Source organism: Streptomyces shenzhenensis (genome assembly GCF_003688995.1).
GTDB classification, from domain to species: Bacteria; Actinomycetota; Actinomycetes; order Streptomycetales; family Streptomycetaceae; genus Streptomyces; species Streptomyces shenzhenensis_A.
Genome location: NZ_PENI01000010.1, coordinates 113,656 through 171,326 on the forward strand (window position 1 = coordinate 113,656; position 57,671 = coordinate 171,326).

The 57,671-nt window shown below is 72.0% G+C and carries 43 protein-coding genes, 1 tRNA gene and 1 riboswitch (2 of these 45 only partly in view); of the genes, 28 read left to right on the forward strand and 16 right to left on the reverse strand.

All coding sequences use genetic code 11. From position 1 onward, the window contains the following. A protein-coding gene (locus CTZ28_RS17940; protein ID WP_121890435.1) for an MFS transporter crosses the window boundary here: on the reverse strand, positions 1-93 show its 5' portion. Its footprint begins 1,401 nt before the window's first position; the window shows 93 of its 1,494 coding nt (coding positions 1-93); the start codon lies at positions 91-93; its stop codon lies beyond the left edge, outside the window. 391 nt (positions 94-484) lie between these two features. Here CTZ28_RS17940 and CTZ28_RS17945 point away from each other — a divergent pair, with 391 nt between their 5' ends. The 16 genes from CTZ28_RS17945 to CTZ28_RS18025 all read left to right on the forward strand — a co-directional run bounded on the left by CTZ28_RS17945 (position 485) and on the right by CTZ28_RS18025 (position 23,779). After that, complete coding sequence (locus CTZ28_RS17945; protein WP_121890436.1) at positions 485-1,273, forward strand: ABC transporter ATP-binding protein; 789 nt, start codon at positions 485-487, stop codon at positions 1,271-1,273. Then, positions 1,270-3,834 (forward strand): ABC transporter permease, encoded by a 2,565-nt coding sequence (locus CTZ28_RS17950; protein ID WP_121890437.1) that lies wholly within the window; start codon positions 1,270-1,272, stop codon positions 3,832-3,834. Before CTZ28_RS17945 ends, CTZ28_RS17950 begins: the two co-directional genes overlap by 4 nt. A 1,023-nt stretch (positions 3,835-4,857) precedes the next feature. Continuing rightward, positions 4,858-8,415, forward strand: a complete 3,558-nt coding sequence (gene mfd, locus CTZ28_RS17955; protein WP_121890438.1) for a transcription-repair coupling factor — start codon at positions 4,858-4,860, stop codon at positions 8,413-8,415. Between the two features lie 731 nt (positions 8,416-9,146). Further along, positions 9,147-9,821, forward strand: a complete 675-nt coding sequence (locus CTZ28_RS17960) for an HNH endonuclease family protein (protein WP_398656215.1) — start codon at positions 9,147-9,149, stop codon at positions 9,819-9,821. Positions 9,822-10,074: 253 nt separating this feature from the next. Next, positions 10,075-10,740 carry a hypothetical protein gene (locus tag CTZ28_RS17965; protein WP_121890440.1) on the forward strand — a complete coding sequence of 222 codons (666 nt, stop codon included), beginning with the start codon at positions 10,075-10,077 and terminating at the stop codon, positions 10,738-10,740. Between the two features lie 38 nt (positions 10,741-10,778). Further along, positions 10,779-12,263, forward strand: a complete 1,485-nt coding sequence (locus tag CTZ28_RS17970) for a protein kinase domain-containing protein (RefSeq protein ID WP_310887614.1) — start codon at positions 10,779-10,781, stop codon at positions 12,261-12,263. A 146-nt stretch (positions 12,264-12,409) separates the two neighbouring features. After that, positions 12,410-13,237: a glycoside hydrolase domain-containing protein gene (locus CTZ28_RS17975; protein ID WP_121890442.1), complete on the forward strand. Its 828-nt coding sequence runs from the start codon at positions 12,410-12,412 to the stop codon at positions 13,235-13,237. A gap of 179 nt (positions 13,238-13,416) precedes the next feature. Further along, positions 13,417-14,067 carry a SurA N-terminal domain-containing protein gene (locus CTZ28_RS17980; protein WP_121890443.1) on the forward strand — a complete coding sequence of 217 codons (651 nt, stop codon included), beginning with the start codon at positions 13,417-13,419 and terminating at the stop codon, positions 14,065-14,067. A 247-nt stretch (positions 14,068-14,314) separates the two neighbouring features. After that, positions 14,315-15,319 (forward strand): nucleoside triphosphate pyrophosphohydrolase, encoded by a 1,005-nt coding sequence (locus tag CTZ28_RS17985; RefSeq protein WP_121890444.1) that lies wholly within the window; start codon positions 14,315-14,317, stop codon positions 15,317-15,319. 218 nt (positions 15,320-15,537) lie between these two features. Next, positions 15,538-16,818, forward strand: a complete 1,281-nt coding sequence (locus CTZ28_RS17995; RefSeq protein WP_121890445.1) for a cytochrome P450 family protein — start codon at positions 15,538-15,540, stop codon at positions 16,816-16,818. 193 nt (positions 16,819-17,011) lie between these two features. Beyond that, complete coding sequence (locus CTZ28_RS18000) at positions 17,012-18,058, forward strand: LysM peptidoglycan-binding domain-containing protein (protein WP_121890446.1); 1,047 nt, start codon at positions 17,012-17,014, stop codon at positions 18,056-18,058. A 182-nt stretch (positions 18,059-18,240) separates the two neighbouring features. Next, a riboswitch (cyclic di-AMP (ydaO/yuaA leader) is annotated at positions 18,241-18,408 on the forward strand. Between the two features lie 4 nt (positions 18,409-18,412). Then, entirely contained in the window at positions 18,413-19,156 is a 744-nt protein-coding gene (locus tag CTZ28_RS18005) for a LysM peptidoglycan-binding domain-containing protein (RefSeq protein ID WP_121890447.1), read from the forward strand. A gap of 1,233 nt (positions 19,157-20,389) precedes the next feature. Continuing rightward, on the forward strand, positions 20,390-21,676 hold the full coding sequence (gene eno / locus CTZ28_RS18010; RefSeq protein ID WP_121890448.1) for a phosphopyruvate hydratase: 1,287 nt from the start codon (positions 20,390-20,392) through the stop codon (positions 21,674-21,676). A gap of 104 nt (positions 21,677-21,780) precedes the next feature. After that, positions 21,781-22,278: an FtsB family cell division protein gene (locus CTZ28_RS18015; protein WP_121890449.1), complete on the forward strand. Its 498-nt coding sequence runs from the start codon at positions 21,781-21,783 to the stop codon at positions 22,276-22,278. Between the two features lie 8 nt (positions 22,279-22,286). Continuing rightward, entirely contained in the window at positions 22,287-22,841 is a 555-nt protein-coding gene (locus tag CTZ28_RS18020; protein WP_121890450.1) for a DUF501 domain-containing protein, read from the forward strand. Further along, positions 22,838-23,779: a Ppx/GppA phosphatase family protein gene (locus tag CTZ28_RS18025; RefSeq protein ID WP_121890451.1), complete on the forward strand. Its 942-nt coding sequence runs from the start codon at positions 22,838-22,840 to the stop codon at positions 23,777-23,779. The genes CTZ28_RS18020 and CTZ28_RS18025 overlap by 4 nt, the downstream gene beginning before the upstream one ends. Positions 23,780-23,783: 4 nt before the next feature. Here CTZ28_RS18025 and CTZ28_RS18030 read toward each other — a convergent pair whose 3' ends face one another. Both CTZ28_RS18030 and CTZ28_RS18035 read right to left on the reverse strand, forming a co-directional pair. After that, positions 23,784-24,053, reverse strand: coding sequence for a type II toxin-antitoxin system RelE family toxin (locus tag CTZ28_RS18030; protein ID WP_121890452.1), 270 nt, complete (start codon positions 24,051-24,053; stop codon positions 23,784-23,786). Continuing rightward, a complete protein-coding gene (locus CTZ28_RS18035) occupies positions 24,050-24,322 on the reverse strand; it encodes a type II toxin-antitoxin system Phd/YefM family antitoxin (RefSeq protein ID WP_121890453.1) in 273 nt (90 codons plus the stop codon). The genes CTZ28_RS18030 and CTZ28_RS18035 overlap by 4 nt, the downstream gene beginning before the upstream one ends. Positions 24,323-24,781: 459 nt before the next feature. Between CTZ28_RS18035 and CTZ28_RS18040 the strand changes: the two genes are divergently transcribed. Both CTZ28_RS18040 and CTZ28_RS18045 read left to right on the forward strand, forming a co-directional pair. Further along, entirely contained in the window at positions 24,782-26,173 is a 1,392-nt protein-coding gene (locus CTZ28_RS18040) for an NAD(P)/FAD-dependent oxidoreductase (RefSeq protein ID WP_121890454.1), read from the forward strand. Positions 26,174-26,501: 328 nt separating this feature from the next. Then, positions 26,502-27,797, forward strand: a complete 1,296-nt coding sequence (locus CTZ28_RS18045) for an SAM-dependent methyltransferase (protein WP_121890455.1) — start codon at positions 26,502-26,504, stop codon at positions 27,795-27,797. A gap of 324 nt (positions 27,798-28,121) precedes the next feature. Here the strand turns inward: CTZ28_RS18045 and CTZ28_RS18050 are convergent, their stop codons facing one another. Both CTZ28_RS18050 and CTZ28_RS18055 read right to left on the reverse strand, forming a co-directional pair. Continuing rightward, positions 28,122-30,647 (reverse strand): ABC transporter permease, encoded by a 2,526-nt coding sequence (locus CTZ28_RS18050; RefSeq protein WP_121890456.1) that lies wholly within the window; start codon positions 30,645-30,647, stop codon positions 28,122-28,124. Positions 30,648-30,680: 33 nt separating this feature from the next. Beyond that, complete coding sequence (locus CTZ28_RS18055; protein ID WP_121890457.1) at positions 30,681-31,454, reverse strand: ABC transporter ATP-binding protein; 774 nt, start codon at positions 31,452-31,454, stop codon at positions 30,681-30,683. Positions 31,455-31,880: 426 nt separating this feature from the next. On the opposite strand from CTZ28_RS18055, the gene CTZ28_RS18065 reads away from it, so the two are divergent. Next, positions 31,881-31,963, forward strand: a tRNA-Leu gene (locus CTZ28_RS18065). 512 nt (positions 31,964-32,475) lie between these two features. On the opposite strand, the gene CTZ28_RS18070 is transcribed toward CTZ28_RS18065, so the two are convergent. Together CTZ28_RS18070 and CTZ28_RS18075 are read right to left on the reverse strand one after the other, a co-directional pair. Continuing rightward, complete coding sequence (locus CTZ28_RS18070; protein ID WP_121890458.1) at positions 32,476-33,060, reverse strand: HD domain-containing protein; 585 nt, start codon at positions 33,058-33,060, stop codon at positions 32,476-32,478. 13 nt (positions 33,061-33,073) lie between these two features. After that, positions 33,074-34,189: a helix-turn-helix transcriptional regulator gene (locus CTZ28_RS18075; RefSeq protein WP_183154449.1), complete on the reverse strand. Its 1,116-nt coding sequence runs from the start codon at positions 34,187-34,189 to the stop codon at positions 33,074-33,076. Between the two features lie 199 nt (positions 34,190-34,388). Here CTZ28_RS18075 and CTZ28_RS18080 point away from each other — a divergent pair, with 199 nt between their 5' ends. The 4 genes from CTZ28_RS18080 to CTZ28_RS18100 all read left to right on the forward strand — a co-directional run bounded on the left by CTZ28_RS18080 (position 34,389) and on the right by CTZ28_RS18100 (position 37,983). After that, positions 34,389-34,682 (forward strand): hypothetical protein, encoded by a 294-nt coding sequence (locus tag CTZ28_RS18080; protein ID WP_121890459.1) that lies wholly within the window; start codon positions 34,389-34,391, stop codon positions 34,680-34,682. A gap of 1,007 nt (positions 34,683-35,689) precedes the next feature. Further along, entirely contained in the window at positions 35,690-36,808 is a 1,119-nt protein-coding gene (locus tag CTZ28_RS18090) for a radical SAM protein (RefSeq protein ID WP_121890461.1), read from the forward strand. A 2-nt stretch (positions 36,809-36,810) separates the two neighbouring features. Beyond that, the gene (locus CTZ28_RS18095; RefSeq protein WP_147481166.1) at positions 36,811-37,011 is read left to right on the forward strand and encodes a hypothetical protein; all 201 of its coding nucleotides are present in this window, start codon (positions 36,811-36,813) and stop codon (positions 37,009-37,011) included. Between the two features lie 99 nt (positions 37,012-37,110). Then, positions 37,111-37,983 carry a GNAT family N-acetyltransferase gene (locus CTZ28_RS18100; protein ID WP_121890463.1) on the forward strand — a complete coding sequence of 291 codons (873 nt, stop codon included), beginning with the start codon at positions 37,111-37,113 and terminating at the stop codon, positions 37,981-37,983. Positions 37,984-38,102: 119 nt separating this feature from the next. On the opposite strand, the gene CTZ28_RS18105 is transcribed toward CTZ28_RS18100, so the two are convergent. Beyond that, positions 38,103-39,581 carry a hypothetical protein gene (locus CTZ28_RS18105; protein WP_183154450.1) on the reverse strand — a complete coding sequence of 493 codons (1,479 nt, stop codon included), beginning with the start codon at positions 39,579-39,581 and terminating at the stop codon, positions 38,103-38,105. Between the two features lie 193 nt (positions 39,582-39,774). Between CTZ28_RS18105 and CTZ28_RS18110 the strand changes: the two genes are divergently transcribed. Continuing rightward, entirely contained in the window at positions 39,775-42,672 is a 2,898-nt protein-coding gene (locus tag CTZ28_RS18110) for an AfsR/SARP family transcriptional regulator (protein ID WP_121890597.1), read from the forward strand. A 174-nt stretch (positions 42,673-42,846) separates the two neighbouring features. Here the strand turns inward: CTZ28_RS18110 and CTZ28_RS18115 are convergent, their stop codons facing one another. Beyond that, positions 42,847-44,421 carry a glycosyl hydrolase gene (locus CTZ28_RS18115; RefSeq protein WP_121890464.1) on the reverse strand — a complete coding sequence of 525 codons (1,575 nt, stop codon included), beginning with the start codon at positions 44,419-44,421 and terminating at the stop codon, positions 42,847-42,849. Positions 44,422-44,709: 288 nt separating this feature from the next. On the opposite strand from CTZ28_RS18115, the gene CTZ28_RS18120 reads away from it, so the two are divergent. Next, positions 44,710-46,014, forward strand: coding sequence for a hypothetical protein (locus CTZ28_RS18120; protein ID WP_147481167.1), 1,305 nt, complete (start codon positions 44,710-44,712; stop codon positions 46,012-46,014). A 3-nt stretch (positions 46,015-46,017) separates the two neighbouring features. On the opposite strand, the gene CTZ28_RS18125 is transcribed toward CTZ28_RS18120, so the two are convergent. After that, positions 46,018-46,515, reverse strand: coding sequence for a DUF4913 domain-containing protein (locus CTZ28_RS18125; protein WP_121890466.1), 498 nt, complete (start codon positions 46,513-46,515; stop codon positions 46,018-46,020). Between the two features lie 78 nt (positions 46,516-46,593). Then, the gene (locus CTZ28_RS18130) at positions 46,594-47,901 is read right to left on the reverse strand and encodes a hypothetical protein (protein WP_121890467.1); all 1,308 of its coding nucleotides are present in this window, start codon (positions 47,899-47,901) and stop codon (positions 46,594-46,596) included. Positions 47,902-48,117: 216 nt separating this feature from the next. Between CTZ28_RS18130 and CTZ28_RS18135 the strand changes: the two genes are divergently transcribed. Then, on the forward strand, positions 48,118-49,047 hold the full coding sequence (locus tag CTZ28_RS18135) for a hypothetical protein (RefSeq protein WP_121890468.1): 930 nt from the start codon (positions 48,118-48,120) through the stop codon (positions 49,045-49,047). A 45-nt stretch (positions 49,048-49,092) separates the two neighbouring features. Here CTZ28_RS18135 and CTZ28_RS18140 read toward each other — a convergent pair whose 3' ends face one another. Further along, entirely contained in the window at positions 49,093-50,127 is a 1,035-nt protein-coding gene (locus tag CTZ28_RS18140; protein ID WP_121890469.1) for a C40 family peptidase, read from the reverse strand. Between the two features lie 146 nt (positions 50,128-50,273). Here CTZ28_RS18140 and CTZ28_RS18145 point away from each other — a divergent pair, with 146 nt between their 5' ends. Beyond that, a complete protein-coding gene (locus CTZ28_RS18145; protein ID WP_121890470.1) occupies positions 50,274-50,666 on the forward strand; it encodes a hypothetical protein in 393 nt (130 codons plus the stop codon). Further along, a complete protein-coding gene (locus CTZ28_RS18150) occupies positions 50,663-51,886 on the forward strand; it encodes a DUF418 domain-containing protein (RefSeq protein WP_259471681.1) in 1,224 nt (407 codons plus the stop codon). Before CTZ28_RS18145 ends, CTZ28_RS18150 begins: the two co-directional genes overlap by 4 nt. Here CTZ28_RS18150 and CTZ28_RS18155 read toward each other — a convergent pair. The 4 genes from CTZ28_RS18155 to CTZ28_RS18170 form a co-directional block, all read right to left on the reverse strand. Further along, positions 51,801-53,600, reverse strand: coding sequence for a type IV secretory system conjugative DNA transfer family protein (locus tag CTZ28_RS18155; protein ID WP_121890599.1), 1,800 nt, complete (start codon positions 53,598-53,600; stop codon positions 51,801-51,803). The two genes, CTZ28_RS18150 and CTZ28_RS18155, sit on opposite strands and share 86 nt — an antisense overlap. Further along, positions 53,597-55,306 carry an ATP/GTP-binding protein gene (locus CTZ28_RS18160; protein WP_121890471.1) on the reverse strand — a complete coding sequence of 570 codons (1,710 nt, stop codon included), beginning with the start codon at positions 55,304-55,306 and terminating at the stop codon, positions 53,597-53,599. Before CTZ28_RS18160 ends, CTZ28_RS18155 begins: the two co-directional genes overlap by 4 nt. Continuing rightward, on the reverse strand, positions 55,303-56,796 hold the full coding sequence (locus CTZ28_RS18165; protein ID WP_121890472.1) for an SCO6880 family protein: 1,494 nt from the start codon (positions 56,794-56,796) through the stop codon (positions 55,303-55,305). The genes CTZ28_RS18160 and CTZ28_RS18165 overlap by 4 nt, the downstream gene beginning before the upstream one ends. Before the next feature lie 159 nt (positions 56,797-56,955). Further along, positions 56,956-57,671 carry the 3' portion of a hypothetical protein gene (locus CTZ28_RS18170; RefSeq protein WP_121890473.1) on the reverse strand. 571 nt of this gene lie beyond the right edge of the window, so the window shows 716 of its 1,287 coding nt (coding positions 572-1,287); the start codon falls outside the window, past its right edge; its stop codon occupies positions 56,956-56,958.

Here is a 57,671-nt window from a genome sequence, read left to right on the forward strand (position 1 = left end):
CATCGCGAGCATCAGGGCGGCGACCACCGCGCCCCGGCGGCCCGTCCCGGCCTGCTGAGCGGCGTCCCGTATCGCGGGTTTCGTGCTGCCCACCGGAGTCCCTCCCCTGATTGGTTTCCCTGTGCATCCATCCGGCCTACGACAGCTTCCCACTTGACCCTGACGCGGCGGGAGGGTGCAGGCTTCCTTGGCCGGAGGGTGGAGCCGACCCCGAGAAGGGCTCCTCCCGGCGGTGGACGGCCCCTAGGGGTATCTCCGTACTGAGGCCCGGGGAGGGTTCGTCCCGGCGGAGGACGAGAGCCGCCGCCGTCGTCCTTAACCTGGCTTTATGCCGCTGGGGGGCGGCGCTCCGCACAGCAGGGGTGGGGTTTTCCCCAGGAGAAGACGGGGCTGTGCACCAGCGCGCGGCACCTTCGCCGGCCACAAGACTCATCGACGTACCGCTTCGCGCTGCTCGAGCGCACACCGACATAGGAGACTTACCGTGACATCGGCTGTGACCACTCCCAGGCACGGGGGTACTGGAGGGCGTACGGTCGTTGCCGCGCGGGCGCGGCAGGTCGTCAAGGCGTACGGCTCCGGGGAGACCCGGGTCGTCGCCCTCGACCACGTCGACGTGGACATCGCCCGCGGCCAGTTCACCGCGATCATGGGCCCCTCGGGGTCCGGCAAGTCCACCCTGATGCACTGCCTCGCCGGCCTCGACACGGTCACCGGCGGGCAGATCTACCTGGACGAGACCGAGATCACCGGCCTGAAGGACAAGAAGCTCACCCAACTGCGCCGGGACCGGATCGGGTTCATCTTCCAGGCGTTCAACCTGCTGCCGACGCTGAATGCGATCGAGAACATCACCCTGCCCATGGACATCGCCGGGCGGAAGCCGGACAAGGCGTGGCTGGACCGGGTCGTGGAGACCGTCGGCCTGGCCGGGCGGCTCAAGCACCGGCCCGCCCAGCTCTCCGGCGGTCAGCAGCAACGGGTCGCCGTGGCCCGCGCGCTGGCGGCCCGCCCCGAGATCATCTTCGGTGACGAGCCGACCGGAAACCTCGACTCCCGGGCGGGCGCCGAGATCCTGGGCTTCCTGCGCCGGTCGGTCGACGACCTCGGCCAGACCATCGTGATGGTCACCCACGACCCGGTGGCCGCCTCGTACGCGGACCGGGCGCTCTACCTCGCCGACGGCCGCATCGTCGACGAGATGCACCAGCCGACCGCCGAGCAGGTCCTCGACCGGATGAAGGACTTCGACGCCCGGGGGCGCACGTCATGACCGTCCTGAAGACCTCGCTGCGCAACTTCCTCGCGCACAAGGGGCGCATGGCGCTGTCGGCGATCGCCGTCCTGCTGTCGGTCGCGTTCGTGTGCGGCACGCTCGTGTTCACCGACACCATGAACACCACCTTCGACAAGCTGTTCTCGGTGACCGCGTCCGACGTCACCGTCTCGCCCGCGGACGCCAAGAGCGAGGAGACCCCGCAGAACGGCGTGCCGCTGTCCCTGCCCGCCGCCACGCTGGACCGGGTCAAGACCGTGGGCGGCGTCAAGTCGGCAGAGGGCGCGGTCAGTTCGATGAGCGTGACCGTGGTGGACAGCGCCGACGAGAACATGGGCTCGACCACCGGCGCGCCCACCATCGCGGGCAACTGGAGCGACAGCGACCTGCGTTCGATGGAGATCACCTCCGGGCACGCCCCGCGCGGGCCGACCGAGATGATGGTCGACGCGGACACCGCCGACAAGCACCACCTGAAGCTCGGCGACGAACTGCGCACCATCGCGCAGACCGGTGACGTCACGGCCCGGATCGTCGGCATCGCCACCTTCAAGGTGACCAACCCCGGCGCCGCCGTCGTCTACTTCGACACCCCGACCGCCCAGCGCCAACTGCTCGGTGCCACCGGCCGGTACACCCAGATCAACGTCACCGCCGCGGCCGGCGTCTCCGACGCACAGCTCAAGCGGAACGTCGCCCGGGCGCTCGGCGGACCGTACAAGTTCCAGACGGCCGAGGAGAACGCCGACGAGAACCGCAAGGACGTCGGCGCCTTCATGGACGTCATCAAGTACGCCATGCTCGGCTTCGCCGGGATCGCGTTCCTGGTGGGCATCTTCCTGATCATCAACACCTTCTCCATGCTGGTCGCCCAGCGCACCCGCGAGATCGGCCTCATGCGGGCCATCGGCTCCTCCCGCGGGCAGGTCAACCGGTCGGTGCTGGTCGAGGCGCTGCTGCTCGGCTTCGTCGGCTCGGTCCTCGGGGTCGGCGCCGGCGTCGGCATCGCGGTCGGCCTGATGAAGCTCATGGGCGCGGCGGGCATGGAACTGTCGACCCGGGACCTGACCGTCAAGGCCACCACCCCGGCGGTGGGCCTGGTGCTCGGCGTGGTCGTCACCGTGCTGGCCGCCTATCTGCCGGCCCGGCGCGCCGGCAAGGTCTCCCCGATGGCCGCGCTGCGCGACGCCGGCACCCCCGCCGACGGCCGGGCCGGCCTGGTGCGCGCACTGATCGGCCTGGTGCTCACCGGCGCCGGCGCCGCCGCCCTGTACGCGGCGGCCACCGCCGACAAGGCGACCGACGGCTCGCTCCTCCTCGGCCTTGGCATCGTCCTGACCCTGATCGGCTTCGTCGTCATCGGCCCGCTGCTGGCCGGCGGCGTGGTCCGGGTGATCAGCGCGGTGCTGCTGCGGGCGTTCGGACCGGTCGGCCGGATGGCCGAGCGCAACGCCCTGCGCAACCCGCGGCGCACCGGGGCCACCGGCGCCGCCCTGATGATCGGCCTCGCGCTGGTCGCCTGCCTGTCGGTGGTCGGCTCCTCCATGGTCGCCTCCGCCACCAGCGAACTGGACAAGTCGGTCGGCGCGGACTTCATCGTGGAGGGCAACCAGCCGATCGTCCCGCAGGCGGAACAGGCCATGGAGCAGACGCCGGGCCTGGCCCACGTCACCCGCTACAAGATCCTCGACGCCACCCTCACCTCGCCCGACGGCAAGGCCGACGACTCGGGCATCATGGCCGCGGACCCGACGTACGCCGACGATCTGCGCCGCCCGACCACCGAGGGCACCCTGAAGGACGCCTACGGCACCGACGCCATGTCGGTGGGCTCCGACTACGCCGAGAAGCACGGCGTGCACGTCGGCGACACCCTCACCGTCGCCTTCAAGGGCGGCCGGACGGCCCGGCTGAAGGTGGCCGCGATCACCGACGACTCCTCCGCGATCGACCAGGGCGCGCGCTACACGAGCATCGCCACCATGGAGAAGTACCTCCCCAAGAGCCAGGTCCCGCCGAACGTGATCATGTTCGCGAAGGCGGAGGACGGCCGGCAGAAGCAGGCGTACGCGGCCCTGAAGAGCGCGCTGAAGAAGTACCCGACCTACCAGGTGAGGGACCAGACCGACTACAAGCAGGAACTGAAGGACCAGGTCGGCCAGCTCCTCAACATGGTCTACGGCCTGCTCGCCCTGGCGATCATCGTGGCGGTCCTGGGCGTGGTGAACACCCTGGCGCTCTCGGTGGTCGAGCGGACGCGGGAGATCGGCCTGATGCGGGCCATCGGCCTCTCCCGCCGCCAGCTGCGCCGCATGATCCGCATGGAGTCCGTGGTCATCGCCCTCTTCGGCGCCCTCCTCGGCCTCGGCCTCGGCCTGGGCTGGGGCACCACCGCCCAGAAGCTGCTCGCCCTGGAGGGCCTGGGCGTCCTGGAGATCCCCTGGCCGACGATCATCGGCGTCTTCATCGGCTCGGCCTTCGTGGGCCTGTTCGCCGCGCTGATCCCGGCGTTCCGGGCGGGCCGCATGAACGTACTGAACGCCATCGCCACGGAGTAGTGACCTGGAAGCCACCGCAGACGGGGGTTGCGGGGGAAGGGCCCGGGCCCGGGGAGCGAGCCACTCCCCGGCCCCGGGCCCCTGGTCACCGCTCGCGCGGAAGCGATCAAGGCTGCGGCCGACGGCAGCCGTAGGCACGTCGCCCTGGGCCGTGAGACCGAGGACCCGGCCCGGCGAGCGAGCGGCTCCTCGGCCCGGGGCCCCGGGTTGTGCCGCGCCCCGGCCGGGCGTGCCCCTCGATAGGGCGCCGCCCGCACGGAAGCGATCAAGGCTGCGGCCGGCGGTGACGGTACGTAAGTCGACCTGGTCGGTCCCCCGGCGGCTCACCCTTCCGCGACCGTCGGCCTGGCCCGGCGAGTGGGCGGCTCCTCGGCCCAGGGCCCCGGGTTGTGCCGCGCCGCGTCCGGGCGTGCCCTTCGATAGGGCGCCGCTCGCGCGGAAGCGATCAAGGCTGCGGCCGGCGGCAGCCGTAGGCACGTCGACCTGGTCGGCCCTCCGGCGGCCCGTCCCTTTCGGGACCGCCGCCTGGCCCGGGGGAGCAAGCAGCTCCTCGGCCCGGGGCCCTGGTTGTGCCGTGGTGCGGCTGGGCACGCCCCTTGACAGGATGCCGCCCGCGCGGAGCGATCAAGGCGGCAGTGGATGGCAACCGTACGTGCGTCGACCTGGTCGGCCTCCCGGCGGCCGGTCCTTTCGCGATCGCTGGCCTGGCCCGGCGAGCGGGCGGCTCCTCGGCCCCGGGCCCCGGGTCTTGCCGCGCCCCGGCCGGGCGCGCCCCTTGATAGGGCGCCGTACGTACGTCGCCCTGGGCCGTGAGGCCGGGGACCTGGCCGTCGGAGGGGGCGTGGAGGCCCCTGCCGGGAGGCACTCCCGTGCGAGCGGCTCGGCTTGCGCGGCGTTTGTGACTGTGGGGAGTCGATCCCTCTCCCGGATGAACGCGCGGCGGGCGTCGTAGGCTGGACACCCCCGGCCCGCCCAGCGTGTCGGGTGATGCGCGTTGCCCACCCCAGGACGGAAACCCCCTCCATGAGCTTGCACGGTCTGCTCGACGCCGTCGTCAAGGACGCCGCCCTCGCGGAAGCGATCAAGGCGGCAGCCGACGGCAGCCGTACGCACGTCGATCTGGTCGGCCCCCCGGCGGCCCGCCCCTTCGCGATCGCCGCCCTGGCCCGGGAGACCGGCCGGCCCGTGCTCGCCGTGACGGCGACGGGCCGCGAGGCCGAGGACCTGGCCGCCGCCCTCCGCTCGCTGCTGCCGGCGGAGGGCGTCGCGGAGTACCCCTCCTGGGAGACCCTCCCGCACGAGCGGCTCAGCCCGCGCAGCGACACCGTGGGCCGCCGCCTCGCCGTGCTGCGCCGCCTCGCCCACCCGAGCCCCGACGACCCCGAGACCGGCCCGGTCTCCGTCGTCGTCGCCCCCGTGCGCTCCGTGCTCCAGCCACAGGTCAAGGGACTTGGCGACCTCGAACCGGTGGCCCTGAGGACCGGCCAGAACGCCGACCTGAACGCGATCGTGGACGCCCTCGGCGCCGCCGCGTACGCGCGCGTGGAACTGGTCGAGAAGCGCGGCGAGTTCGCCGTGCGCGGCGGCATCCTCGATGTGTTCCCGCCCACCGAGGAACACCCCCTGCGCGTCGAGTTCTGGGGCGACGACGTCGAGGAGATCCGCTACTTCAAGGTCGCCGACCAGCGCTCCCTCGAAGTCGCCGAGCACGGCCTGTGGGCACCGCCCTGCCGCGAGCTGCTGCTCACCGACGACGTCCGTACGCGCGCGCGTACCCTCGCCGAGGAACACCCCGAGCTGGGCGAACTGCTCGGGAAGATCGCCGAGGGCATCGCGGTCGAGGGCATGGAGTCCCTGGCCCCCGTCCTGGTCGACGACATGGAGCTGCTGCTCGACGTCCTGCCCGCGCGCGCCATGGCCGTCGTCTGCGACCCGGAGCGGGTACGCACGCGTGCCGCCGACCTCGTCGCCACCTCGCAGGAGTTCCTTCAGGCGTCCTGGGCGGCCACCGCAGGCGGCGGCGAGGCCCCCATCGACGTCGGCGCGGCCTCCCTGTGGTCCATCGCGGACATCCGGGACCGGGCCCGCGAGCTGGGCATGATGTGGTGGTCGGTGTCCCCGTTCGCCGCGGACGAGTCGCTGGCATCGGCCGCTGACGCGGCAGGGGACGGGGACACCCTCAAGCTGCGCATGCACGCGCCGGAGACCTACCGCGGCGACACCGCCAAGGCGCTCGCCGACACCAAGGGCTGGCTCGCCGACGGCTGGCGCACGGTCTTCGTCACCGAGGGCCACGGACCGGCCGCCCGCACGGTCGAGGTGCTCGGCAACGAGGGCGTCGCGGCCCGTCTGGAGGTCGACCTCGGGGAGATCGCGCCGTCCGTCGTGCATGTGGCCTGCGGCTCGATCGACTACGGCTTCGTCGACCCGGCGCTGCGGCTCGCCGTGCTCACCGAGACCGACCTGTCCGGGCAGAAGGCGGCCGGCAAGGACGGCGCCCGCATGCCCGCCCGGCGCCGCAAGAGCATCGACCCGCTGACCCTGGAGGCGGGCGACTACATCGTGCACGAGCAGCACGGCGTCGGCCGCTACATCGAGATGGTGCAGCGCACCGTGCAGGGCGCCACCCGCGAGTACCTCGTCGTCGAGTACGCCCCCGCCAAGCGCGGCCAGCCCGGTGACCGCCTCTACATCCCCACCGACCAGCTGGAGCAGATCACCAAGTACGTCGGCGGCGAGGCACCCACCCTGCACCGCCTGGGCGGCGCGGACTGGACGAAGACCAAGGCGCGCGCGAAGAAGGCCGTCAAGGAGATCGCCGCCGACCTGATCAAGCTGTACAGCGCGCGGATGGCCGCCCCCGGGCACGCCTTCGCCGTGGACACCCCCTGGCAGCGCGAACTGGAGGACGCCTTCCCGTACGCCGAGACCCCCGACCAGCTGACCACGATCTCCGAGGTCAAGGAGGACATGGAGAAGTCGGTCCCGATGGACCGCCTGATCTGTGGCGACGTCGGCTACGGCAAGACGGAGATCGCGGTGCGGGCCGCCTTCAAGGCGGTGCAGGACGGCAAGCAGGTCGCGGTGCTCGTGCCGACCACGCTGCTGGTGCAGCAGCACTTCGGGACGTTCGGCGACCGCTATGCGCAGTTCCCGGTGAACGTGCGCGCCCTGTCCCGCTTCCAGACCGACACCGAGGCCAAGGCGGTTCTGGAGGGCCTGCGGGACGGCTCGGTGGACGTCGTCATCGGCACCCACCGCCTGTTCTCCGCGGAGACGAAGTTCAAGGATCTCGGCCTGGTCATCGTCGACGAGGAGCAGCGTTTCGGCGTCGAGCACAAGGAGCAGCTGAAGAAGCTGCGCGCCAACGTCGACGTCCTGACGATGTCCGCGACCCCGATCCCGAGGACCCTGGAGATGGCGGTCACCGGCATCCGCGAGATGTCCACGATCACCACCCCGCCGGAGGAGCGCCACCCGGTGCTGACCTTCGTCGGGCCGTACGAGGAGAAGCAGATCGGCGCCGCGATCCGCCGCGAACTGCTCCGCGAGGGCCAGGTCTTCTACATCCACAACCGGGTCGAGTCGATCGACCGGGCCGCCGCCCGGCTGCGGGAGATCGTCCCCGAGGCCCGTATCGCCACCGCGCACGGCCAGATGTCGGAGTCGACGCTGGAGCAGGTCGTCGTCGACTTCTGGGAGAAGAAGTCCGACGTGCTGGTGTCGACGACGATCGTCGAGTCCGGCATCGACATCTCCAACGCCAACACGCTGATCGTGGAGCGCGGCGACAACTTCGGCCTGTCCCAGCTGCACCAGCTGCGCGGTCGCGTGGGCCGGGGGAGGGAGCGGGGGTACGCGTACTTCCTCTATCCCCCGGAGAAGCCGCTGACCGAGACGGCGCACGAGCGGCTCGCGACCATCGCCCAGCACACCGAGATGGGTGCCGGCATGTACGTCGCGATGAAGGACCTGGAGATCCGCGGCGCCGGCAATCTGCTCGGCGGCGAGCAGTCCGGCCATATCGCGGGCGTCGGCTTCGACCTGTACGTGCGGATGGTCGGGGAAGCCGTCGCCGACTACCGGCGGCAGCTGGAGACCGGTGCGATCGAGGAGGAGCCGCCGCTGGAGGTCAAGATCGAGCTGCCGGTCGACGCGCACGTCCCGCACGACTACGCGCCCGGCGAGCGGCTGCGCCTCCAGGCGTACCGCGCGATCGCCTCCGCCAACTCGGAGGAGGACATCAGGTCCGTACGCGAGGAACTCGTCGACCGCTACGGCAAGCTGCCAGAACCGGTGGAGAACCTGCTGCTGGTGGCCGCTCTCAGGATGCTCGCGCGCGCGTGCGGGGTCGGTGAGATCGTCCTGCAGGGCAACAACATCCGTTTCGCGCCGGTGGAGTTGCGCGAGTCGCAGGAGCTGCGGGTCAAGCGGCTGTACCCGGGGACCGTCCTCAAGCCGGCCCTCCACCAGGTCCTGGTGCCCCGCCCGAAGCCGGCGAAGGTGGGCGGCAAGCCGCTGGTCGGCCGCGAACTCCTCGCCTGGGTCGGCGAGTTCCTGACCACCATCCTGGGCTCGTAGCGGTTCGCGGCGGCTCGTACCGGCGTCGCCGCCGGGACCCACGGGGTCGTCCGGGCCGAGGCTGGGCAGCGGTGTCGGGAAGGCGTGGGTGAGGTGCGGGGTGGCGGCGCGCGTCGGTGCCCCGGTTCCGAGCAGGGCGTCCAGGCCGCTCCCTTCAGTCCTGCGTCGCGGAGCTGGAGGCGGCTCTGGACGGCGCGGACGGCGACCATGCGGCAGCGTGAGGCCGCCGTCCACGCCTCCTACCGCCGGGATCCACGGGGTCGTCCGGGCCGAGGCTGGGCAGCGGTGTCGGGAAGGCGTGGGTGAGGTGTGGGGCGGCGGTGCGCGTCGGTGCCCCGGTTCCGCGCGGGCATCCGTGCGTCGGTGGCGCGCACGCCTGGCGTGGTGTGTTCGGGGTCGTCGGCGTTCGGCAGCTCGGGCCGGGACATCGCCTGCCCGCGGTCGGCTCTACTGCCCGGCGCCTCCGGGACGCCGTCCTGTCCTCCGGTCCGCCGCGCTCGCGGGCCGTGCCGGGGGTCGGCGGGATGTGAGCCGACCCACAAGTCGCCGTCGTGCCACGGTGATACGCCGCGCTTGCCTCCAACGCCCCTTTGGGCCCTCTCCGGTGACCGCCGGCCGGCCGCTACCGTGTAGCCAGCAACGATCTGCTCCGACGCGGGGCGGAGCAGAGGAATTCAGGGGGGCGCACTGTGAGGCGTCTGAGGGGCGTGGCCGTCGCCGCTGCCGTCGTGATGTTCGCCGTGGCCGGCTGCACGGACCTGGAGACGGGCGGATCCGCCGGGCCCGAGCCGACAGCGGGCGGGGGCGCGGCCCTGGCCGCCGCGGAGTCACTGACCGTCAAGGGCCGTGCGCCGAAGACGGGTTATGCCCGCGACCGGTTCGGCACGGCCTGGGCCGACACCGACTCCAACTCCTGCAACACCCGCGACGACATCCTCCAACGCGACCTGAAGGAGGTGAAGTTCACCGACGGCGACTGCAAGGTCTCCGCCGGCCTGCTGGAATCCGATCCGTACTCCGGCAAGGACATCGCCTACCGGCGCGGGCGCAGCCAGGTCGACATCGACCACATCGTCGCGCTCTCGGACGCCTGGCAGAAGGGCGCCAAGTACTGGGACGCCAGCAAGCGGATAGCCCTGGCCAACGACCCCCTCAACCTGCTCGCCGTCGACGCGAGCACCAACCGCGGCAAGGGCGACGGCGACACGGCGACCTGGCTGCCGCCCAACACGTCCTACCGGTGCGCCTACGTCGCCGCCCAGGTCGCCGTGAAGAAGAAGTACGGGCTGTGGGTCACCGCCTCGGAGCAGGCCGCGATGAAGAAGGTCCTCACCACCTGCCCGAACCAGAAGCTGCCCTCCGGCGGCAACCCGACCAAGGCCCCAGAACGCTTCCACGCGCGCTGAGCCTCAGCTGCGCACCGGCGGAGACGGAGGGCACGTGCGTGTGCCCGCCGCGCCGCGGCCGTGCCGTCCGGCGTGTCGGGCGCGGGGGTGAGACGGGTCGGCAACGGTTCGGTACATCCCTGCACGGTTCCTTGGACTGGCTGTCCCCGGTGGGTCATATGCTCGAAGCGACAACCGCCCGACCGGCGTCACCCGCGCAGCGGACCGCGTCGGCCGGGCACGTACGCCCACTTCAGGCAACACAGGAGCAGCCATGCAAGGCCACGGCTACGCACAGCCGGTGAAGCAGCCGCCGCATACCGTGGGGCTGGTCATCCTGCGCGTGCTGTTCGTGGGGCTCACCTTCATCACGGTGGGCTTTCTGGCCTGGGCGATGATGCTGCGCCTAGCCGTCGTGACCCGCAAGCCGCTGGACCGGGGCCTGTTCGTGACGGTGCTGGCGGCCAATGTGCTCAGCCTGGTGCTGCTGGCCAGTGAGCCCGGTGACGAGATCCACACCCCCGGTGGCTATGTGGGCGCCCTCGTGGTCCTCTTCATGCTCGTGGCCTCGCCCGCGTACTACCTGGTCGCGGACATACGCCACTTCCAGCAGCTCAAGGAGGCCCACAGCGGGCAGCCGACACCGGTGTACGGCTTCGGGCAGCCGCCGTTCACGGCGACGACCGTACCGACCGGGGTCCAGCCGGCGATGCCGCACACCCCCGTACCGCACGCGCCCGGCCCGCACACCCCCGTACCGCATGCTCCCGCCGCCCATCCGCCCGTGCCGCAGCCGCCGATACCCGCGCCGCCCGGGCGTCCGGCGCCCGCCCGTATCGACCAGGTGCGCGCCGAGCTCGACGAGCTCAGCGACTATCTGCGCAGACACGACGGCCGGCCCGCGGACGGCAACGGCGGCGACCACGAGGGCGGCAGGTGAGCGTGGCGACGGGACGCGTCGTCGCCGGACGCTACGAACTGTCCACGCTGATCGGGCAGGGCGGCATGGGCCAGGTCTGGGCGGGGTACGACCAGCGCCTCGACCGGCGCGTCGCGGTCAAGCTGCTGCGCCCCGACAAGGTGGCCGGACAGGACGCCGACGAACTGCGCCGCCGGTTCGTACGCGAGTGCCGGGTGACCGCCCAGGTCGACCACCCCGGCCTGGTGACCGTGCACGACGCGGGCAGCGCCGGCGAGGAGCTGTTCCTCGTCATGCAGTACGTGGACGGCGTCGACCTCTCCGGCCACCTCGCCGAGCACGACCCGTACCCGTGGCCGTGGGCGGTCGCGGTGGCCGCACAGCTGTGCGCCGTGCTGAGCGCCGTGCACGCGGTGCCGATCGTCCACCGGGATCTGAAGCCGCGCAACGTGATGGTGAAGCAGGACGGCACGGTCACCGTCCTCGACCTCGGTGTCGCCTCCGTGATGGACACGGACACCACCCGGCTGACCCACACGGGCTCGCCGATCGGCTCGCCCGCGTACATGGCGCCCGAGCAGGCGATGGGCGGTGCGGTCGGCCCGTACACCGACCTGTACGCGCTCGGTGTGCTGCTGCACGAACTGCTCAGCGGCGACGTGCCGTTCGCGGGTTCCACGGCGCTCGGCGTGCTGCACCGGCACCTGTACGAGCCGCCGCTGCCCGTGCGCCGGATCCGCTCCGAGGTGCCGGAGTCCCTGGAGCGGCTGGTGCTGCGCCTGCTCGCCAAGGATCCGCAGCACCGTCCCGCGTCCGCGCAGGAGGTCTACGAGCACCTCGCGCCGCTGCTGCCCGGGCGCGGCACGCCGACCGGACAGCCGCTCGATCCCACCCGCCCCTTCCTGCGCCCGCACGCCCCCTGGCCGGACCGCGCGCGCACGCCCGTGCCCGGGCCCGCCCCGGTGCCCGCCGTTTCCGGCAAGCCCGAGGTCGCCGTCGCCGTCGACGAGGTCAAGCGGCTGCTCGGCGAGGGCCGCATCACCCAGGCCGTCGACATCCTCGGCGCGATCCTGCCGACCGCGGCCGAGCAGCACGGCGAGCACTCCCCGGTCGTGCGCACGTTGCGCAAGCAGTACGCGGCCACGCTGATGGACGACGGCCAGTACCGGCGCGCGCTGCCCGAACTGCGCCGCCTGGCCGACGAACGCGCCGTCGAGGCCGGCCAGTCCGATCCGCAGTCCCTGCGTTTCCGCTACGAGGTGGCCCAGTGCCTGGAGCAGCTCGGCGAACCGGCGGCGGCGCTCGCCGAGTACCGCGCGCTGCTGCCGTACTACGAGAACCAGTACGTGTCCGGCGACCCGCGGCTTGCCCACGACGTCCGCCGCCGCATCGGCCATCTGCTGCTCGCGCTCGGCGACCGGCCCGCCGCCCACGACACGCTCGCGCGGCTGCTGATCGACGTCGAGCGGCTGCACGGTCCCGGCGACCCGCTGGCCGCGGAGGTCAGGCGGAGCCTGCAGTGGCTGGGGCAGATGCGCGGCTAGGTTTTGCCGTCTCCGGTGGGAATCTTGTGATCTTCCAGGGGCGGAGTTTTCCGAAGGCGGGGCCGGAGCCGGATAGGTTGCGGTTCGTTTTTGCCAGACAGTGCGCGTGCCGTCGCGGGCACCGAGCGATCAGGGGTGGGGTCTTCATGTCCAGCCATCGGCAGTCGAAGAAGCGCAGATATGTCACGTGGGCGGTGGCGGGCGCCGTCGTCGCGGCCGGCGCGGGCTTCGCCGCGCAGTCCTCCATGGCCGCCACCGCCTGGCCCGCGCAGAAGACGTACACCGGCCGTGCCTTCGACACCTGCGCCGCGCCGTCGCTGGCCGCGATGAAGGCCTGGCACACCGGGTTCTACGGGGCCGCCGCCGTCTACGTGGGCGGCAAGAACCGCGGCTGCAACCAGCCCAACCTGACCGCCTCCTGGGTCAAGTCGGTCAGCGCCGTCGGCTGGAAGCTCATCCCGCTCTACGTCGGTGCCCAGCCGCCCTGCCAGACCGGCTCAAGCCCGGAGAAGCTCACCGCCGCCACCGCCGCCTCCCTCGGCGCGCACGACGCCGCCGACGCCGTGGCCAAGGCCTCCGCGCTCGGCATGAAGGCGGGCAGCCCGATCTACCTGGACATGGAGGCGTACGACGTCACGAACAAGGCGTGCGACGACGCCGTGCTGACGTACGTGCGCTCCTTCACGAAGACGCTGCGGGGCAAGACGTACCGCGCCGGCATCTACGGCTTCAGCAGTTCCAGCGCGAAGGCGATCGCCACCGCGGCCGACAGGACGGACCTGCCGGGCAACCTCTGGTACGCGCTGTGGGACAAGAAGAACACCACGACCGCGGACTGGCCGTGGGGCGCGACGCAGTACACGGACCACAGCCGGGGTCACCAGTACATGGTGAACAGCAAGGAGACGCGGAACGGCTACACGATCACCGTGGACCGGGACGCCTGGGACGCGCCGGTGGCCCTCGTCGGCTGACGCCACCGCGCGGGGGCGGGGCGCCCGCGGAGGGGTCGCGCGGCTCCATGGAGACGCGCCGGTGCCCGAAGCGCGGCTGAATCGTTGGTCCGTACGGGTTGGCCAGAGCCTGCCCACTGCCTACCATCGATCATCGCAAGACTTTGTGCACCGTCGCACAATCTCCTCGGGAGGCTTCCTTGCACCGCCGCCGTCGCACCGCGCTCGTCCTGTCCGCCGCGATCGCCGCCGCGGCACCCCTGCTCACCGCCTGTGGAAGCGACGCGCACCCGGGCGCGGCGGCCGTCGTGGGCGGCCAGCGGATCACGGTCGCCCAGCTGGAGGGCCGGGTGAACGAGGTGCGCCGGGCGCAGCAGGCCGCGGTGCCGGACGAGAGCCAGTACCAGCAGGTCCTCGCCTCCACCAGCAGCCTCACCCGGGACACCCTGCACAACATGGTCCTCGACCGGGTGCTGCACCGGGCCGCGCGGGACGAGGGTGTCACCGTGAGCCGCAAGGAGCTCCAGCTGATGCGCACCAGCCTGGAGCAGCAGGCGGGTGGCGCGAAGGCGCTGGAGACGGCGTGGCTCCAGCGGTACGGGGTCGCGCCGCAGCGGCTCGACGACAACCTCCAGGTCCAGCTGGAGGCCCAGAAACTCGCCCAGAAGCTCGGCACCGACACCTCGACGCCCGCGTTCTGGAAGGTCCTGTCCACCGCCTCGACGGAGCTCCGCGTCGACCTCAACCCGCGCTACGGCTCCTGGGACGTGGAGAAGAGCGGCCGCGTCGACGCGAAGACGCCGTGGGTGCGGGAGGTCACGGCGAGCGGCACCCAGCAGCAGACGACCTGACGCGCGGGTCACGGGCCGGCCGCCGGTGACGGCTGGGGCGGGATCCGCCGACGCCCGGACGGGATCCGTCGATGTCCCGGGCGGGATCCTCCGATGGGTCCAGGCGGGATCGGCCGGACGGGATCTGTCGATGTCCCGGGCGGGATCGCGGACGGGATGCACCGATGGCGGTCATACGATCGCATCGGCCGGTGCCGCCTGTGGACAACGCGCGGGGCGGTCGGCGGGTGTGCGTTACGTTCGATGCGTGAACACCACCAGCCTCGAAGCCGCCGCACAGGAACCGGAACCGGACGCCGCCCCGGGCCGCGTCGTCCTGCTCACCACCAGCCACCGCGTCGCGCCCGGCCTGCTCTCCTGGCCCGCCTGGCAGGCGCTGCGCGCCGCCGACCGGGTGCTGTGCGCGGACGGTGCGCATCCGCAGCTGCCCTATCTGCGGGAGGCCGGCATATCCGTCGAGGAGGCGTCCCCGACCGCGCCGGAGCTGGTCGACGCCTGTGCCGGCGGGCACACGGTGGTGGTCGTGGCGACCGGTGAGGGCGAACCGGCCCTCACCGACGGACTGGCCGGCCTCGCCGGCTCCGGCCGCGTCCGGATGCCCGAGCTCGAGCTGCTCCCCGCTTCCTACGACCTGCCGGGTGCCCGGCTCCTCGACCTCGTCCAGGTCATGGACCGCATCCGCGCCGAGTGCCCCTGGTCGTCCCGCCAGACCCACCAGGGCCTGGCGAAGTACGGCATCGAGGAGGCGTACGAACTCGTCGAGGCGATCGAGGCCGGCGACCGCGACGAACTGAGGGAAGAACTGGGTGACGTGCTGCTCCAGGTCGTCTTCCACTCCCGCATCGCCGAGGAGGACGCCGAGGCACCGTTCTCCATCGACGACGTGGCCGGCGGCATCGTCGCCAAGCTGATCCACCGCCATCCGCATGTCTTCGGGGACGAGACGGCCGAGACCCCGGAGGACGTCAAGGAGCACTGGCTGCGCACCAAGGCGGAGGAGAAGCGGCGCGCCTCGGTGACCGACGGCGTCCCGCTCGGCCAGCCCGGGCTCGCGCTGGCCGCCAAGCTCGCCTCCCGGGTGCGGACGGCCGGACTGGAGGTGCCGCTGCCGCGGGGCGAGGGCATCGGATACGACCTGCTGGCCCTGGCGGCACGGGCCGAGGCGGAGGGCGTGGACCCCGAGGCGGCGCTGCGGGCGGCGGCCCGGGCCTACCGGGACGCGGTGCGCACGGCGGAGGGGGTGGACGGCTAGGCGCTCCGCTGGAGCGGCCGCGATGTGCCGTCGGTCGTCTGCGGCACCATCGTGGCTGGTCGCTCCCCCAAGTTCTCGGCTTCGCTCGAACAGGGGGGACCCCCATCGCGGCGGAGCCGCATGTGGATACAGCCCCGCGCCCAGTACTGGTGGGACCGGAGCCTGGCCCCCCACCCCGCGCCGCCCGATACGGTCGCGCCGCCCGATACGGTCGGGGAGTGACCGACCAGCCCCACCCCCCGAACGCCGTTCCCGCCGCGCCCGACCTCTTCACCTGGGAGTTCGCCGCGGACCCCTACCCGGCCTACGCATGGCTGCGCGAGCACGCCCCGGTGCGCCGGACGGAGCTGCCCAGCGGGGTCGAGGCCTGGCTGGTCACCCGTTACGCCGACGCCAGGCAGGCCCTGGCCGACCCGCGGCTGTCGAAGAACCCGGCGCACCACGACGAGCCCGAGCACGCCCGGGGCAGGACCGGCATCCCGGGGGAGCGCAAGGCCGAGCTGATGACGCATCTGCTCAATATCGACCCGCCGGACCACACCCGGCTGCGCAGGCTGGTCAGCACGGCGTTCACGCCGCGGCGGGTCGCCGAGTTCGCCCCGCGGGTGCAGCAGCTCACCGACCGGCTCATCGACGGGTTCGCGGACCGGGGTTCCGCCGACCTCATCCATGAGTTCGCCTTCCCGCTGCCCATCTACGCCATCTGCGACCTGCTCGGCGTCCCGCGCGAGGACCAGGACGACTTCCGGGACTGGGCGGGGATGATGATCCGGCACGGGGGAGGGCCGCGGGGCGGCGTGGCCCGGTCGGTGAAGAAGATGCGTGGCTACCTGGCCGAGCTGATCCACCGGAAGCGCGCGGCGCTGCCCGCCGACCCAGCCCCCGGCGAGGACCTCATCTCCGGGCTCATCCGCGCCTCCGACCACGGCGAGCACCTCACCGAGAACGAGGCCGCCGCGATGGCCTTCATCCTGCTGTTCGCCGGGTTCGAGACGACCGTCAACCTCATCGGCAACGGCACGTACGCGCTGCTCACCCACCCCGAGCAGCGCCGCCGTCTGCAGCGGTCCCTCGCGGCCGGGGAGCGTGACCTGCTGGAGACCGGTGTCGAGGAACTCCTGCGCTACGACGGCCCGGTCGAGCTGGCCACCTGGCGGTTCGCCACCGAGCCGGTCACCATCGGCGGGCAGCGGATCGCGCCGGGCGACCCCGTTCTCGTCGTCCTCGCCGCGGCGGACCGGGATCCGGAGCGGTTCGCCGACCCGGACGTGCTCGATCTCGGCCGGCGTGACAACCAGCATCTCGGGTACGGCCACGGCATCCACTACTGCCTCGGCGCGCCGCTCGCCCGGCTGGAGGGCAGGTCCGCCCTCGCCACCCTCCTCACCCGCCTTCCCGACCTGCGACTTGCGGTGGATCCGGCCGATCTGCGGTGGCGCGGCGGGCTCATCATGCGGGGACTGCGCACGTTGCCGGTGGAGTTCACGCCCGTCCGGTGAGCGACCGGAGCGGGTGGTTCCGGAGTCGCCCGGCGGAGGCGGAAGATGACTGACCCTCAAGTTTGTGATCTTCACGTGATCTGCGCGGCATTAACTTGTGACGGGCGATCGTATGCCGATACGTTCACCGTCGGTGCGGTATCCCGGCGTGGCCTGCCGCGCTGGTCAGTGCTGTCGCGCGAAAGGCTTCCGCATGCTCTCCGGGAACGGTCGTCACCGTCGCCCCCGTCAGGCTCCGGCCTTCGTCGTCGCGGCCGGAGTGACCGGCTCCGCGATCGCCATTCCGCTGCTCGGCGCCACCGGCGCGAACGCCGCCGACGGCACCACATGGGACCGCGTGGCCGAGTGCGAGAGTGGCGGCTCATGGAGCGCCAGCACCGGCAACGGGTACTACGGCGGACTGCAGATCTCGCAGCAGGACTGGGACAAGTACGGCGGTCTGGAGTATGCGACGACCCCGGACCAGGCCAGCCGTTCGCAGCAGATTGCCGTCGCCGAGAAGATCCTCGCCGACCGGGGCACGACCCCGTGGGCGACCTGTGCCCTGCTCTCCGGGCTCACCTCGAAGTCGGGCTCCGTCGGCGTCGACACCGGCGTGAAGGACGGCCGTTCGTCCGGCTCGAAGGGCTCCAAGACCGGTTCCGAATCGGAAGATTCGCAGGGTTCATCCGATTCCTCCAAGTCGTCGGGATCGCACGGATCCTCCGACTTGTCCGATCCGTCCTCTGACCCGTCCTCACCCTCCGACTCCTCGGACGGCGACTCGGACGCCTCGCCGTCCGCCTCTCCCTCGCCGAGTGCGAGTGCGACCCGCGGTGCGAAGGACGGTCGTACGGGCTCCGCCGGGCCTGATGCGTCGGCATCGTCCGACCCTGGCGCCACTCCTGAGGGCGAGTCGCCCACGGAGGCCCCCAAGTCCGAGCCCTCGGACGAGTCCCCGCAGAGCGCCGGCTCCTGGAGCCTGGTCGACACCGGATCCCTGGGGGGCGGTCGTCATCGGGGCGGCAGTGCGGATGAAAGCGGGTCAAGTGCGGCAACCCTTCGGGCATCCGGCCTGCCCGGCAGGCATGCCTACACCGTCCGTGACGGCGACACCCTCGCCTCCATCGCCGATTCCCTGGGTGTGGACGGCGGATGGCGCGCGCTCTATGCCGCCAACGCGAACGCCATCGGCGCCGACCCGAATCACATCGCCCCCGGTCAGACCCTGGAAGTAGGGGTCGAAACGGGCGAAAAGTAGCGGGAGCTGACGTCCTGTTTCGTGCCTGATTTCCGGTTTGGCAAAAGTGTGGGATGAGTCTCAGAAGCCCTGATCGTCTTTGAATTTCCGTGGATCACATGCCTACGGTCGTGACCGCTCGCCACCGTGAGCCCCGGCTGCCGCAACGCCGAGTCCTGCCAGCGGCCGTACGGGAACAGTCGTCGCGTCAAGCGCCGTAGGCAGGAGCGGGGGACCCAAGGTAAGTGCCGTGCCGGTCGGTTGACCGAAGCGGCTTGGGGTGAAGCCACGCCTCCACACGGAGACGTGGCCGGGCAACTCAACCGGCCCGAACCCGACAGCTCACCTCGCAGGCGTCGGTGAGGGGATCTCTCCATGCTGTTCTTCGGCAAGGGCAAGCACCGTCACACCTCCAAGGTCACCCGTGTCGTGGCGCTCGCCGGCGTCACCGGCGCCGCCGTCGCCGCTCCGCTGATGGCGGCCGGCAGCGCCTCCGCCGCCACCGCCTCCGAGTGGGACACCGTCGCCCGGTGCGAGTCCGGCGGCAACTGGTCCATCAACACCGGCAACGGCTACTACGGCGGTCTGCAGTTCTCGGCCTCCACCTGGGCCGCGTACGGCGGCACGCAGTACGCCGCCACCGCCGACAGGGCCGGCAAGGCCCAGCAGATAGCGATCGCCGAGAAGGTCCTCGCGGGCCAGGGCAAGGGTGCCTGGCCGGTCTGCGGCAGGGGCCTGTCCAGCGCCACCTACTCCGGCGGCGCCACGTCCGGCGGCAACACCGGCACCGGCTCCTCGAACACCACGACCGGCACCGGTTCGTCGAACACCGGCACCGGCAGCGGTTCCTCCAAGGCCGGCGCCTCCCGCTCCACCGAGCAGCCGTCCGCCTCCCGCTCCACCGAGCGGCCTGCCGCCGGCAAGACCGTCACCACCCCGACCGGCAAGAAGGTCGAGAAGGGCGACGGCGAGTACCGGGTCGTCACCGGCGACACCCTCAGCTCTATCGCCCAGCGACACGGCGTCAAGGGCGGCTGGCAGAAGCTGTTCCAGCTGAACAAGGACATCGTCCAGGTCGCCGACCTCATCTACCCGGGCCAGCAGCTGCACCTGAAGTGACGGCTGGTCGGTAGCCCGGCCACAGCCCCGGCACAGCCGCGCCCTCCATCGCGGAGGGCGCCCCCGGGGTCACCCCCGTCCCCACGGGCCCCCCGCCCCGGCGCGTCTTCCCCCGTACGCGCCGGGGCGGGGTCTTTCCACAACGCTCCCTTTCATCCCGGCGCCCGGTTCTTCGGCCTCTCCGGACGGCCCCTGCTCCCTGGCCCGGATCCCTTTCTCCGGCCCGCCCGCCCTGCTTCCTGGCCGGGCCGCTGTGCTCCTCCGGACCAGCCCCTGTTTCCCGGCCCGGCCCCTCTGCTTCTCCGGGGTTGTCCCCGTTTCCCGGCCTGGTCCGTCTGCTTTTCTGGGCCTGCCCCGCTTCCGGGCCCGCACTTTCCGTTTCTCCGGGCCAGCCCCTGCTTCTTGCCCCGGCCCCTCTGCTTCTCCGGGCCTGTTCCCACTTCCGGGCCCGCACCCTGTCTTTCTCCGGGCCCCTGCCCCCGCTTCCCGGCCCGGCCGCTGCGCTTCTCCGCGCCTGACCCCCGCTTCCGGGTCTGCACCTTCTGTTTCTCCGGGCCTGCCCATGCTTCCGGGCCCGGTCTTCTGCTTCTCTGGGCCAGCCCAGCTTCCCGGCCCGGTCCCTCTGTCTTCCCGGGCCTGCCCCTTCTCCCCGGCTGCCCCTCGGCCTCGCCGGACCGTTCCGCTTCCGGGTCCGCACCCTCTGTTTTCCGGGCCTGCCCCCGCTTTCGGGCCCGGTCCCTCTTCTCCTCTGGGGCAGCCCCTGCTTCCGGGCCCGGCCCCGCGGCCTTCCCGGGCCTCCCCCTTCTCCCCGGCGGCCCCCTCTGCCTCTCCGGACGGCCCCGCTTCCCGGCCCGGTCCCTCTGTTGCCGCGAGCCGCCCCCACCCTTTGTTTCTCCGGGCCCGGCCCCAGGTGCACCGCACCCCTCGCGGATCTAGGGGTGTCCTCGCCCGTTCCTTCGAGGCGGCGCCGACGCCCCGCGTCCCCCGCCCCCGGACTCTTCTCCCGCTCGCCGCCTCCCCGCCACTCGCCGTCCCCCGGCGCGTCGTGTCCCCCCGAGAGCCCCCAGAGGTTTTCGTCCCACCCTTTGTTCCGTCCGGAAACAATGTGTACCGTCAGCCTGTCGTCACCCTGTCCACGGGGCGGTCGGCGACCGGCCGGGGGCCCCCGTCCGGTTAGGCTCTAGTCGCAAGGCGCACAGCCCCGCACTTCCAGCGTCACATTCCATGAAGGAGATGCTCGTGCCGTCCATCGACGTCGTCGTAGCCCGGGAAATCCTGGACTCCCGAGGCAATCCCACGGTCGAGGTCGAGGTCGGCCTCGACGACGGCAGCACGGGTCGTGCCGCCGTCCCGTCCGGCGCCTCCACCGGCGCCTTCGAGGCCGTCGAGCTGCGCGACGGTGACCCCAACCGCTACCAGGGCAAGGGCGTCGAGAAGGCCGTCCTCGCCGTCATCGAGCAGATCGGCCCGGAGCTGGTCGGCTACGACGCCACCGAGCAGCGCCTGATCGACCAGGCCATGTTCGACCTGGACGCTACCGACAACAAGGGCTCGCTCGGCGCCAACGCCATCCTGGGCGTCTCCCTCGCCGTCGCCCACGCCGCCTCCGAGGCCAGCGACCTCCCCCTCTTCCGCTACCTGGGCGGCCCGAACGCGCACCTGCTGCCGGTGCCGATGATGAACATCCTGAACGGCGGCTCGCACGCCGACTCCAACGTGGACATCCAGGAGTTCATGATCGCCCCGATCGGCGCGGAGTCCTTCTCCGAGGCGCTGCGCTGGGGTGCCGAGGTCTACCACACCCTGAAGAAGGTCCTGAAGTCCAAGGGCCTGTCCACCGGTCTCGGCGACGAGGGCGGCTTCGCGCCGAACCTGGAGTCCAACCGTGCCGCCCTCGACCTCATCCTCGAGGCGATCAAGGAGGCCGGCTACATCCCCGGCGAGCAGATCGCCCTCGCGCTCGACGTCGCCGCCTCCGAGTTCTACAAGGAGGGCAAGTACCTCTTCGAGGGCAAGGAGCGCTCCGCCGCCGAGATGACGGAGTACTACGAGGAGCTCGTCGCGGCCTACCCGCTCGTCTCCATCGAGGACCCGCTGTTCGAGGACGACTGGGCGGGCTGGAAGGTCATCACCGACCGGATCGGCGACAAGGTCCAGCTGGTCGGCGACGACCTGTTCGTCACCAACCCGGAGCGCCTGGCCCGCGGCATCGAGGAGGGCACCGCCAACGCCCTGCTCGTCAAGGTCAACCAGATCGGCTCGCTGACCGAGACGCTGGACGCCGTCGAGCTGGCCCAGCGCAGCGGCTTCAAGTGCATGATGTCCCACCGCTCGGGCGAGACCGAGGACGTCACCATCGCCGACCTGGCCGTCGCCACCAACTGCGGCCAGATCAAGACCGGCGCCCCGGCCCGCTCCGAGCGCGTCGCCAAGTACAACCAGCTGCTGCGCATCGAGGAGATCCTCGACGACGCCGCGGTGTACGCGGGCCGCAGCGCGTTCCCGCGCTTCAAGGGCTGATCCGGTAAGGCCACGGCTCAGCCAGTCGTACGTACGTCCCCGTACCGGTCCCGTACCGTGTCCGGGGACGTACGCGCGTTGACGCAGGCAAGGGGAGGCGGGAGATGGCCGCGAAGGACCGGGACCGGTTCTCCACCGCGACCAGGCTGCGGCTGCTCGGGGAGCAGACGGCGGCCCGGGTCTACCGCTCCCAGACCCGCCGCCAGGCCCGCCGCTCCCGGCTCACCGGCCGGGCCGCGCTGCTCGCGCTCGTCCTGTGCACGATGGTGGTGGCGCTCGCCTATCCGATGCGGCAGTACGTCTCCCAGCGGGCCGAGATCGCCGACCAGGAACGGGAGCAGCGGCAGGCCAGGGAGCGGGTCGAGCAGCTGCGCGACCTCAAGGCGCGCTGGCAGGACGACGCGTACGCGGAGCAGCGGATCCGGGAGCGGCTGCACTATGTGATGCCCGGCGAGACCGGCTTCGTCATGGTCGATCCGAACGTGGCCAAGCAGTCCCGCGCCGACCTCGGGGCGGCCCACCGCCCGTGGTACGCGAACGTCTGGGACGGGGTCGACACGTCCGACGCCTCCGACCAGTCAACCGACAGAAAGACACCCTGAACACAGTCATGGAAACGCCTCCGCCGCCCACTGCGCGCACCGAGCCCACCGACGCGGACATCGCGGCCTTCGAGCAGCAGCTCGGCCGGCCGCCGCGGGGGCTGCGCGCGATCGCCCACCGCTGCCCGTGCGGGCAGCCGGACGTCGTGGAGACGGCCCCGCGGCTGCCGGACGGCACTCCCTTCCCGACGCTGTACTACCTGACGTGCCCGCGTGCCTCCTCGGCGATCGGCACGCTGGAGGCGAACGGCGTCATGAAGGAGATGACGGACCGGCTGGCCACCGACCCGGAGCTGGCCGCGGCCTACCGCGCCGCGCACGAGGACTATCTCCGGCGCCGGGACGAGATCGAGGAGCTGACCGGCTTCCCGAGCGCGGGCGGCATGCCGGACCGGGTGAAGTGTCTGCATGTCCTGGTGGCCCACGCGCTGGCCGCGGGACCCGGGGTGAACCCCCTGGGTGACGAGGCGATCGCGCTGCTGCCCGAGTGGTGGCGCAAGGGGCCGTGCGTGACGGTCCCCTCGGACGACACCGACCACACCCCGGAGGGGGACGACCAGTGACCCGCGTGGCCGCCGTCGACTGCGGTACGAACTCGATCCGGCTGCTCGTCGCCGACGCCGACCCGGCGACGGGTGAACTCGTCGACCTGGACCGGCGGATGACCATCGTGCGGCTCGGCCAGGGTGTCGACCGCACCGGCCGGCTCGCCCCGGAGGCCCTGGAGCGGACCTTCGCCGCCTGCCGGGAGTACGCGGCGGTCATCAAGGAGCACGGGGCGGAGCGGCTGCGGTTCGTGGCGACCTCCGCCTCCCGGGACGCGGAGAACCGGGACGAGTTCGTGCGCGGTGTGCTGGACATCCTGGGCGTGGAGCCCGAGGTGATCACCGGGGACCAGGAGGCCGCGTTCTCCTTCACCGGGGCCACCGGGGAGCTCAAGGGCCGCGACGACCTCGCCCGGCCCTACCTGGTGGTGGACATCGGGGGCGGCTCGACCGAGTTCGTGGTCGGCGCCGAGCGGGTGCGCGCGGCGCGCTCCGTCGACGTGGGCTGTGTGCGGATGACCGAGCGGCACCTGGTGCGCGGGGGCGTGGTGAGCGACCCGCCCACCGAGGAACAGGTCGCCGCCATACGGGCCGACATCGAGGCGGCCCTGGATCTCGCCGAGGAGACGGTCCCGCTGCGCGAGGCCCGCACGCTCGTGGGGCTCGCGGGGTCCGTGACCACCGTGTCGGCGATCGCGCAGGAACTGCCCGCCTACGACTCCGCCCGCATCCACCACTCCCGGATCTCCCGCGACCGGGTCGCCGAGATCACCGGGTGGCTGCTGCGGTCCACGCACGCGGAGCGGGCCGCGATCCCGTCCATGCACCCGGGGCGCGTCGACGTCATCGGCGCGGGCGCCCTCGTCCTACTGGCGATCATGGACCGAACCGAAGCCCCCGAGGTCCTCGTGAGCGAACACGACATCCTCGACGGCATCGCCTGGTCTTTGGCCTGACCGCCTACAGGTTGCGGTACACGTCCCGCCGGTCGCCCATCTTGACGAGGAGGATGACGAGTTCACCGTCGTTGATCTGGCAGGCGACCCGGTAGCTTCCGACCCGGAGCTGGTAGAGCCCGGACGGGCCGGTGAGCTTCTTGATGTCGGCGTCCTCGCGGTACGGGTCGTCGCCGAGCGCGGTCAGCGCGGTCAGGATGCGCATGGCGTCGAGCCGGCTGATGGCGCGGAGCTGCCGCTGCGCCGCCGTGGTGAACCGGAAGGCGTACTTCACGCCGCCTCGCCGTCCTGCTCGGTGAACAGGTCCGCCAGCAATTCCGCCATCGTCACTGTGGGGCCGCCCTCGGCCAGGACCGCTTCGGCTTCGCGCGCCAGCATGATGTCGGCCGCTTCCTCCAGCGCTTCGAAGTCCGCGATCGGGACTACGGCTGCCACCGGAGCGCCGTTGCGTGTGATGACGGTCGGAACGCCTTCCTCGGCCCGGTTGATGTGGTCGGCGAGGTGCGCGCGGGCTTCCCGTACGGTCACGGTGTTCTCAGTCATGAGATTAGTGTACGCGTCCGCGTGTACACGCGGCCCGGTTCGTTGGGAGTACTCCGCTGAGCAGGGCGGACGTCGGATGAGCGGGTCGGGGAGTGGGTGGCGTGTCGGTCGGCGACACGCCGGTGGGAAAGTTCGTGAAGTTCTTCACAAGGAATTGGTCCCCGGTGGCGGGTCGAAGGGGCCCGATCGGCCCTATCCGGGGTTCAACGGCCCTGCGAGCATGCACGGGAGAGGGACCCGAAGGGGTCCGTACGGCGGTGTCGAAAGGGGGTCGCGCACGCCCTCCGCGGGCCCGGACGGGCAGCTCACGCGGCATTGACAACGGCCGGTATCGGACAGGGGTTCCCTTGTGCGGTCATGGCCTGGGTCAGGCGGGCCGCGGAGTCTAGCACAGGCGCCGTCGGAGCTTGTGAAGGGGCGCACGAGCCACCCCCTGGGGGCGGGTGGATACTCGATGCCATGAGCACCACGGAGCGTCCCAGGATCCTCGTAGTAGGCGGTGGGTACGTAGGCCTGTACGCGGCTCGGCGCATCCTCAAGAAGATGCGCTACGGCGAGGCGACCGTCACGGTCGTCGACCCCCGGTCGTACATGACCTACCAGCCCTTCCTTCCCGAAGCCGCCGCCGGCAGCATCTCCCCTCGCCATGTCGTCGTCCCGCTGCGACGCGTGCTGCCGAAGGCGGAGGTCCTCACCGGCCGGGTCACCACCATCGACCAGGACCGCAAGGTCGCCACCGTCGCCCCGCTGGTCGGCGAGGCGTACGAGCTGCCCTTCGACTACCTGGTGATCGCGCTCGGCGCGGTCTCCCGCACCTTCCCGATCCCCGGCCTCGCCGAGCAGGGCATCGGCATGAAGGGCATCGAGGAGTCCATCGGGCTGCGCAACCACGTCCTCGAACAGCTCGACAAGGCCGACTCCACGACCGACGAGGACATCCGCCGCAAGGCGCTCACGTTCGTCTTCATCGGCGGTGGCTTCGCGGGCGCCGAGACCATCGGCGAGGTCGAGGACATGGCCCGGGACGCGGCCAAGTACTACAACAACGTCTCCCGCGAGGACATGCGCTTCGTCCTCGTCGACGCCGCCGACAAGATCCTCCCCGAGGTCGGCCCCAAGCTCGGCCAGTACGGCAAGGAGCACCTGGAGAGCCGCGGCGTGGAGATCTACCTCTCCACCTCCATGGATTCGTGTGTCGACGGGCACGTGGTGCTCAAGAACGGGCTCGAGGTCGACTCCAACACCATCGTGTGGACCGCGGGCGTCAAGCCGAACCCGGCCCTGGCCCGCTTCGGCCTGCCGCTCGGCCCGCGCGGCCACGTGGACACCGCGCCCACGCTCCAGGTGCAGGGCTCGGACTACATCTGGGCCGCCGGCGACAACGCCCAGGTGCCCGACCTGGTCGGCCGCAAGGCCGGCAACCCGAACGCCTGGTGCCCGCCCAACGCCCAGCACGCGCTGCGCCAGGCCAAGGTGCTCGGCGACAACGTCATCTCCGGTATGCGGGGCTTCCCGCAGAAGGAGTACGCGCACGCCAACAAGGGCGCGGTGGCCGGCCTCGGCCTCCACAAGGGCGTCGCGATGATCGTCGTCGGCAAGATGAAGATCAAGGTCAAGGGCCGGCTCGCCTGGTACATGCACCGTGGCTACCACGGTCTGGCCATGCCGACCTGGAACCGCAAGATCCGCGTCTTCGCCGACTGGACCCTCGCCATGTTCCTCAAGCGCGAGGTCGTCTCCCTCGGCGCCATGGAGAACCCCCGCGAGGAGTTCTTCGAGGCCGCCAAGCCGGCGCCGGTCGCCGCCGCGGCCTCGGCCGACAAGGCCGACGCGAAGGCCAAGGCCTCCTGACCGAGGCACCGTTCAGCCGCCCGAAGGGGCCGCCCGCCATCCGTGGTGCGGGCGGCCCCTTCGGCATGCGTCGACCTCGGAGCCGGACCGGCCGCGCAACCGGGGCCGGTACCGGGAGTGGAGCAGTCGGTCCCGGACCGGTGCGCTCCGCCTATCGGGTGTCCTGTGGACGAACGGCGGCGTCGGTATGGCGGTCGTGTGACGGTACGGGCAAGGTGACGGCGGTGGCGGGCGCCGGGGAATGACGTCGACCGGCGCGATCGTTGCCTCAGGTGACCGAATCCGTGGCCGATTCCTTCACACGATTCCTCTCCCGGAGGTGTGCATCATGGCCGACGCCGCGTCGCGGCTGACGAGTCTTGCCGAGCAGTTGTTGGGAGCCCCGCTCCCGTTGGGCGTCCGCGCCTGGGACGGTTCGCAGGCGGGTCCGCCGGGCGCGCCGGTCCTGGTCTTCCGCAGCCGGCGGGCCCTGCGCCGGCTGCTGTTCAAGCCCGGCGAACTGGGCCTGGCCCGGGCCTGGGTCGCGGGCGACCTGGGCGTCGACGGCGACCTCTACTCGGCACTCGCGCTGCTGTCCCCGCTGGTGTGGGAGCGCGGGGAGGGCGACACCCGCAGCCTCACCCAGGCGCTGCGCGACCCCGCGGTGCGCGCCGCCGCCCGTGAGCTGCTGAAGCTGGCCGGGCCGCCGATCCCGCCCGCCCCGCCCCGCGAGGAGATCCGCAGGCACCGCCACCTGCACCTGCACACCAAGAACAGCGACAAGCGGGCCATCAGCCACCACTACGACGTCGGCAACGACTTCTACGAGATCGTCCTCGGCCCGTCCATGGTGTACTCGTGCGCCTACTGGGAGGAGGCCTCCACCCTGGAGTCCGCCCAGCGGGACAAGCTCGAACTGGTCTGCCGCAAGCTCGGTCTGACCCCCGGACAGCGGCTCCTCGACGTCGGCTGCGGCTGGGGCTCGCTGGCGATCCACGCCGCCCGCGAGCACGGCGCCCATGTCGTCGGCGTCACCCTCTCCCAGGAGCAGGCCGCCCACGCCCGCAAACGGGTCGCCGAGGAGGGGCTCACGGACCGGGTGGAGATCCGGGTGCAGGACTACCGGGACGTCACCGACGGCCCCTACGACGCGGTCTCCTCCATCGGCATGGCCGAACACGTCGGCGCCGAGCGCTACCTGGAGTACGCGGCCGATCTGTACCGCCTGCTGAAGCCCGGCGGACGGCTGCTGAACCACCAGATCGCCCGCCGCCCGCTGCGGGACGAATCCGCGTACCACGTCGACAGGTTCATCGACTCCTACGTCTTCCCCGACGGGGAGCTGGCCCCGGTCGGCAGCACCGTGTCGCTGCTGGAGCGGGCCGGTTTCGAGGTCCGGGACGTGGAGTCGATCCGCGAGCACTACGCGCTCACCCTGCGCCGCTGGGTGGCCCGCCTGGAGGCCGACTGGAACCGCGCGGCACGCCTCGCAGGGCCCGGCCGCGCCCGCGTCTGGCGCCTGTACATGGCGGCGTCCGCGCTGGCCTTCGAGCACAATCGCATCGGCGTCAACCAGGTGCTCGCCGTACGCACCCCCGAGTCGGGGACGTCCGGGCTGCCGCTGCGCGCCCGCACCTGGAACTGACGGCACGCGCGCGGGCCCCGTTCCACGGCGGACGGTGTCGGGTCATTCCGCTGTTTCCGCCCCGCCGGCTCTCAGCCGGCGGGGCGGAGCGGCGCGAAGGCCCCCGAACCGGGAACGAGCCCTGGAAGTCCTGGAAGCCGGCGTCCGCGGAGACCGGCCCGGGACCTCCGCCCACTCCGCCGCGCGCGACGGCATCAACCCACCCCCCGAACGCGACGACGGCCCGCACCACCCCGACGGGGTCGTACAGGCCGTCGTCACGCAGGCCCCGGATGTGCCGACGGGGTCCATGGCGGAACGGGTACCGGGCATCCGGCGCGGCGGCTACTCGGACTTGATCGCGGCCAGCATGTTCAGCCGGGACGCCCGCCGGGCCGGCCACAGCGCGGCCAGGGCGCCGACCACCGCCGACAGCAGCAGGAAGATCGCGATCCGGTCCCACGGCAGGACCAGTTCGTAGGTCGGCATGCTCGAACCGGCGAGCCGGCCGACCGCCCAGCCGAAGAACACGCCGAGACCGATGCCCAGCACCCCGCCGAACAGGGAGATGACCAGCGACTCCAGGCGGACCATCCGCTTGACGGCCCGGCGGTCCAGGCCGATCGCGCGCAGCATGCCGATCTCCTGGGAGCGCTCGAAGACCGACATGGCCAGGGTGTTGATGACACCGAGGACGGCGACGAGCACCGCCATGCCGAGCAGGCCGTAGAGCATGTTCAGCAGCAGCGTGAACAGCTGCGCGATGGAGTCCGACAGGTCCTTCTTGCTCTGGACCAGGATCCCCGGGTTGGAGTCGAGGGCCTTCTCCAGCGTGTCCTTCGCCGTGGCCGAGGCGCCGCCGGCCATCTTGACCATGACCTGCATGTCACGGGTGTCGGACAGCTTCGGCAGGGCCGCGGTGTCGACCAGGACGCCCCGGATCAGCTCGTTGCCCTCATAGACACCGGCCACCGTCAGCCGCTTGTTCCGGCCGCCCTCGAAGTGCGCGGTGAACTGCGTGCCGGCCTTCCAGCCGCGGGACTTGGCGGTGGTGTCGTCGACCACGATCTTCGAGCCGGTCACCGTGAACGCGCCCTCGTCGACCTTCAGATCGGTCAGCTTGCCGATCGCCGGGCCGTTGACGCCGGTCAGGTACTCCTCCTCGCCGTCGATCCGGGCCACCGCGTCGCGCATCGGGCTGGAAGCGGAGACGTCGTCCAGGGCGGCGAGCTTGCGGTCGACGTCCGGGGAGAGGTTGTTGCCGTTGGCCATCCGCACCACGTAGTCCGCGCGCAGCGCCGAGGTGGCCATCTTCTCGATCGCGGTCTGGAGGCTGCCCGCCATCACCGTCATGCCGGTGATCAGGGTCAGGCCGATCATCAGCGCGGACGCGGTGGCCGCCGTACGGCGCGGGTTGCGCACCGAGTTCTGCCGGGCGAGCTTGCCCGACACCCCGAAGACGCGCAGCACCGGGGCGGCCGCCGCGATCAGCGGGCGGGACAGCAGCGGGGTCAGGATGAACACGCCGATGATCAGCAGGACGGCGCCCAGGCCCATCGGTGCCTGACCGTCGGTGCCCTTCAGCGTGGTCGCGTACAGGACGACGGCGACGCCGGCCGCCGCGAACAGGGCGCCGAGGGTGTTGCGCAGCACCAGCGACTTGGTGGTGGCCTGCGCGTGCAGGCTGCTCATCGCGGCGACCGGGGGGATCTTCGCGGCCCGGCGGCCCGGCAGCCACGCCGCCAGCATGGTGATGACGACGCCGACCGCGAGGGCGGCCACGACCGTGCCCGGCGTGACGACCAGCGGACCGTCGGGGATGGACTCCCCGAACGAGCCGAGCAGGGCGCGCAGTCCGGCCCCGATGCCGATACCGACGGCAAGACCGGTGACCCCGGCGACCGTGCCGACCACGAACGCCTCGATCAGCACCGACCGGGTGACCTGGCGGCGGGAGGCGCCGACCGCCCGCAGCAGGGCCAGTTCCTTGGTGCGCTGGGCGACCAGCATGGTGAACGTGTTGGCGATGATGAAGGTGCCCACGAACAGCGCGATCCCGGCGAAGACCAGCAGGCCCTGGCGCATGCCGTTCATGCTGTCGGCGATCTGCTGGGCCTGCTCGTCGGCGAGGGACTGCCCGGTGGTGGTCTCCGTGCGGTCCTTCGGCAGGGCCTTGTCCAGCTGGGACTTGAGTGCGGCCTGGCTGGTGCCCGGCTTCGCGCGCACGTCGATCTCGTCGTAGCCGCCGGCCTTGCCGAACAGCTTCTGCGCGCTCGCCGTGTCGAACAGGGCGAGGCTGCCGCCCGCGGCGACGTTGCCGTCGTCGGTGGTGAACACGCCGACGATCCGCGGGCTCAGGACCGGTCCGTCGATCGACAGGCGGACGGTGTCACCGACCTTGTAGCCGGCGCGCTCGGCGGTCCTGGCGTCGACGAGGACCTCGTTCTCGCCGCGCGGGGCGCGGCCGCTGGTCAGCGGGTAGCGGCTGTCGTCGGTGCCCCAGTAGTTGCCGCCCTTGGTCTGCCAGCCGTCGCCGATCAGCTTGCCGTTCTTGTCGGCCATGGCGGTGAAGCCGCTGACGACACCGACGGCCGAGGCGGCACCCGGTACCCGGGCGCTCCGGTCCAGCAGTGCCTGGTCCAGGTCGGGGTAGTCGCCGGGCTCGTCGCCCGTGGATTCCCGGTACTTGGCCGAGACGGCGACGTCGACGCCGTCGAAGCCCTTGGCGGAGCTGTTCTGGTAGGCGTCGGTGATGGTGTTGGTGAAGACCAGGGTCCCCGACACGAAGGCCACGCCGAGCATCACGGCGAGCACGGTCATCAGGAGCCGGGCCTTGTGCGCGAGTACGTTGCGCAAGGCGGTGCGGAGCATCGTGTTCTCTTCAGTCCGTGGTGGGGGCGGGGGTCAGCTGGTGCGGCCCTTGGTGTCGAACCGCTTCATCCGGTCCAGCACCGAGTCCGCGGTCGGCCCGTACAACTCGTCGACGATGCGTCCGTCCGCGAGGAACACCACCCGGTCCGCGTAGGCCGCGGCCACCGGGTCGTGGGTGACCATCACCACCGTCTGCCCCAGTTCGCGCACCGAGTTGCGCAGGAAGCCCAACACCTCGGCGCCGGAACGGGAGTCGAGGTTCCCGGTCGGCTCGTCGCCGAAGATGATCTCCGGCCTGGCGGCCAGGGCGCGGGCGACGGCGACGCGCTGCTGCTGGCCGCCGGAGAGCTGGGAGGGCCGGTGGCCGAGCCGCCCCGACAGGCCCACCATCTGGATCACCGTGTCCAGCCACTGCTTGTCCGGCTTGCGGCCCGCGATGTCCATCGGGAGCGTGATGTTCTCCAGCGCTGTCAGGGTCGGCAGCAGGTTGAACGCCTGGAAGATGAACCCGATCTTGTCCCGGCGCAACTTGGTGAGCTGCTTGTCCTTCAGGGAGCCCAGTTCGGTGTCGCCGATCCGCACGGAGCCGGAGGAGAAGGTGTCGAGTCCCGCGACGCAGTGCATCAGCGTGGACTTGCCGGAGCCCGACGGCCCCATGATCGCCGTGAGCTCGGCCTGCCGGAAGCCGACGGAGACCCGGTCCAGGGCGACCACCTGGGTCTCGCCCTGCCCGTAGATCTTCGACAACTCCGTGGCGCGCGCGGCCACGGCGGTGGTCCGGTCGGCGGAGATGGGTGTGGTGGTCACGGGAGGGTGCTCCTGTCGGGACGACGACGTTCGTGGGGACTGTCTCCATCGTCCCGGCCGTCCGCGCCCCGGGAGTCAGCCGCTGTTCCGGTTCCGGGGGGCGACTTCGGGCGGAGGGAAGGCGGCCGTGTCATACCTGGGGATGACGGCGGAGCGGGCCGGAAGCAGGAGGGCCGCCGTCGACGGGTACGGCGCGGCGACTTGCCACGAACGGGTCGGGCGCCCTCGTCCGGACGGTGAAATTCCGTCATTTCACGTACGCGCGTACCCACCGGTCGTCACGCTATTGGCAAGTGCGGATGGCCCCTACCCCGGGCTGATGCTCCCTCAGACGTCAATAAAATAAGACAACATCGGTCCGCTCGTCCGCTGTTCGGGTGAGCTATCCCGATAGGCTCGGGACCTCGAATGCGGAGCCCACGGCCTGCCCGGATGGTGGAATGCAGACACGGCGAGCTTAAACCTCGCTGCCCCTCGCGGGCGTACCGGTTCAAGTCCGGTTCCGGGCACATCCCGCTCGACGGCGTCTGACCAGCGCGCACACCTGTCAGACGCCGCTTCCGTTTTCCGCCGCGGGAACATCACGGGAACACCTCGGGCGCACCGTGGGAGCGCGGCTCGGCATCGTCCTGGCATGGCATAGACGGCAAAGCGTAAGAATGCCGACGCCGGGGTCAAATGGGCTGAGCGAAGGCCGTCGAGACCGCAACCGGATCCGCTGCCACGGCACGGGAACCGACGGCACGGAAAACCCGTATGCGCTCAACCCACTCACTCTCGCTAACCCTCTTGCCACCCGGGCACGCGGGCCGCGGATACGCCACCTCCCAACCGGGTAACCCGCGTTCGAATCCCGTCACAGATGCCGTCCAGCGGCCCGGGACGCCTGTTCCGCAGCCGGCCTTGACCTCCGCACGCCTCTGGTACACGCGGTGTCGGCAGTGACTCGGGCAGTGGTCATGGTCCGGCCGTACGGATGCTCCGTCCACCCCCGCGTCCGACTGATCTGCAATGCCTGAGGTCAGCTCTTGTTCTCGCCGAGGGCAGCGCGGAGCCAGTCCAGGGTGCCCGTCTTCAATACGGTGTCAGCGAGTGCCTGGCCGCTCTTGGTGACGATCCGGCCGCGGCTGTTGTCGATCCACCTCTGAGCGTTGGCGTAGCCCTGGTCGCGGTACTCGATGCCCTGGATCATGCACTCCAGTTTGTCCGCGTCCCGCGCGCACTGCGCCTCTGCGGACTCCTTGGCCTCGTACTCGGCAACCAACTCCTTCACCGTGTCGGCGAGGGCTGCGGGCATGCCGGTGACTTGGTCGGCGGTGATCGCTTCGGGGTCGGCTTCGCCTGCGGTGTACTTCTTGCCGAGGTGGTTGACGTCGCCGGTGCGGGTTTCCTGGCTGTCGTGCCAGACGGCGAGGAACGCGGCGCGGGCCGGGTCGGCTCCTTCGAGCTTCGCGATGATGGTCGCGATCAGGGCTGTGCGCCAGGAGTGATCCGCGACCGACTCCGGGTCCTTGACCCCGGCCATCCACCAGCCGCTGCGCTTGGTGTTCTTGAGCGTCCCCGCCTCGTACAGGAAGTGCGCCACCGCGGTCAGTTCGTCGGACACCGTAGGACTCCTCTCACGCCTCGGCGAGGCGGATCGCGTACCGGATGCTCTCCAACTCCCGCCTGCCACACGGCGAGAGTTCACCGCTATCCAACATGATCGGGAGACGTTCGCGTAGGGCGCGGGCTGCTGCTCCGGATCGCAGCAGATTGGGGCGGACCTGGAGCAGTGACCACACACTGTGGATGTTGAGGTCCACGTAGCCATGCTCGGGCGCGATGCCTTCGACGAGGTGAGCGAGGAGTCGGTCTCCGGGCCACGGTCCGAGGGAGCCGTCCGCGATGAAGTCATCCGATAGCTGCGGCACGTTCGTCTCGCCGACCCAGTACGCCCAGTACGCGAGGTTTGCGGACTCTCCGGCGTCGTCATCTTGGAGCGCATTGTCGATGAAGTAGGTCATGCGGTCGCGGTCGCCTTGGCGGGCTGCGACGGCGGCGACGCTTCGGTTGTTGAGCCACGCGGTGAGCCAGTCGCCCGGCCGTTCGGTTCGCTGTTGGTGGGCGAGCCAGTCGGCCGTGTCGGTTGCCTGGTCGTAGCCGGACAGGTAGAGGGACTGTCGTCGCAGCAGGAACTGTCCCGGACCACGGGCCTGTTCGGCCGTGCGGCGCATCTGATCAAAGAAGGTCTGGTGCTCGGCGGCGGTCAACTTCGGTCCGGACGGTGCCGGTCCGCGGCGCGGCCGAGGCCGTGCAGGAAGATCACGCACCGTGCGCGGCGGTACGCCGTTGAGCGGCCACGCCAGAACCTCGGCGAGTTCGCGCTGCATCACCATCGTGCCGAGCGCGGCGTTCTCGACGGGCACCTCACCGTCAAGGGCGGACGCGAGGAGGACGTCCGCCTCCAGGGCGCGTTCCAGTGCCTGGAGCAGGGCGGGGGAAGTGCCCATCTGCATCAGCGTGTGGCGTAAGCCGAGCATCTGCGCGACGGGTACGGCCGTCAAGGCTCGCCGTCCGGTCTCCCACCCGGCGATCGTGTCTGGGGAGACCTTGAGATGTTCGGCTGCCTCGTCCTGCGTGTATCCGTGCTGCTCGCGGATCACCCGCAAGACGTAGCCACTGAGGAGGCCAGTTCGTGGCCGCTGGCCCCTTGCCGTACTGGCGGTCAGGGTTTGCCGAGCACTTGGCCGCATGGGAGTTCCAATCCCGGCGGTTTGCAAGAAACCACCCGTACTCGCAGTCACTTCAGGGTCACGAGCTATCTCTCTACGGTCGTTGGTGTCCCTGAATCAAGCCTATTGGGAGGCCGCGACACATGGGCTCCGCTCTACACACTCACCACACCACGGTGTCAGCTCAGACAGCGCCGTCACTCCACACGGAGGCCGAGCGATGACCGTGACCCTCGAGATCCTGACCGACGAAGAGCGTCGGCTCGCCGTCGAGCACTGGCTCCTGGCAGCGGCCGAGGACCCCCTCGCCGCGCGCGGTCTGATAGCCGCGCCTCGTGCCTCCGGGGACGCTGGTTCTCCTTCCTCCGCTGGAGCCCTACCTCGCTTCAGGCGAGGCGGCCCGGGAAGAGCGGGGGCGATGCGCATGAGGCCGGACGGCCCAGGAGGTCAGTTCTTCTACGTGCTGGTCCTGGCCGTTCTCATAGCCTCCCTCGTGGCCGGATTCGGCCGCTGACCCCATGACCGGCTCCGGTCGCTCGCGTCCCAGGGAGCGGCCGGGGTCCCCAGGTGCCCGCCGGTTTCCTGCTCCCGGCTCTCCCCGTGGGGGCCGGCGGGCCCGGCCCGGCACACCCGGCCCCGTGATGCCCTGCGGTGTGCCGGGCCGCCACTTTCGTCTCGACAAGGGAAGGTTCTCGATCGTGTTGCCTCCGGCTCCGCCAGGCCTCGTCCCGTATATCGCCGGTTGGAGTGAGGAGAAGCTCCCGGCGCGCCCGGTCGTCCGCCGTCCCATTCTCCCGGGGATCGCGTACGTGGATGAGACGCCGTACGACCGGGACAGTTTCGGTGTGCTCTGGGTTCGGTACGTCCTCCGGCCGAAGCGGCGCCGGGGCAGCCCGGAGTTCCGGAATGTTCACCCGTATCGGCAGCGTCGGGCGATGCTGAACATGATGTGCCAGGTCTGCGCTCGTGTGCCGCCGGATCCGCACGGTCCTCACCTCTTTCTCCTGAAGGAATCCGGCGGTCCGATCCGGGAGGGGGAGCTCACGACGAGTCCGCCGGTGTGCGTACCGTGCGCCGGGATCTCGATCCAGCTGTGCCGTGCCCTGCGCGGTGGGCGGTTCGTGGCGGCGTGGGCGAGGCGCGTACCCGCGTGGGGCGTCGTCGGTCCCCTCCATCATCCGCGGACGCTCCAGCCCATCCCACGGTGCGCCATGGAGCACGTGAAGTACGGCTCGGAGTGGGCGCCGTGGGTTCGGGCTGCTCGCACGATGGTGGAGCTCCGTGGGGTGACTCCGGCGGACCTGGACCGGGAGTTCGCGGTCCTCGGGCGGGACCGCCTGGAGGAGGAGTTCGCCCGGATCGCGCAGCTGACGGCAGTCGCCTGACGGCCCGGATGCTCCTCACCGCACGCAACTCGTCCCGCATCGCGGAGGAACGTTCGATGCATCGGTTGCCCACCACGTCCTTCCTCCCCTCAGACTCCCGCCTCCGACAGGGGCGGACGACCCTCTTGGAGCCTGCATGCATTCCCTGATTGCCAGCCCGTTCCTGGAGCAGCATGTACTCGTACGGCCGGGGAGCCGTGGTGGCGCCCTGCTGCCGGGAGTGCGGTACGAGGAACTGCGCGCCCTCGGCGCTGCGGAACCCGCCCCGGCCTGGCTCGCTGACGCAGTCCGCGAGCAGTGGGAAGACATGGACGTGACCGGCCGGCCCACCGGTGACTTCCTGCTCGTCCGCCGGCCCTCCACCTGGGGCTACGGCAAGGCGAGTTGGGAGGTCAACCTGGGCTGCAACTATCAGTGCAAGCACTGTTACCTGGGGCTCAAGGTCAACTCCGGGATGCCTTGGGAGGACAAGCGGCGCTGCCTGGACGTCATGGCCGAGGCCGGCGTGCTCTTCCTCCAGGTCACCGGCGGCGAGCCGACCGTTGACCGCGATTTCATGCGCGCGTATCGGTACGCCTGGGACCTCGGCATGATGATCACCGTCTCCACGAACGGCTCCCTGCTGTGGCGGCGGAACCTCCTGGACCTGTTCAAGGAGTGCCCGCCGTACCGCGTCACGGTGTCCATGTACGGCGCGACCAAAGGGAGCTATGACGAGCTGACGCAGCGCGAGGGCGCGTGGGACCAGTTCGTGCAGGGCATGAACGCCGCCCGCCACGCCCGCCTGCCCCTGCGCATGAGCATCGTCGTCACCGAGGACAACGGCCGCGAGGAGCAGGCCATGGTGGACCGGTGCCAGTCGTGGGGCGTCGAGTACGAGGTGTTCACGAACATGACGCCGACGATCTACGGCGGTGGTGAGGTGCTCACCGCGCAGTCCAAGGAGCACCTGCGGCTCCGCAAGACGTTCACTGGCTGCAATGCCGGACACACCTTCTTCCACATGGACCCGCACGGTCTGGTGTCCATCTGCAAGATCGGCCGCGACGACCAGATCAGCCTGCCCCACGAGGGCATCCAGGGCCTTGCCCGGCTGGGCACGATCGCGGACCGCCTGATGCTTCGCACCGGAGGGTGCTCGGGATGCGCCCTGTCCGGTTCCTGCCGCGTGTGCAGGCCCCTGGCCAAGCACTACCAGGAGGCGAAGGCCCCGCTGGCGGCTTACTGCCGGCACGGACAGAAGAAAGCAGGGTGAAGATGACCGCTGTAGCAGTCGAGATCTCGCCGCGTCGCCCGCTCCCGGGCGACGGGCTCGCCCAGGACGGTCGGCCGTACTTCACGCGGCCGGTCCTGGCGCCGGTCGCGCCGGTGACCCGGATCACCTCGGTCGCCGACATGGACACGGTGATGGACAGCGCGAAGTGCTCGTGCGCTGCCGGTGACGACAACCCGCACTAGCGGCCTGATCTGTACCTGATCCGGTCGTGAACGCGCAGGCCCTGACGCCGGCTCGGGTCGGGGCCTGCGGCGTGTGTGCACCCTGAGTAGCGTGCGTGCATGCGCTTTCACTGGGGCTGGATCGAGCCTGTGATGCCCGTGCCGTACGTGCCGACCCTCGGCCCCGTCCGCCCGGGCGACCTGCTGCCCGAGCTGTTTGAGGCCGTCGTGGAGATCGCGGGGACTGGCCGGTTCCTCCCGTACGACAAGGACCGCCGCTGGTCCGAGCGCAAGGCGGAGCGCGTCCTGGTCGGCGCCATCGAGCACGACCGGCGCCAGACCCTCGTGCCCACGCTCGCCGAACGCGGCGACGGTGTTGTCAAGGTCCACGTGTACGGGGCGGCCCCTGACGGCCTGTCCGCCGGCGCCGACCTGGCCCGCAAGCTCGCCGCCGTCCACGGCGCCGCCAAGGCCCGCGTGGTGTGGTTCCTGGGCCCCGAGCAGCCCGAGGCGTACGTCCAGGGCGTGGGGACCCGTGTCCAGCTCAAGGACTTCGCCGAGGGGCCCGGGCAGGCTCCGGGCGTGCCGGTGCGCGAGGACAAACAGCTGCACGAGAGGGCCGGGTTCGCGGAGTTTGCTGAGCAGATGGCTGCGGAAGGGTTCGCGTTCCTCCACGAGCAGATGCGGGCCGGGACCGTGGGCCCGGTCCTCACCGTCCTCCACGACGGCCGCGTGGCCGGCGCCATCGGCCCCATGGAGACCATGGCGGACGCCGGCGGAGCCGTGCGCCTGCTGCCCCAGTACTTCGGCGTGCTGCCCCAGTACCGCGGCCACGGCTACGGCCGCGCCCTGTGGCGTGCGGCGATGCACTGGGGGCACCAGCACAGTGCCGCTTACCAGCTCCTGCAGACCGAGGTGGGAGGGGCCTCCGACCAGCTGTGTGCGGCGGAGGGACTGGCGTCGCTCGGGTTCGTCAACCAGCGGGACGTCTGAGGACGCCCGCCCCTTGCGCACGCCTTACCTTTCGGGTGGCTGCGGGTTGTGGGGCGGATTCACCGCCCGGGGTGCCGGTGGCGACTGCGGGCGGAGCGTCGGGCGGTGCCCGTTGGTGGTCAGACCGTCAGTTTGACGGCCTCCAGGTATGGGGTGTTGTCCATGGTGCCGCCGAAGATGAATTCGGGGCGCTGGTTGACGCACTGGTGGTCGCCCCAGCCTCGGTCGTGGACGGCGGCCTCGCGGCAGATCTGGCCGGTGCCGACGTTGATGGCGAAGCCCGTCATGTAGGGGCCGCTCCGCTTCGGGTTGCCGATGTAGAAGTCCTTGCCGTCGTCGGTGATGGACGTCCACGCCGGTTGCCAGCTGCCCTGGTCGTTGGCCGAGTCGTCGTTGTGCAGTACGGCGTTGGCGGCCGAGCCGTCTGTTCCGCTCACCGAGATGTTGAGGGCCTTGATCGCCTTGTTCTTGCCCGACGTACCGGCGATCGTGCCGTCGCACACCGGCTTCTGCCAGCCCTGGCCGGCCACGTACGCCCGGTAGCAGATGTGCCGTCCCGACGGGTCGTTCGCCGCCAGGCGCCGTACGGCTGTCGCCGCCGTGTCCTGTGCGGGCCTCGCCGTCACCGTGGTGACCACCCTCGGGGCGTTCGCGGTCACCGTGACCGTGGGCGGCGGCACCGCCACGCCACCCTTTCCGCCCGGTTTCCCCGACTTGCTCGCGCTCGCACTGGGCGACGGGGACGGGGACAGGCTCGGGGTCACCGACACCGTCGGTGCCGGCGGCTCCGCCGGCGCCGTCGTCTCCTGCGGTGTGCTGTTCACCTTCGCCGCCTGGCTCCGGCGGTCGTCGTCGCCCGAGCCGCCGCTGCCCAGGATCACCAGCGGGATGATCACCAGGGCCGCCACCAGGAGCGCCACCGGGCCTATGATCAACGGCCTGTTCAGCAGTCCCGGGGACGTGTACTCGTCGTCCGACTGGCGTGACTCGTTGCGGCGGTTCGGCCGGCCCGGCCCCGAGTCCGGGGTGCGGTGGAGGACGGGGGCGCGGGGGGTGGGGCTCAGGCCCACCGGTTCCGGTAGCGCGTACGCCGACTCCGCCACCTCAGCCTCAGCCGGTTCCGGTGCCTGCGCCGGTTCCTCCGGTTCCGATGCCTCCGGTTCCGGAACAGGCGGCACTTCGGCCGCGGAAGGCGGGTGCGGCCCGCCGCCGTGACCCGCGTCGTCGCCGTCGCCCTTCTCGAAGGAGACCGGCTCCCCCGCGTACTCCTCCTCGTACTGCTCCGCGTGCTCCAGCAACCTGCTCGAACCGTCCGGCGCCACCTCCACGTACGCCACATAACCCGCCGCCGGGTCGGAGATGGACGCCGTCACCGCGGTGTCGCGCTCCCGGGCGTGCTGGTGGAGGGCGTCCAGGACCGCCGCGTCGGCCTCCGCTCCCTCCTCGGCCGGGACGGGACGGCCGTCGATGGTGGCGGAGCCGTCGCCGGAGATGACCACCGTGAAGCGGTGGGTGAGCTTGGACACCTTTCCAGGGGCCGTCGTTCCGTATCCGTCGCCTTCCGTGATCGGACTGCCCGTTTGCTCGTTTCGGCTCATGCCCATTCCTTCCTGCCGTTCCCGGCGTCGAGACCGGTGCTATCGCAACGGCTGCCGCGCGAGAACGGTTCAACTGGACGGGTGGCGGCCGGACTTGAGGGACCGCGCCATCGCTACGCACGGTGATCGGGGCAGCAGGGTGCGTTCCGTCGAACAGGCTGTCGTCGGCCCCATCGTCACTAGAGTCCCGGTGGTGAGTGTCTACGCGAATTCCCTGCGCTTCACCGTGCTGGGGCCGCTCCGAGCGGTGCGCGGTGAACAGGAACTGGACCTGGGCTCCCCACAACAGCGTGCGGTACTGGCCGCGCTGCTCCTGCGGAGAGGACGCCCCCTCACGCTCGGTGAACTCGTCGACGCCGTCTGGGGCGAGGAGCCGCCGCCCGCCGCCGTGTCCGTCCTGCGGACCTATGTCTCACGGCTCCGCAAGATCCTCGAACCCGAGCGGGACCCGGCCGAACCTCCCCGGGTGATCGTCTCCGTGGGGGACGGATATCTGGTGCGGGTCGCCGAGGACTCCCTGGATCTCGCCGTGTTCGAGCGGCGGGTCGAAGAAGCCAAGAAGCTGCGCGTCGACGGGGATCTCCCCGGCGCCGCCTCGCTGCTGAACTCCGCCCTCGGCCGGTGGCAGGGAACCGCCCTCGCCGGGATACCCGGGCCGCTCGCCGCGTCGGAGCGCACCTGGCTGGCGGAGGAACGGCTCACCACCCTGGAGACCCGGCTCGACCTCGACATCGAACTCGGGCGGCACGTCGAGATCGTCTCCGAACTCTTCTCGCTCACCCATCGGCATCCGTTGCGGGAGCGATTATCGCGACTGCTCATGCTCGCCCTCTACCGGGGCGGGCGACAGGCCGAGGCCCTCGCCGCCTACCGTCGCGCCCGTGCCGACCTCGTCGCCGAGCTCGGCATCGAACCCGGCCTGGAACTCCAGCGGTTGCATGACCGGATCCTCGCCGCCGATGCCTCCTTGGCAGCCCCGGCGACCCGGCCGTCGGCGACACCGGCCACCGACACCGCCGTCCACACCCCCGCCGACGGCGACCACGTGGCCCGGCCCGCCCAACTTCCCGCCGACCTCCCCACCTTCGTCGGTCGGCGGGCCGAACTCGACGGCGTACGTGCCCTGCTGCCCGCCGACGGGCAGTCCCCCGGCACCGTCGTCATCAGTGCCATCGGCGGCATGGGCGGCGTCGGCAAGACCACGTTGGCCGTGCACTGGGCGCACGAGATCGCCGGCCGGTTCCCCGACGGGCAGCTCTACATCAATCTGCGCGGCTTCGACCCGACCGAGCGGAGGATGGCGCCGGACGAGGCGGTCCGGATCTTCCTCGGCGCGCTCGGCGTTCCGCCGCTGCGGATACCCGCCGGGCTCGACGCCCAGGTGGCGCTGTACCGGAGTCTGCTCGCCCGGCGCAGAGTGCTGATCCTGCTCGACAACGCCCGGGACGCCGACCAGGTGCGCCCGCTGCTGCCCGGGTCCCCGGGGTCCCTGGTGATCGTGACCAGCCGTAGCCGGCTCGCCGGGCTGGTGGCCGCGGAGGGCGCACATCCGCTGACGCTTGACCAGCTGTCCTCGGCCGAGGCACACGATCTGCTGGCGCGGCGGCTCGGGGCGGAGCGGCCGGCGGCAGAACCCGACGCCGCGGCGGAGATCGTCGCGCACTGTGGCCGGCTGCCGCTCGCGCTGGCGATCGTCGCCGCGCACGCCGCCGTCAACCCGCACTTCCCGCTCAGCGCCATCGCCGAGCAGCTGACGGAGAGCCACGGCAGCCTCGACATGTTCGCGGGCGGTGACCTCGGCACCGATCTGCGGGCCGTGTTCTCCTGGTCGTACCAGGCGTTGTCCGCCCCGGCCGCACGGCTGTTCCGGCTGCTCGGACTGGACTGCGGGCCGGACATCTCGGTGCCCGCCGCGGCCGCTCTCGCCGGGCTCACGCCGCGCGAGACCCGGGCGCCGCTGCTCGAACTCACCCGTGCCCATCTGCTGACCGAGCGCTTCCCCGGCCGCTACGCCCTGCACGACCTGCTCCGCATCTACGCCGCCGAACGGGCCGCGATCGAGGAGAGCACCCGGGAGCGGGACCGGGCCGTCGAGCGGCTGCTCGCCTGGTATCTGCACACCGCCGACGCCGCCTACGCGCACATCACCCCGCAGCGCCCCCGCATCCCGCTCGAACCGCCGCCCGACGGCTGCCGGCCGCTGGGGTTCAGCTCGCACGACCAGGCCCTGGACTGGTGCGAGACCGAACGGCCCAACCTGGTCAACGCGGTGCACCGGGCGGCCGAGTGCGGGCAGTGGGGCATCGCCTGGCGGCTGCCCGCCGCCCTGTGGGGCTTCTTCTATCTGCGCAGCCATCTGCACGACTGGCTGGACAGCGCGCGGACCGGCCTCGCCGCCGCCCGCACCGCGCAGGACCGCCGGGGCGTGGCCCAGTCCCTCGCGGACACGGCGGCCGCGTTGCGCAGCCTGGGCCGCTACGACGAGGCCGCCGCCCACTTCCGCGACGCGATGACCGCGTACCGGGAGCTCGGAGACCTCCAGGGCAGGTCGCACGCCGTGACCAACCTCGGCGACATCTGTCTGCAAGTCGGCCGGCTCGCCAAGGCCGTCGAGTACACCCGCCGGGGGCTGGTCCTCGACCGGTTCCTCGGCAGCACCTGGGGCGAGGGGATCGGGCTGTCCAACCTGGGCGACGCCTACCAGCGGCAGGGCCGGTTCGACGAGGCCGTCGCGTGTCTGGAACAGGCGCTGACCGTGCTGCGCGCCGACGGCAACCGCTGGGTCGAGGGGGTCACCCTGGACATCCTCGGCACGGTGTACCAGCGCCTGTGCCGTTACGACGACGCCCTCGCCCACTACCACCGGGCGCTGGAGACGCACCGGGACATCGGCAACCGCTGGGGCGAGGGCCACACCCTGGGCAACTTCGGCGATGTCCAGCTGGCCGCCGGCGACCCCGAGGCCGCCCGTGTCAGCTGGGACCAGGCCCTCGCCATCTTTGCCGAGTTCGACCACCAGGACGCCGAGAAGATCCGCGCACGGCTCGGCCGCCTGGCGGACACACCCCATGAGGGGGCACCTCCGGCATGACTCGTGCGAACGGCCTGACATGCGGCTCCGGTCTCCTTCGGTGGTCGGCGTCCCGCCGTGTCCCGGGTGGCGGACGGGACACGGCGACCTCGTGCCCGTACAACGGACGGCGGCCGGGAAAGGATCAACGGTCGTACAGAATCCGATGCCGCTCGGCGCGCTTCCCGCCGCCGCTCAGCCCGCCTCGCGGTACGCCACACCGGACGCGTTCGGGGTCGTCCCGTCGTACAGACCGGTCGGGCTGGTCCGGGTGGACAGCGTGAACCAGGCGTAACGCTCCACGAAGTCCAGGCCGTTGAGCATCCGCGTGGACGACTTCACGAAGTCCGTCTGCTCCTGGGCGCTGGGGTAGCGGGGGGCGCCCTGGGACCAGTCGATGAGGCCGTACTCGGTGAGCCAGATCGGCTTGTGGTAGCGGTCGTGGACCTTCTGCAGGTAGCCGCGCAGCTGGTCGGCGGCGTCCGGCCCGAAGTCGGCGCCGTACCAGTGCAGCGGGATGAAGTCGACGCGCAGCCCGCGCTCGGCGGCCCCCTTCATGAACCGGTCCAGCCAGCCGCCCTCGACGTCACCCCCGCCGGCGACGGCCGGTGCGCCCATGCGCAGACCGGTGTCCTGCAGCCGGGGCCACAGATCCAGGGCCTGTTCCGGGGTCAGGGCGGCCTGCGTGTCCGAGTCGGGCTCGTTGAAGCCGAGCAGTTCGGTGCCCTCGCTCTTGGCCGCGCCCAGTTCGGCGTCGGTGACCGAGCCGGGGCCCCAGATCATCGGGACGTACTCGACGCCGTCGGGCCTGGTGACCGCGCCGGTGGAAGAGGTCCAGTTGTAGTACCAGGAGGCACCGGAGTCGGCGAGCGCCTGCGCGGCACCGTCGACGGGGTTGAGGCTGATGCCCTTGCGGGTCGAGGAGGTCTGGGTGGCGCCGCCGCCCGAGGTGGCGGAGGGATCGGGCGAGCCGGTGGCGGCGGCCCCGGTCCCGAAAGCGACGGTCATCCCCGTGCACCGGGTGCACTGCCGCATGACCTGGTTGCCGGGCTCGGCGTCCTGCTTGGACCAGGCGTACGCGGTCGGGCACTTCTGGTTGATCGCGTCGCTGTAGGGGGTCTTGGCGTCCCGGTTCGGGTTGACGCAGACCAGTGCCGTGCCGCTGTCGTCCTTGACCAGGTTGTCGGGCGGGCAGCCGGACAGCAGGTCCACGGCGCAGCCCGTCGCCGAGCACTCGCCGTCCTGCGGTACGTCGACGTCGTTCGGCGTGATGGTCACGGGGACGGACACGGCGTTGACGTAGCTGACGTCGTACCAGGGCGCCAGGCTGTCGGCCGGGTCGAAGTTGAACTCGGCGAGGCTGGTGGGCTGTTCGCCGGTGGAGCAGTGGTCGGCGTACGGGCCGCAGTCGCCCACGGCGCAGTGGAAGGTGCTGCCGTCCTCGCCCGTGCAGCCCTGGCGGGCGAAGAAGGTGCCGCGCCAGTGCCCGGCGCCCTCGTGCTCGGGGACGGTGATGGTGGCGGACTGCCCCGGGTCGAGCACCGGGAGCCCGGTGAGCGCGGCCGAGCCGTCCGCGTTCACCGTGCTGCCGACCCAGACGCGGCTGTCCGTCGTGTTCTGGAAGGTGACCGTGTGGTCGGCGGTGTCGCCGGCCGGCGCGCTGTTGATCTCTCCGCTGTGCGAGCGGTGCGCCTGGACGCCCAGGGCGGTGCCGGTCACGCCGACGACGACCAGGAGCAGGCTCAGGAGGATGGATATGCGTCTGCGCATAGAACGTGTGTCTCCCTGTCGGGGGTGCGCGAGTCAGGCGATCGGGTCTCGCCTGCGTCCAGGCACGACGGATGCGCGCGGCGGATGGTTCACCGCCGCCGGAGCCTTCGGGCGGCCTTCCGGGCGCCTTCCGGTCCTTCCGGGCCCGAGGCGGTACGGATCATTCCGCTGTGTCCGGTCCGTCCGCCGGCCGGTTGAACCGTTCGCCGGGGCCGCCCGTCGTGTCCTGCGTCCGCGGGGCCCGGCCCATCGGTACCGGGCCGGGAGCGAACCGAAGAGAGGGCAACCATGGCCGATGCCACCCCGGCGCCACGAGAACCGAACCGGTCGCGCCCGGAGCGCCCCGAGGTCGCGTTGGCCCGTGCGATGGTCGCGACGGAGTACGGGCTGAGTGCGGCCCACCGCTCGCGCGCCGAGGGGCCGACGCTCGCGGAACGCCTCATGGAGATGGTGCGGGACGGCTGGGCCGTCGTCATGGAGGCGCTGGGAGTGTCCCGGTCGCGGCGGGTGGGGCAGCCACCGCCCGCTCCGGGCCGGATGGCGGCCGGCCTGCCGGGCGGCCCGCCGCAGTGGGGTCCGGCGGCTGCGCCGGTCCCGTCCGCCCCGGCGCGGTGGGCACCGCCGGCCGGTCCCGAGGAGGCGGCGTTCCGGGAGATGGGCCGCCTCCAGGCGCTGGCGAAGCAGCTCTCGCCCCGCCGGTACGAGGCGTTCGAGGACGCCGTACTGCACCTGGTCAGGACCGACGACAGGCTCGGGAAGGTGTACGAGAAGTCTCCCGAGACCATTCCGGCCATCGCGCGGTACGCCGCCAACGCGCAGACGCGGGAACTGCTGCGCGAGGGCGACGGAGACCGGGCCGGGGCCGAGCGGACGGACCCGGAGGTCCGGGCGGCGCGGGAACGCACGGCCCGGGAACGCTTCGAACGGCCGGCGCCCCCGCCGGCGCCCGCGCAGGAGCAGCAGGGGCAGCAGGGGCAGCAGGAACAGTGGCAGGAGGTGTCGCCCGAGCCGCCGGAGGAGTCCCGGCTGCGCGACGTGGACGACGGGCAGGGGCGGTCCTACGACGCGCACGCCTTCGCCGCCGCCGAGGAGGCCGAGCGCGCCAAGCGGGAGGAGGCGCCCGGGCGGGAGGTGCCGGCCGCGACGGACGAGTCCCGCCTGTGGAGCGTGGGCGGCGAGCTGGCCTATGAGGCGCTGCCCTTCGCCGTGGCGGCGGAAGAGCAGCGGGCCTGGAGGGAGCAGTCCTCGGAGCGGGACGACCGGGAACGCCGGGACGGCCGGGAGACCCCCGCGCCGCCCTCGGATCCACAGCGCCCCGCGAGCCCCGAACCCGTCAGCCCCCTGAGTCCCGTAAGTCCCCTCGGTTCCCCGGAACTTGGCCTCCCCGCCGGAACCGACCGCCCGGCCGGTCCCGTCAGCCCCGTCGTCGCGGAACCTCCCCGGGCCCTGCTCGGCGACCGGGGCCTGCGGGCGGCGCGCGACGGGTTCGAGTCCCGGGACGGGCAGCCGCCCCGCCGTACCGCCGACTCGCCCTCGGCGGCCACGGTGCACCGGCCCGCTCCGGCCCGGACCGCGAAGGGCCCGACGAGATGACCGTCAGACCCGGTCGCCGGGGCCCGGCGGTGGCGGCGGCGGGCCGAACGGATCCACCGCGTCGACCGGCGGAACCTCTTTCCGCCGGTGCCCGCCGGGCTTGCAGCCCGCGAACGGCCCCTGCGGGCTGCGCAGGGACTCCATGACCGGCATCAGAAAGTCCCGGTGCCAACTGGCGGGCCCGGTCATCTCGGCGTCGGCGCCGGTCAGTTCGCCCCAGGCCAGCCACAGGCCGTGCAGCTGGGCGACCGCCTCCGGATGCTCCCACCAGCGGCCGCACCACGGTGTGCCGGACGTGACCTCCCGGCCGTAGACCGGCAGCAGCACATGGTGCGTCCACAGGGTGAGCCGGCGCAGCGAGTCCGCGTACTCGGCGCCCTCCAGGTAGAGGATGAACTTCGGTCTGGGCGGCGGGGTTTCGGCGGGGGGCTCAGCAGGCGCGGCGGGCGCCCGCTCCCACTTCCGCTCCCGCGCCTGGCCGTCGACGGTGTCGGTCGTCATGGTGCTCCTCGGTAGGACCGTTCGGCGGTGGTCGCCCACCGCCGAACGGTCACGCATCGTGTCTGCCGACGTGGTCCGCTACCGCGCCGGTCCGCTACCACCGCCCTGCTTCTTGTGGTGGTGGCCATTGCCCTTGTGGTGGTGGTTCTTCGTGGAACTGGTCGAGTTGCCCGAGCGCGAGGTTCGGCTCGCCGGCTCCGTTCCGGCGGCCGGGTGGGAGTAGGACTCGACCGAGCCGGACACCGGGTTCTGCGGGGGCTGGGGGTACGAGCTCGTCTGCTGGTAGGGCTGTTGGCTGTAGGGGCTGGACATCGTGTACGCCGGCTGCTGGCTGTACGGCTGTTGGCTGTAGGCGTTGGAGGTCGTGTACGCCGGCTGGCCGTAGGGGGCTGTCTGCTGGTACGGCTGCCGGGGGTACGGGGTCGTCTGCGGGGCGGTCCGGCCGTAGGGGTCGCTGAAACCGGTGGCCACCGAGGAGGTCCGGGTGCCGGCCGGCGTGAGGTCGGAGAGCCCGTAGCCCTGCATCTGCTGTGTCAGGGAGGTCATGCTGGCGTGGTACGGCGTGTCCAGCTGGTACCCGCCTGCCGTCGGGGCCGGAGCGGGGGTGTCCTGCGCCGGCGGAGCCGGCTGCTGATGCTGCGGCTCGTCCCGGGCGGCGAACGTGCCCGCCACGGCGAAGAGCCCGGCGCCGATGGCGCCCGTGGCCATGCCCGTCTGGGCGCGGTGCGGGTTCTGTTCCATGCCTGTGCTGTAGGCGCCGTACGCGGCGGTGAGCCCCGCCGCGGCGATGTCGGCCGCCAACTGCCTGTAGTTGACGGATTGCGGCCGGTCGGGGTGCCGGTAGTTCGAGACGATCTTGCTCGCCTCCTTGCCGGCCCGGTACGTTGCCACCAGCCCGGTCAGGGCGACACCGGCGCCGTATCCCGCCTGCGCGGCCAGGTCGGCCGGGGCCGCCGCCGGCGCCCCGGCGATGCCGGCGCCCTGCATGATCGAGCCGCCGCCGGCGCCGATGGCCTCGACGATCCTGTGGTCGTTCTCCCCGACCCACTTGGCCGCGTGGGAGCTGCCGCTCTTGACCGCGGAGAACAGCTTGGAGTCCTCCAGGTAGTGCCAGCCGTTCGTGATGGGCGAGTACCAGGGCTGCCTCTGCGGGAGTGCTTCCAGGGACTCCGGGTCCAGATTGACAACCCGGGCCTCGCTGAGGCGGCGGTTCGAGGGGGGCTCCGGCGGCAGCTGGTCGAAGAGTTCGCGCAGGCCCAGGCTGGATGTGCTCGACGCGCTCTGGCCGCTGCCGTCCGAGCCGGTGGGTGAGCCGTTGCGCCTCGTGCCGCCGCGGTCGGGCTCCTTGCCCTTCTTCCGGTTCGAAGGACCGTCCTTGGGTGCCATGCCGTATCTCCTTGTGGTCCGTGGAGAGCCGTGCCGGTCGGCGCCGGCTCACTGCCGGTCAACAACGGAATGCCGACGGAACGGGTTCAAGGCGCGGCCCCGCACGGTGAACCGGCCTCCCGGCCGCCGCCGTTGTCATGGACGCGGTCTCCGGGCGAGGGGGCGACCGTCCGTCTCGCAGGATGACCCGCCCGCATCGAAGGAAAGGAAGGTGACATGGCAGGTTCGGATTCCGGAGCCAGCAGCACCGCTTCCCACGCCGGCTCCTACCGGTCCGTCAGGGTCCGCAGGTCCGGAGAGGTCGAGGACTCGGGCCGCACCGTCCCGGACGACGCGCCCACGCCCCTCAGGGAAGCCCTGGTCAGCGTGTACAACCAGGGCACCGACGAGTACTACGCGATCACCCTCAGCTCCTCCGGGAGCGCGTACCGGGCCCAGCGCTGGGACCAGAGGGCGGCGAAGTGGGCCCGGGACAACAAGGGGACCGTCGCGAGGGCCCTGCTCGACGTCGCCCCCTCACTCATCCAGGGTGCGGCGAACTTCGTGCCCGAGGGGCTCGCCCGGACCGCGGTGAAGGCGGTGGGTATCAGCGCCCAGGCGGCGCTGGCGGGCTATGACGCCTATCAGCTGTACCAGCAGGACCAGGCCGACCCGTTGCGGGTGGCCGCGGTCGCGGGACGGGCCGTCTCCACGGGGCTCAACATGTACAGCGCCACGGGTGAGCAGGGAATGTCCACCGCCATGGCCGGCGGAGCGGCGAACTGGGCCGCGGGCGCCGCGACGGTGACCAAGGCGGTGGCCGACGCGATGGACCCGGCCCTGCCGATGTACCGGCAGCGCGCCAACCTGCCGCTCCAGGACCTGCCGTCGCGGTTCCAGCCGCCGCCGGCCGGGACGCCCGCCTCCGCCGCCTCCACCGAGTCGTTCCACACGGCGCACTCGACCTTGCAGACCGATGCGACGGTCCCGGTGCCCCCGCTCACCACCCGGCCGGTCCGGGACTTCAGCCCGCCGAGCAGCCGGGACTCGCAGTACAGCGGGCGCTCCTCCGGGCCGTCCTCGGGCCGGACCGCGACCCGACCGCAGGCCAGGTACACGTCCTACAAGCCGAAGAGGCAGGAGGGTGGTTCGAGTCCCGGCAGGTAGCCGGGGCCCATGGCCCACGCGGGCCCCGGCTCGCCCCCCTGCCGGTCAGGTGTCGGGTCGTACGACCCCCAGGACGGCCATGGAGCCCGCCGGGGCCACCGTGACCCGACGGCCGGGGCGGGGGGCGTGGATGATCTCCCCGTTGCCGATGTAGATCGCGACATGGCTGGCGTCGGAGAAGTAGATGATGAGGTCCCCGGGGCGCATGGCCGTGACGGGGACGTGCTTCAGCCGGCGCCACTGCTCCTGCGAGGTGCGCGGGACGGGGACGCCCGCGGCCAGCCATGCCTGGGAGGTGAGGCCCGAGCAGTCGAAGGAGCCGGGGCCCTGCGCGCCCCACACGTACGGCTTGCCTAGCTGCCGGGTGGCGTAGGCGAGGGCCTCGCGGCCGGCGGGGCTCGCCTCGGTGCCGACCCGTTCGAGGATGCCGGTGCTCTCCCACTTCGCCTGGGCGTCGTTCGCGTCCTCGGTGTCCATGGCGTCCAGTTCCCGGCGCTGCGATGCCGCCAGGCGGGACTCCAGCCGCTTCGCGGCGGCGATGTGCTTCTCGATCTTTTCGCGCTCGGTGTCCATGGTGCGGCGGTTCGCGCGGAGGCGGTTCAGGACGTCGGACGCCTCGTCGGTGTCGGCCCGGAGGTTCCCCCTGGTGGTCGTCACGGCCGTGATGACCAGCTGCGTGCCCTGCTGTGCCTGGCGGGCCAACGAGGCATTTTCCAGGGCGTGCCGGGGGTCGCCGGAGAGGGCGAACTGTACTTCTGCCGGCAGGCCGCCGCCCCGGTACTGGGCACGGGCGGCCGCCCCGGCCAGCGCGGTGAGGCGGGCCAGCCTCCGCTCGGCCGCGCCGGCCCGGGCCCGCAACGTCCGGACGCGCTTCTCCTGCCTGGTCACTTTCACGTCGGCCGCGTTGTACTTGTCGGTGGCGACCTCGGCGTCGTGGTAGAGGCGTTGGAGTTCGGCGCGTACCTCGGCGAGGGTGGTGGGCTCGGCCCGGGCGGGCTGCTGGACCGTCGCCGTCAGCGCGAGGGCCAGGGCGGCGATCTCCGCCGTCCGGCGGCCGTGGGCGCGGAGGGTCCGTCTCATCGGGACCGGAACTCCCTTCGGGGGCGGTGGTTCGCCCCCACAACGGCGGTGCGCGGCCATGTGGTTCAAGGGCCGGTCTGTGAACCGGTACGTGTCCGCCGCCCGTTGTGCCTCGCGGTGGGGCGTACGCCGGTGAAAGGTGCTGTATGAACGCCGAGTTGCTGCTGCTCGCGCTGTGCGTCGGGTTCGGCGTCGGCTGTCTGCTGGCGGCCCTGAAGGCGCTGCTGGCGGCGGCGTGGCTGCGGGTGCGGGGGCTGCGGGTCATGGGGACCGTGACCTCCCGTACGGCGGCCGACCGGCGACCGGGCGCGCTGGTGCTGTTCTCCGACCACCTGGGGCGCGATCTCCTCCTCGACCCCGGGCGGTACGCACCGCTGTGCGGGCTGCCGGCGGTCGGCCGGAGCGTGCCCGTGGTGTACCGGCGGGAGCGGCCGACCGTGGCGCGGCTGTGGAACACACGGCACTTGCTGGCGCCGTCGTTCGGGTGGTTCCTGACGGCTGCCGTGGCGTTCGGTACGGGGGTTGTGGTGGGGCAGTGACATCCGGCGGGCAGGACGCACGGGTTCGCGAGCTCGACGCCCTGCGCGGGTTCGCTCTCTTCGGGATTCTTCTCGTCAACGCCCAGCTGATGGCGGGGCCGTACACCGGCTTCGGCGGCGGGCCGGGCGCGTCCGTCGCCGACCGGGTGGCCGCCTGGCTCGTCACCGCGCTCGTCTCCACCAAGTTCTCTCTGCTGTTCTCCTTCCTCTTCGGCTACAGCTTCGTGTTGCAGGAGCGGTCGGCCGAGCGCGCGGGTGCGGCGTTCGCCCCGCGTCATCTGCGGCGCGTCATCGCCCTGCTGGGCATCGGGCTGGCCCACGCGGTGCTGCTGTACCCCGGGGACATCCTGACGCTGTACGCCGCGCTGGCACTGGTGCTGTACGGGCTGCGGGGGCTGTCCCCGCGCGCCGCGTTGCGGCTGGCCGCGGGCCTGGTCCTCGGGCTCGCGGCCGTGCTGCTGGCGTACGGGGTGCTGACCGTCGCGTACACCGCGCCGCTCACCCCGCAGGCGTATGCGCCGTACGTGGCGGACACGGTGGACGCCTACCGCGGCGGGGCGGGTTCCGTGCCGGCCGAACATGTGCGGGAGCTGCCGTCGGCGTTCGGTACGGCCCTGCTGTACGCCCCTGGCAAACTGGCCGCGTTCCTGGCGGGGCTGGCGGCGGCCCGTGTCGGGCTGGTCGAACGGCGCGGCCGGGACCGGGCCTGGCTGTGGCGGGTGGTGGTGCGCGGGCTGCCGGTGGGGCTCGCGGGCGGGGTGGTCTCCGCCTGCTGCTGCGCCGGCCGGCCGCTGGACAGCCGCTGGTTCCCGGTCGGGGAGGCGGTGGCGGTACTGACCGGGCCGGCGCTGGCGGCGTCGTACGCGTGCGGGCTCCTGCTGGTCCTGGACGCGGTGCGGCCGGCGGCGGCCCGGGTGCTGGCCGCCGCCGGCCGCATGGCGCTGACGCACTACCTCAGCCAGTCGCTCGTTCTCGCGTTCGTCTTCACCGGGTACGGCCTCGGGCTGTACGACCGGCTCGGCACCGCCGTGGTCCTGCTCGGCTGTGTGCTGCTGTACGTCGCCCAACTGGCCGCGGTCGCACGGCTGATGGCCCGCACCCGGTACGGCCCGGCCGAGCTGCTGCTGCGTGCGGTCACCCGCGGTACGGCGACCCGGGGCCGGCCGGAGCCGGTTTCTGGAAGCTCACGCCCGTCAGACGGCGTGCGGCGCGTTCCGTGATGGCCGCCGCCTCCGCCTTGGCCGCCGCCGAGATGGCGCCCGCGCCGGGTTCCTTGTACCAGGGGCGGAGCCGGATCAGGGCGGGCCGGATGCCGGTGGCGAGGAGGAGGGCGGTGCCCTTGGGCAGGGCGCGGATCTTGTCCGGGGGCAGGACGGCCTCCTGGCGGAAGGAGTACGAGCGTGTCGTGCCCTCCTTGCCGCGGTTGATGGTCGGCGTCTTCACGTCGTGCTGGCCGACCAGCGTGGAGATCTTCTGCACGAAGTCGGCGTCGTCCAGGCCCGCGCCGAGCAGCTTGACGGTCGCCGCGCTCCACAGCGCGTCCATGCCCATCTCGCCCCACACCCGCGCGCCCTGCCGGTAACTCTGCAGCAGCGTCACGACGTTGATGCCGCGCGAGCCGAAGTGCGAGTAGAGGTCGGGCAGATCGGAGATGCGGCACACGTTGGCCGCCTCGTCCAGGACCGCGGTCAGCGGCGGGTCGAGGCGGCCGCCCATGCGTTCGGCGGCGACCACGCCCGCCCGCATCGTCGCGTCCGCGATGCCCGCGATGACACCCGCCGCCGAACCGCCGCCGTCCTTGGAGAGGAGGTAGAGCGTGTCCGTGCCGAGGACGTGCACGTCGGGGCGGAACTCCGGCAGGTCGGGCTGGGGGGTGACCCAGGCGAGGATCTCGGGGTCCAGGAGGCAGGCGACGGTCTGGCGGGCCGTCTCGTAGATGCCGTCCCGGGTCTCCACCGCGCCCCGCACCGTGCCCTGCAACTGCTCGGCCATCGCCACCAGCCCGGCGTCGCGCAGCAGGTCCACCGGGGTGCGGTCGGCGGGGTCGGCGAGCCAGCCGAGGAGGTCGGCGACCGAGGCCCGGCCGCGCGCGGCGGCCAGGAACAGCGCGGTGAGGGTGTTCTGCGCGGCCGAGATCCAGAAGTCCTTCTTCGCGGTGTCGTCGTTGACGGACGCCACGAAGTGGCCGGCCAGCCGCCGGGCGCCCTCGATGGTGTGGCACTCGCCGAGCAGGTTCCACCACATGGCGCGCGGGGAGTGGGCGATGCCCTGCGGGTCGAACGTCCAGACCACGCCTTCCTTCTCGCGCTCGCCGCGGGTGACGGCGTACACGTCGGACTTGTTGGAGGTGAGCAGGACGGCGCCCTGGGCGCGCAGCACCCGGGGGATGGCGATACCGGTGGACTTGCCGGCCCGTGGCGCCATCAGGTCCAGTTCCACGTCCTCGTAACTGCTGCGCAGCTCCGGGCCGTTGGGCGTCAGGTCGCCGAGGAGGTTGCCGGTCTCGTCCGGGTGCAGCTGCTCGCGGCCCTTGAGCGTGGGGCGCAGCTCGCGGGCGCGCGCCTCGATGCCCTTGGGGCACATGGCAGCCAGTTCGCGGCGGCCGGCCAGGCCCTTGGGTGCGCCCGCACGGTGGAAGAAGTACCGGGCGACGAGCGCGCAGGGGAGCGCGAGGAGGACCAGGAGGGCGAGCATGCCGCCGTAGACGGCGGCGGGCGGGGTGCCCGGCCACAGCTGGCCCGGTCCGTCGGAGGCGAGGCGGCCCACGGTGGACAGGCCGAAGGGTGGGCCCTGCCAGCCGTGGCCGGTGAGGCCGGAGCCGAGGGTGCCGCCGGTCCACGCGAGGGTGAACACGGCGAGAACGGTCACGGCGATGCCGACGATCGCCCAGGAGACCTGGGTGTTGAGGTCGCCGCCCGGGCTGGGGGAGGTCATGCGGTCCACCTTCCGGTGCCTCGCTCGTGGGCCTGCCGGACCTGGGCGGCGGTGTGCGCCACCGTCTGTTCCAGCTCCAGGGCCTGTTCCACGGCCGTCTCGTTCGGCGTCCAGCGGGTGTTGGTGTTGTGCAGATGGCGCTCCGCGTCGGTGATGGCGACCTTGATGGGGATGCCGGGCCGCCCGCCGACCTTGATGAGGAACCGACCGCGGCCCGGCGGCTCCTCGTGCTCGCCGGAGACGCCCCAGCCGGGCGGCGAGGACCACGACGAGACCAGTTCGATCTCACGCCGGGACAGGCCCACCACCTTCCCCAGCTCCTCCATCTCGGCCCGGGGCAGCCCCGCGCAGACCACCATCCCGGCGCGCTCCACGAAGCCGCGGGCCTTGGCCCGGTCGGAGTCGGTGCCCAGCGCCTCGGCGTCCTTCAGGGTGTGGGTGATCTTCGCGTCGCCGAGACCGAGCGAACGGTTGAGGCGGGTCAGCGCGTCGATGCGGTCCACGATGCCGGAGGCGGCGCGCAGTGGACGCCACAACTCGTCGAGGACGGTGAAGAACCAGCGCCGGGGGGTCAGCCCCGCGTCCGCGAGCGCGTGCGAGGCGGCCACCGTGCCCAGCCCGTCGGACCAGGCGGCCAGCATCGCGGCGGCGGTCAGCTGGGTGTCCGCCTCGCCGATGCCCGAGATGTCGATGCACACGGCGGGCGCGTCCGGGTCGATCCGGGTGGAGGTCTCGGAGGCGAAGGTGTCGCCGAGCGGCCCGTCGAGAATGCCCAGCAGGGAGCGGTGCAGCGGGTCCACGGCGTCCCGGTAACGGGTGTCGGAGCCGCGGTCCAGGGTGACCGCGCGGACCCGGTCGGGGCCCTCGGTCAGCACCCGCAGCAGATCCGGCAGCAGCGGTGCCCGCCCCGGCGGGGTGTGCTCACGCAGATGGTGCAGTACGGCGGAGAGCACGGACTGCTCGTGGTCGTCCATCGGCCGCCCGCGCACGATGGTGACCAGGGCGGCCACCATGTTCAGCACCCGGCCGTGGGTCTCGGCCTTCAGCACCTCGCCCGCCTCGCCGCCGATCCGGGCCGCTGCCGCGCCCATGGCCCCCGGGTCCAGGACGTTGATGCCGCCCCGGCCGCGGCCGATGGAGATCACCTGGCCGCCGAGCGCGCGCACGGTGTCGGCGTAGTCGGGCTTGAGGTCGCCGAGCACCAGCGGGACGACACCGGTTGCGGCGAGCCCGATCAGCATCCGGTTGACGAGGGTCGACTTGCCCAGGCCCGGCATGCCGAGCATGAACAGGGAGGGGTTGGAGATGTAGCGGGCGCGGGTGAACCAGTTCAGCGGGTCGCCGCAGACCGTGGCGCCGGTGAACAGATGCTGGCCGAGCGGTACCCCGGTCATCGGTGAGCCGGAACCGGCGGCGAACGGCCACATGCCGCAGGCCTGGACGGTGGTGGCGCGCCACATGGTGGGCGGGTCGAGATAGCCGACGCGCCCGCCGCCGACGCCGTACCAGCCGCGGGGCGGGACGTACGGCCGCTTCGGGTTCTTCTGGTTCTTCTGGCTCTTGTCGTTCGCGGGGCCGTGGGTCCCCGACCGGGCGGGGTCGTCACCGGGATCCACCGGGTGGCCGGACAGGAGCGCCTTGCGGGCCCGCTCCTCGGCCGTCCGGTCGGCCCGCTCGGCCTTCTTCCGGTCGCTCCGGCGGCTCACAGCGCCTCCGACAGTTCGTGCGGGACGAGGGTCTGCTCCCACGGGAGGATCCCGGCGGGCAGGGTGCAGCTGAACGCCGCCGCCTGCATCCGGTCGGCGGGCCGCATCAGCACCCGGGAGGCCGCGGTGAGGTTGCGCACGGCCACGCCGGCGTCGGCCAGTTCGGCGACGTCGTCCACGGTGACCGTCAGCATCAGGGAGAACTCCACGAGCCCGGCGCCGGACGCCTCCTCGGCCGCGGTCTGCTCGGCCGCGCGCATCTCCGAGACCGCGCGGGCCTGCACCATGCCCCGGCCGGACGTGGCCATGAACTGGGCGGCGCGCCGGTCCGCCTCCACGATCCGGGCCGAGGTGGCCGGGTCGAGCGGCCGGTACACCAGCGCCACCCGCTTGCGCCGGGTGCCCGGCAGCGCCTCCAGCATGCCCCGCAGCACCGAGGACCGTACGGTGCCGCGCGGGGCCAGTGTCATCAGCCAGGTCCGGGAGACCCCCGAGTCGTGCTGGTAGCTGCTGACCGTCTCGACGGTGGCGGCCGGACCGGCGTCCTCCCACTCCAGGCCCGTACCGCCGTACTGGTTGCGGGCGTCGAGCACGTCGGCGGCGACCGCCGGGTCGTAGGCGACCCGGACCACCTCGGCGATGCGCTCCGCCGACAGCGGGTAGGCGGCCCCGCCGCCGGCCGCGACCAGCCCGCTGAGCAGACCCGGGATACGGATCGCCAGGTCCGCGATGACATCGTCCTTCTTGCGCCGCTGGCCCGGCGGGACGCCGTAGGTGAGGGAGATGTACGTGTGCATCTCGGAGGAGGCGGTCGGGTAGCGGGCGACGACCTCCTCCATCACGGCGCGGGCGGCGGGCGGCGCGTCGGGGTGGATACGGGGCAGCACCTCGTGGGCGAGCCGGGTACCGGGGTCGGGTGCGGTCTCCACGATCACGGAGGCGCCGCGCAGCCCGGGTTCGTGGGCCAGCCGGGCCAGCCACTCGCCCCACAGCGCCACCCAGACGTCCACCTGGTCCGCGTCGACCAGCGAACCGCCGTCCGGTTCGCAGCCCAGGACGATGGTGTAGAGGTTGCGGTTCGGGTGGTGCAGCACACCGAACGGCCGGTCGTAGGCGTCCTGGCCCTCGTGCGCGGTCACCTTGTTGAGCAGGCCCGGCGGACGGAACCGGCCACCCGGGCGGGAGGACAGCGGGCCGGAGACGTACAGGTGCGAGCCGTTGGCCTTGCGGCGCCACCAGCCGATCCGCAGCGCCATCAACTGGTAGACGTTGCGCCCGTCCTGGGTGCGGATGGCGAGCGGCATCAGGAACAGCGCGATCGGTACGGCGACGACCAGCGCGGCGTAGAGGGAGATCAGCGAGGCGAGCAGGGTGAGGACGAGCCCGCCGAAGACACCGATGGTGCCGACGAGTCCGAGCGGCCCCAGCCCCGGCCGCCGTGGCCGGCGCCAGTTGCCGTAGGTGGGATGGGTGACGGCTTCCGTGGACATGAGGGTCAGGGCTCCTCTCGTACCCCTTGTTCGGGGGACGGCGGGTGGGGTTGGCAGGCGGCGGGCGGGGCCGCCGGACTCCCTTGGGTGTCGGGAGCCCGGCGGCCGGTCATGGGAGGCGCGCGGGAGCCTCCGTGGGGGTCACGGTGCGGGCGGCGGTCAGGAGTTGTGCCCCCGGTCGCCGTCGGCGCCGTCCAGCGAGCCGGACGCGGTCCGGCCCACGATCTTGGCGGCGGTGGTCGCGGCGGCGACGGCCGCGCCGACGGGGCCGGCCGCCGCTGCCGCCCGGCTCGCGCCCCCGGCCGCGCTGCTCGATCCCGCTCCGCCGGCTCCCGCGCCCGCTCCGGCGCCCGACGGCCCGGTACGTTCCGAGCCGCTCGTACCACTCGTGCCGCTCGTACCGTTCGTGCCGGAGGATCCGGCGGCCCCCGCCGCCCCGGCCGGACCGCCGCGCCCGGAGGCCCCGCCGGAACTGCCGCCGCCCGTCGTCCCGGACGCGCCGGAGGGGCCCGCGCCGCCGGTCCGGCCGCTGGTGCCGCCGCCGCTGACGCCCCCGCCGAGCGAGCGCGCGCCGGAGGCGAGGGCGCCGCCGGCCGCCGACATCGCGCCGGAAGTGGCACCGGCCCCGCCGAGGGCGGCGGTGGCGGGCACGATGAGCTTGAGCAGCGCGGGCAGGGAGACGGCGGACAGCAGCATCACGCCGATACCGGCGATGCGCTCGTTGACGCTGACGGGGTCGTCCGTGTTGAGCATCACCACGCCCCCGTACATCACGAGGGCCGCGGCGGGCTTGTACAGCAGCCAGGCGATCATCCAGCCGACGTGCTTGCGCCACCAGCCGCCGCCCCACTCCGTCATCGAGGCGGCGGCCGCCA

Excerpts from the sequence above, each read along its gene's own strand:
- CTZ28_RS17950 (WP_121890437.1), top strand. The coding sequence starts at position 1,270 with ATGACCGTCCTGAAGACCTCGCTGCGCAACTTCCTCGCGCACAAGGGG.
- mfd (WP_121890438.1), top strand. The coding sequence starts at position 4,858 with ATGAGCTTGCACGGTCTGCTCGACGCCGTCGTCAAGGACGCCGCCCTC.
- CTZ28_RS17960 (WP_398656215.1), top strand. The coding sequence starts at position 9,147 with ATGTTCGCCGTGGCCGGCTGCACGGACCTGGAGACGGGCGGATCCGCC.
- CTZ28_RS17965 (WP_121890440.1), top strand. The coding sequence starts at position 10,075 with ATGCAAGGCCACGGCTACGCACAGCCGGTGAAGCAGCCGCCGCATACC.
- CTZ28_RS17975 (WP_121890442.1), top strand. The coding sequence starts at position 12,410 with ATGTCCAGCCATCGGCAGTCGAAGAAGCGCAGATATGTCACGTGGGCG.
- CTZ28_RS18000 (WP_121890446.1), top strand. The coding sequence starts at position 17,012 with ATGCTCTCCGGGAACGGTCGTCACCGTCGCCCCCGTCAGGCTCCGGCC.
- CTZ28_RS18005 (WP_121890447.1), top strand. The coding sequence starts at position 18,413 with ATGCTGTTCTTCGGCAAGGGCAAGCACCGTCACACCTCCAAGGTCACC.
- eno (WP_121890448.1), top strand. The coding sequence starts at position 20,390 with ATGCTCGTGCCGTCCATCGACGTCGTCGTAGCCCGGGAAATCCTGGAC.
- CTZ28_RS18015 (WP_121890449.1), top strand. The coding sequence starts at position 21,781 with ATGGCCGCGAAGGACCGGGACCGGTTCTCCACCGCGACCAGGCTGCGG.
- CTZ28_RS18020 (WP_121890450.1), top strand. The coding sequence starts at position 22,287 with ATGGAAACGCCTCCGCCGCCCACTGCGCGCACCGAGCCCACCGACGCG.
- CTZ28_RS18035 (WP_121890453.1), bottom strand. The coding sequence starts at position 24,322 with ATGACTGAGAACACCGTGACCGTACGGGAAGCCCGCGCGCACCTCGCC.
- CTZ28_RS18040 (WP_121890454.1), top strand. The coding sequence starts at position 24,782 with ATGAGCACCACGGAGCGTCCCAGGATCCTCGTAGTAGGCGGTGGGTAC.
- CTZ28_RS18045 (WP_121890455.1), top strand. The coding sequence starts at position 26,502 with ATGGCCGACGCCGCGTCGCGGCTGACGAGTCTTGCCGAGCAGTTGTTG.
- CTZ28_RS18050 (WP_121890456.1), bottom strand. The coding sequence starts at position 30,647 with ATGCTCCGCACCGCCTTGCGCAACGTACTCGCGCACAAGGCCCGGCTC.
- CTZ28_RS18075 (WP_183154449.1), bottom strand. The coding sequence starts at position 34,189 with ATGCGGCCAAGTGCTCGGCAAACCCTGACCGCCAGTACGGCAAGGGGC.
- CTZ28_RS18080 (WP_121890459.1), top strand. The coding sequence starts at position 34,389 with ATGACCGTGACCCTCGAGATCCTGACCGACGAAGAGCGTCGGCTCGCC.
- CTZ28_RS18090 (WP_121890461.1), top strand. The coding sequence starts at position 35,690 with ATGCATTCCCTGATTGCCAGCCCGTTCCTGGAGCAGCATGTACTCGTA.
- CTZ28_RS18095 (WP_147481166.1), top strand. The coding sequence starts at position 36,811 with ATGACCGCTGTAGCAGTCGAGATCTCGCCGCGTCGCCCGCTCCCGGGC.
- CTZ28_RS18100 (WP_121890463.1), top strand. The coding sequence starts at position 37,111 with ATGCGCTTTCACTGGGGCTGGATCGAGCCTGTGATGCCCGTGCCGTAC.
- CTZ28_RS18105 (WP_183154450.1), bottom strand. The coding sequence starts at position 39,581 with ATGAGCCGAAACGAGCAAACGGGCAGTCCGATCACGGAAGGCGACGGA.
- CTZ28_RS18115 (WP_121890464.1), bottom strand. The coding sequence starts at position 44,421 with ATGCGCAGACGCATATCCATCCTCCTGAGCCTGCTCCTGGTCGTCGTC.
- CTZ28_RS18120 (WP_147481167.1), top strand. The coding sequence starts at position 44,710 with ATGGCCGATGCCACCCCGGCGCCACGAGAACCGAACCGGTCGCGCCCG.
- CTZ28_RS18125 (WP_121890466.1), bottom strand. The coding sequence starts at position 46,515 with ATGACGACCGACACCGTCGACGGCCAGGCGCGGGAGCGGAAGTGGGAG.
- CTZ28_RS18130 (WP_121890467.1), bottom strand. The coding sequence starts at position 47,901 with ATGGCACCCAAGGACGGTCCTTCGAACCGGAAGAAGGGCAAGGAGCCC.
- CTZ28_RS18135 (WP_121890468.1), top strand. The coding sequence starts at position 48,118 with ATGGCAGGTTCGGATTCCGGAGCCAGCAGCACCGCTTCCCACGCCGGC.
- CTZ28_RS18140 (WP_121890469.1), bottom strand. The coding sequence starts at position 50,127 with ATGAGACGGACCCTCCGCGCCCACGGCCGCCGGACGGCGGAGATCGCC.
- CTZ28_RS18145 (WP_121890470.1), top strand. The coding sequence starts at position 50,274 with ATGAACGCCGAGTTGCTGCTGCTCGCGCTGTGCGTCGGGTTCGGCGTC.
- CTZ28_RS18155 (WP_121890599.1), bottom strand. The coding sequence starts at position 53,600 with ATGACCTCCCCCAGCCCGGGCGGCGACCTCAACACCCAGGTCTCCTGG.
- CTZ28_RS18165 (WP_121890472.1), bottom strand. The coding sequence starts at position 56,796 with ATGTCCACGGAAGCCGTCACCCATCCCACCTACGGCAACTGGCGCCGG.